The sequence below is a fragment of the Mesorhizobium sp. M4B.F.Ca.ET.017.02.2.1 genome (genome assembly GCF_003998955.1).
GTDB lineage: Bacteria > Pseudomonadota > Alphaproteobacteria > Rhizobiales > Rhizobiaceae > Mesorhizobium > Mesorhizobium abyssinicae.
Window position 1 is genome coordinate 1 of record NZ_RZOF01000002.1, and the last position, 55868, is coordinate 55868.

A 55868-nucleotide genomic window follows, 5' to 3' on the forward strand; every position below is an offset into this window, starting at 1 on the left:
CTGCGTAGAAGCCCGGCTTGAGGTTGAGGGTCAGTGACCCTGTCTTGCCTGGATCGAGCTCCGAGTCTTCGCCAAGGTGGCCCGCCGCATTCGTGTCGCCGTCCTTGTCCCGCGAATGCCGGCGCCGAAACTGCCAGCCTGGTCATGGCGCTCGCGACAATCGGGTTCCTCGTGCTGTAAGCCCCCAAGTCACAGCGAAAAACGGTGCGTGGAGCCTGTTCCATGGGCTATAATGCGATTGCGCGAAGCATTGAGGTGGCGGCATGTCGGACTGGCTCGCTTGAGAGGCCACAAGGCGGTTCCTGATTACAGCGTAACTTGGATCAGGGCACCCGTCGCCGTCTTTGCTAGAGTGGTGCATGGAACACGGCGAGTAGCCCGGCGAGCGATCGTGCTTCTCGTGGAAGCCGCTTACGCAGCATCGAGATGCGCAGCGTGAAGAACGCTATTTTACCGGGGGAGTCCCGTGATCATCAGTGAGATGACCGCCCAAGAATCCAGGATGCACCTAACCGCGAGCAGGGTCGGGCGCCTTTGCGTAAGCGACGGGATGCCGTACGTTGTGCCGATTAGCTTCGTTTACGAAAACGGCCACATTTACAGCTTCTCCCTGGTTGGTCAGAAGGTCTTGGCGATGCGCGGAAATCCTCAAGTTTGCGTCGAAGTCGACGAGATCCGTAATCCACGCAACTGGTGGAGTGTCGTTGCCTTCGGGCGCTATGAAGAACTCTCCGAAGGCCCCCGGCAGAATGAGCGCGACCATGCATGGTCGCTGTTGCAGAAGGCACGCCCCAACTGGTGGGAACCTGGCAGCGAGACGCCTCAATCCGAGGACAAGGTTGCCAGTCCGCCTCACCTTTTCTTCCGCATCAACATCGAGAGAATCACTGGCCGCCGTGCTCTCGCCTGACCCGGCCCAGTCTGGTTGTGACCGCGCAGGCCGAAGACCGGCAACACAGCGACATCGCCTTCGCGAAGCGCAAGGTCGCGCCAGGTCCGGACGCCCTGGCTCAAGCCGGTCCGTCGGCGGGGCGGAAAGTCGCTGAAACCATAGGCGCTACCTGCCTGCCGGCGAAGCGACCTGCATCGACTGTCATAACGGCATCGCGCATGAGCTGCCGAAAATGGAGGGCGTGATCCGGGCTGGAGGTGCCGCCGGAACTTCAGGGCGAGCAGCTTCCAAGTCGTCTGCCATCGACGAACTTGAACGTCTGATAGCGGTATATCATCCCGAGTCCTAACGAAGGCTACAGATCTCCAACAAACCCAGAATCCACTCAGGACCCATCGTATGGGTGGGACCGTTAGCCCGCCGGGTCTGAATGCCTTGGCTTTGCCGGCCTCGCTCACGCAACCCAAAGGTTGTCTTGGGGGCGAGCGCGATCAGCAAGTGACGACATCGGTGTGGCCGAAACCCTTGGAGTAGTCGAGCACCGAGATGACCGTAGGCATCACGCGAAATATGCGCACCTGATCCGGAGTTGGCATCGGTCCTGGCAGCGAAACTTGCTGCGGATACTTCAGCGGCAGCATCCGCAGGACCTTTTCCGCTTCGGCCAGGTCTGTCACCGCCTGGGCTCGCGCCGCCATGGAAAGTCCGGTGATTTCCATCACCTGCGGCGTGTCGTGATCGATGGTCAAGGACACGCGATCGTCTTGCGTCAGATTCCCAGCCTTCTGGCTTTCCAGACCGCAGAGGAAGTAAAGGGTAAGGCCTTCGTTCACGTAGCCGACGGTGGTCGCCTGCGGCCAGCCGTCGGGCCTTAGCGTTGCGATGGTCATGATCCGATGCTGATCCAACAGCGTCACGATCTTCTTTCTGATCTCTTCGTTCATCCGTTGTCTCCAAAGTCATTGCTGACCCTGACCATAGTAGGGCCGTGGACCACATCGCCTTGACGCACATCAACGCAAAGGAGGGCAGACGCGCATCTGCAGCATTGCCGGCGAAATGAGACGCAAATTATCTAGGCCCTCTCTGCGACCGAGCGGTCGATACCCTGGCTCTGCTGAATGTCAGCGTTCGCGGCGTCAAGGTGGGCTTGCCGAGTGAGTGCCTGTTCCTCGGCCCCACCGACGGCTGCATTTGCGGTGAATCAATGCGCACGCCGTCCACTGCCTCCATAGATGTCGCAGCAGCGCCGGCATCCAGTGGCCCGACCTCGCCGCAAAGGAGGCGAATATGATGAAGCCGATGGTATCCCTGTCTCTGGCGACGTACCCGGAGGCGAACACACCAAAGACCGCGTCTAATGCAGTCGCGGTTGCCAGGCGCATTGGAGCGACGCTGCACGCGGTCGCCATCAATGTCGACATTCCCGACGTTTCAAACGCTCTGTCGAGCTTCTTGCTCGACCTTCCCAACAAGATCAGGGAGGCCGAAGCGACCAGTCGCAAGTTCGGCAAGAACTTGCTGGAAACAGTTGCAAAAGAAGCATTGCAGGGCGGGGTCCGCTTGACGACGCAGGAGCTGACCGCGCCACCGGCCCTAATTGGGGACACAGCGGCCGAGCAGTGCCGCTACTTCGACATCTGCCTGGTCGGATGGGCGCCGGACAACCACACCGCGCGAATGACAGCCGAGGCGGTCGTGTTCGGATCGGGTCGACCGACCCTGCTGCTTCCTGACGCCACGGATGTCGGCGCCCTTGACCATGTCGTCATCGCTTGGGACGGCAGTCGCGTGGCTGCGCGGGCCGTTGCCGATGCACGGCCGTTTCTGGAGCTTGCCACGATGATCACGGTTTTGACCGTGACGGACGAAAAGCCGCTTCCGGGACAAGACATCGGTGAACGCCTTGCGCAAGGCCTGAGGACGCGCGGTCTGGTGGCCGAAGCCGCATCAATTCAGGCGGGGGCGCGCTCGATCGCCACCGCTATCCAGGAGTATGCCCTCGAAATCGGCGGCAAACTATTGGTTATGGGTGGATACGGTCATTCGCGCGTCAGGGACTTCGTTCTCGGTGGGGCGACCGAAGGCATTCTCTCGGATTTGCGCCTGCCCATTCTCCTGTCGCACTAGGGCATGAGTCCCATGAACGCCAGTCGAGGCACGGATCCTGTTTTGCGCTTCCACGGCGCAGCCCACGGTGTTACCGGCTCTTGCTACGAGATCGAAACACCACGCGCGAGGATCCTCGTCGATTGCGGCCTCTTCCAGGGATCGAAGTCGGAGCGGGCCTTGAACTACGGCGCGTTCCCGTTCCCGCCGGAAGCGATCGACGCCGTCGTCCTGACGCATGCTCATATCGATCACAGCGGCCTTCTGCCAAAGCTGGTCACGCAGGGCTTTGCCGGGCCAATCCACACGACCCGAGCTACAATCGATCTTTGTTCGGTCATGTTGCCGGATGCGGCGCATATCCAGGAGATGGAGGTGGAACAGCTTAACCGCCGCAATGCGCAGCGCGGGCGGCCGCCGGTCGAGCCGATCTACAGGCAGCAGGATGCAGCAGCGTGCATGACCCTTTTTCGGGCCTTGGAATACGCCGCATGGACCACCGTAGCCCAAGGCGTTCGGGCTCGCTTTTGGAACGCCGGCCATCTGCTCGGCTCCGCATCGGTTGAGCTAGAGATCGACGTGGAACGTCAGAACATGCCGATGCGCATACTGTTTTCAGGCGATATCGGACCCGGTCACAAGCTGCTGCATACCGATCCGGAGGGCCCGGCCGGTGTCGACTATCTCATCTGCGAATCGACCTATGGCGACCGCGACCGCCCGGACGTTGCGCCTGAACAGCGGCGATCCATGCTCGGCGACGTGGTGCGCAGCGCTGCCGAGGCGAGCGGCCCCCTTATCGTTCCTTCCTTCGCCGTCGAGCGGACACAGGAATTGCTGGTAGACCTCCACCTGCTCATGAAAGCGGGAGAGGTGCCGACTGCTCCGATCTTCGTCGACTCGCCGCTGGCGACACGTGCCAGCACGATCTTCGAAAGACATGCCGACGACATCGAACAAGGCGACGGTCTGCGTCAGGCTCTCAGTTCACCCCAACTGCGCTTCACGGAAACCATCGAGCAAAGCAAGGCGATCAACCGCCTGAGAGGCTTTTTCGTCGTGATCGCCGCCAGCGGCATGTGCGACGCCGGGCGTATCCGCCATCATCTCAAGGCCAACCTCTGGCGGCGGAACGCGACCGTGATGATGGCGGGGTACCAGGCTCAAGGGTCACTCGGAAGGATACTGCTCGACGGCGCGCGGCGTGTGCGCATCCAGGGCGAAGAGGTAGAGGTCAAGGCCCGGATCAGCCTATTCGATCTCTACTCTGGCCATGCCGACGCAAGCGAACTCGTCGCCTGGGCCTTGGCTCGAACTCCGGTCAAGCACACGGTGTTCCTGACGCATGGCGAAGAAGCAGGCTTGGTCGGCCTCAGCGGCCGGCTGGCTGGAGCGATTCCTTCGGACAGGATCATCATGCCGGAGCTGGATAGCGCTTTCCAATTGACGTCCCAAGGCTGTTTGCCGGTCGACGCCAACGAGCCGCGCCGCCTGAAGCCGGAAAAGGTTGCCCGGCTCGATTGGCACAACGATCTTTCAAAGCTTCTCCTCGACGTCACGGAGGCCGTCAACACCGCGGCCGACGAACGGGGTCGCGCCGCAATCATCAGACGGATGCGCCGAGCGCTGGACGCGCCGGCGCTCGGCGCCTTCGCAAATGACGAAAGCTGATCGCGCATCTTTGAATTCAATTTTCGTCACACGGGAAAATGCAAGACGGCACGCTGGGACTCGAACAAGGCCAAATGTCTCGATCCGCTTCATCCACCATTGCAATGCCCGGCCTCAGCGAGGCCGAAGCACAGGCAAGGCTTGCCACCGAAGGCTTCAACGAAATGCCCAGGCCCAGTCGCCGCACGCCGTTGCGGATTGCCATCGAGGTCGTGCGCGAGCCGATGCTCGCCCTGCTGTTAGGTGGAGGTAGCGTCTATTTGCTTCTTGGCGATCTCCAGGAGGCGTTGATCCTGCTTGCATTTGCCACGTTGTCGGTTGGGATTACCATCGTCCAGGAGGCGCGGACGGAGCGTGTCCTCGAGGCGCTGCGCGACCTGACCAGTCCGCGCGCCCTGGTAATACGCGACGGCGAACGCAAGCGGATTGCGGGTCGCGAGGTGGTGCGCGGCGATACGGTCGTGCTGGGCGAGGGGGATCGCGTTCCGGCCGACATCGTGCTCATCCAGAGCCGGGATATCCAGACCGATGAGTCCTTGCTGACCGGCGAATCTGTTCCGGTGCGCAAGATTGCTGCCAGGGATGCCGATCTGCCGGCGCAATGCAGGCCGGGGGGCGACGACCTGCCTTTCGCATTTTCCGGATCACTCATCGTTCGCGGTTCAGGCATTGGCGAAGTTCTGGCAACCGGGCCGCTCAGCCAAATCGGTGCGATCGGGCAATCGCTGAGCACCATGGATACCGAGGCACCCCGCCTGCGGCGACAGACAAAACGCCTTGTTGGCATCTTCGCACTTGTCGGCGGCGCCGTCAGCGTTCTCGCGGTCGTGCTTTATGGCTTGTTGCGGGGCGGATGGCTTGATGCGGTGTTGGCGGGCATTGCGCTCGGCATGTCGATGCTGCCCGAGGAGTTTCCGATGGTGCTGACAATCTTCATGGCCATGGGTGCCTGGCGCATCTCGCAGGCGCGCGTGCTCACCCGTCGCGCAGCAGCGATCGAGACGCTTGGCTCGGCAACTGTCCTTTGCACCGACAAGACCGGAACGCTGACCGAAAATCGCATGACAATTGCAGAAATGAGAACGGCCGATGGAAAACTGCTTCGCCTGAACAGCTCAAACAAGGAGATGCCAGCGGCCTTTGCAGAGTTGGTCGAGGTCGGCGCGCTTGCCAGTGCCGAAATTCCCTTTGATCCGATGGAAAGGGCATTCCACAAGCTTGCCCAGGAGCCCCTGGCGAAGCGTGCTGAGGGTGCCGATTGGAAATTGGCCCGCGCCTACGGGTTGCGTCCTGAACTGCTGGCAATGTCGAACGCCTGGCGGCTATCGGCTGAGGGCAACGACTACCTGATTGCCGCCAAGGGTTCGCCGGAGGCCATCGCGGCACTCTGCCGTCTGCCTGCGGATCGTGTCGCTTCGCTCAAGGATGTTGTGGACGCCATGGCCACGGAAGGACTGCGCGTCTTGGGCGTCGCGCGTTCCAGCCATGCTGGCGATCAACTGCCGGACAAGCAGACTGAATTCGAATTTGAATTCTTGGGTCTCGTCGGGCTTGCCGATCCTCTGCGAGCGGAGGTTCCGGACGCGGTGAGCAATTGCCGCTCCGCCGGCATCAGAGTGATCATGATCACCGGGGACTATCCCGCGACAGCCAGAGCTATCGCCCGCGGGGCCGGGCTCGACTTCAACGATGTCGTCACCGGCGAAGAGCTCAAGGCGCAGGATGACGCAGCCCTGTCGGCGCGCGTGAAGACCGCAACGGTGTTCGCGCGGATCATGCCCGAGCAGAAACTGGCAATCGTCAGAGCATTGAAGGCCAATGGCGAGATCGTTGCCATGACCGGAGACGGCGTCAACGACGCGCCTTCGCTGAAAGCAGCCGACATTGGCATTGCCATGGGAGGGCGCGGCACGGACGTCGCGCGGGAGGCGTCTTCCATCGTCCTTCTCGATGATGACTTCGGGTCGATCGTCAAAGCCATCCGGCTGGGCCGCCGCATCTACGACAATTTGCGCAAGGCAATGGGCTTCATTCTTGCCGTGCACGTACCGATTGCCGGGCTGGCCCTCCTTCCATTGCTATTTGGGCTGCCCATCCTGTTCGGACCTATTCACATTGCCTTTCTGGAGATGGTGATCGATCCGGTCTGCTCCCTGGTCTTTGAAGCGGAGACCGAGGAGGACGACACGATGAGGCGTGCGCCGCGACATCCGGAAGCTGCGCTCTTCTCGCGCTCGTTGATCGCGTGGAGCGTTGTGCAGGGCCTGCTGGCATTCGCGCTTGTTGCTGGCATCTTCCTCGTCGCCTTGCGCTGGGGAATGCCGGAGAATGAGATTCGCGCCCTGACATTCTTCTCGCTGGTGCTGACGATCGTTGGGCTGATTTTCGTCAACCGTACGTTCAGCGAGTCGCTGCTTGTTGCGTTGATCCGGCCAAACCGATCGCTTGCTTTCGTCGTCGTGGTGGTTGCCGCGGCGCTGGGCGGGACACTTGCATGGCCACTCGCAAGTGGCCTCTTCCAGTTCGGACCGCTGCACCTGGACGACCTCGCCGTGACGTTGGCGGCCGGGTTGGCAGTGCTGGTCTGCCTTGAGGTCCTGAAACACTTCTGGCGAGATGGGCTGAAAGCCTGATTGTTGGTGGCAGTATGACCGCGGTTCCAACCAGCGCGACGCCCAGCTTGCACAATGCGAGCGATGCAGCGAGCGGCCGCGCCGATCAGGTGATGAACTGAAAGTCGCGCGATGCGTTGGTGGCCCATGGCCAAGGCGGAATCCCCGAGCTTTCGCAAAATGAGACAACGGAGCCAAGTAAGATGACCGGACAATCGGCAAAAACAGTCAACAGCAACAAACGGATGTCGGACCAGGAGTTGCACGACATTGACGTCTATTGGCGCGCCGCCAACTATCTTACGATCGGGCAAATCTACCTGCTCGACAATCCGCTGCTTCGGGAGCCCCTGAAGCTGGAACATGTCAAGCCGCGGCTGCTAGGGCACTGGGGGACTTCGCCGGGCCTGAGCTTCATCTACGCCCATCTCAACCGCGCGATCCGGCTCAGGGATGCAAACATGGTCTACGTCTGCGGCCCAGGCCATGGCGGTCCGGCCATGGTCGCCAACACCTATCTCGAGGGCATCTACAGCGAGCTCAATCCCGACGTATCTCTGGACGAAGAAGGCATGCGCAGGCTGTTTCGGCAGTTCTCTTTTCCGGGCGGGATTCCGAGCCATGCTGCACCGGATGTCCCGGGCTCGATCCATGAGGGTGGCGAATTGGGCTACGCGCTTTCGCATGCTTTTGGCGCAGCCTTCGACAATCCGGATCTCATCGTCGCCTGCGTGGTCGGCGACGGCGAGGCGGAAACCGGGCCACTTGCCACCGCCTGGCATTCCAACAAGTTCCTCAACCCGGCGCGCGACGGCGCGGTGCTGCCGATCCTGCATCTCAACGGCTACAAGATTGCCAACCCGACCATCCTTGCCCGCATCCCGGAAGACGAATTGCGCGCCTTGTTCGTCGGCTACGGTTACGAGCCGCTGTTCGTCGAAGGCCATGAACCGGGGGCAATGCATGAGAGGATGGCGGTTGTGATCGATGATGCGCTCGACCGCATCGGGGCAATCCAGGACGAGGCTCGCGGCGGTGGCGAAATTGCAAAACGCCGGCCGAAGTGGCCAGTGATCGTGCTGCGCAGCCCCAAAGGCTGGACCGGCCCGAAGGAAGTCGACGGGCTGAAAACCGAAGGCTTCTGGCGCGCCCATCAGGTTCCCTTGTCCGGCCTTGCGGAAAACCCCGAGCATTTGAAGATGCTGGAAGAGTGGATGAGGAGCTATCGGCCTGAAGAACTGTTCGATGCGATGGGTGCGCCTGTGGCCACGATACGTGCCACTGCTCCGCAAGGTACGAGGCGAATGGGCGCCAACCCGCATGCCAATGGCGGCTTGCTGCGCCGGTCCCTTGAACTGCCCAGACTGCGCGACCATGGCATTTCCGTTGAACGGCCCGGCGCGGTGAAGGCCGAGTCAACGCGAGTGATGGGCAAATTCCTGCGCGCCGTGATGGAACTGAACGATGGCGCGAAGAACTTCCGCATCGTCGGCCCGGACGAGACTGCTTCGAACCGGCTGCAAGACGTGTTCGAGGTTACCGAGCGCGCCTGGATGGAAACGATCCTGCCCGAGGATGTTCATCTCGGGCGCGACGGAAGGGTTCTGGAGATTCTCTCGGAACACACCTGCCAGGGCTGGCTTGAAGGCTACCTGCTGACCGGTCGGCACGGCTTCTTCTCCTGCTACGAGGCGTTCATCCACATCGTCGATTCGATGTTCAACCAGCATGCGAAATGGCTGGATGCATGTCGTGAAATTCCCTGGCGATGGTCGGTGGCGTCGCTAAACTACCTGTTGTCGAGTCATGTCTGGCACCAGGAACACAATGGCTTCAGCCATCAGGATCCCGGGTTCATTGATGTCGCCCTCAACAAGAAGGCCGATATCGTGCGCGTCTACCTGCCGCCGGACGCCAACAGTCTGCTCTGCGTGACCGAGCATGTGCTGCAGACATGGGACCGCATCAACGTCATCGTGGCCGGCAAGCCGCCGTCATGGCAGTGGCTTTCGATGGACAAGGCGATCGTTCACTGCAAAGCGGGCATCGGCATTTGGGATTGGGCTTCAACTGACGGCGGAGCAGAGCCGGACGTGGTCTTGGCCTGCGCCGGCGACGTTCCGACCCTGGAGACGCTGGCGGCCGTCCAGATACTCAGGCACCATGTTCCGCAGCTTCGGATCAGGGTGGTCAACGTGGTCGACCTGATGACGCTGCAACCCAGGGAGCATCACCCGCACGGGCTGTCGGATCGCGACTTCGACGCGTTGTTCACCAAAGAAAAACCGGTCATCTTTGCCTACCATGGCTACCCCTGGACGATCCATCGGCTGACCTATCGGCGCACCAACCACGACAATATCCACGTGCGCGGCTACAACGAGGAAGGCACGACGACGACGCCTTTCGACATGACGGTTCTGAACGGCCTGGACAGATATCATCTGGTGCTGAGAGTCCTTGACCGTATCCCTGAGCCGACCGGAGTCGGACTGAAACAGATCATGGAAGGCAAGCTGATCGAGCACCAAGCTTATATCCGCGCCCATGGGCAGGATATGCCGGAGATCCTCGGCTGGAAGTGGGAGTAGTAGCCGGTGGAAATCAGTGCGGCGAACGGATCGGCAGTCGGGGTCCGTTGGCGGGCGCGGCGGACAGATCATGAATGACGCGATTCTTGTCCTTAACGGTGGCTCGTCGAGTCTGAAATTCGCGGTGTTTCAGCAGCGTGACGACCTTCACCTGCTGGTGCGCGGCAGCATATCGTCAATCCGGCAACGTCCACGGCTTCACGTCGCTCCAACGGCGCTGTCGTCCGGGATCGATCGGAGCTTGGGCGCAGGGTCGATCGATATCGCCAGCGCATTCGAAGTCGTGGGCTCCTTGCTTGCGGACCGCGGACTCCTGCGCCAGATCGGCAAGGTCGGTCACAGGATCGTCCACGGCGGACAGAGTTTTTCCAAAGCAGCCATCCTTGATGCAGAGACGACGAAGGCCTTGCATCTGCTGGAGCCGCTCGCCCCGATCCACCAGGCCATCAATCTCGAAATCGTCAGCTTGGCAGCTCGGCTATTGCCTGACGCCCTCCAGGTCGGATGCTTCGATACGGCCTTCCACGCGCGGCGGCCGGAACTTGCCAAGCTCTATGGCTTGCCGCGCGAGTTCTCGGAACAAGGCGTGGTTGCCTACGGCTTTCACGGACTTTCCTACAGCCACGTCGCAACGAAACTTCGCAGCCGCTACGGCGCAAGCGCCGGCGGCCGGGTGATCGTTGCCCACCTGGGCAGCGGAGCAAGCCTATGTGCGATGAAGACGGGGGCAAGCGTCGCCACCACTATGGGGTTCTCAACGCTTGATGGCCTCATCATGAGCACACGTTGCGGCACGGTCGACCCTGGCGTGATCCTGTACCTGTTGCAGGACCAAAAGCTGTCATTGGGTGAGCTGTCCAACCTTCTCTACGAGGAATCCGGTCTGCTGGGTGTCTCCGGCATCTCGGGTGATATGCAGACATTGCTGGGCTCGAGCGACCCTGCAGCCGCGCGAGCCGTCGATCTCTTCATCTATCGTGTCGGGCGCGAGATCGGGTCACTTGCCGCGGCCCTTGGAGGTCTCGATACCCTCGTCTTCACCGCCGGCATTGGCGAGCACGCACCTGTGATCCGGCAAAAGATCTGCGAAGCCGCCGAATGGCTTGGCGTTGCGGTCGACAATGATTTGAACCAGAACGACGAAGGATTGGTCAGCAGCCCGCAGTCCCGGGTCGACGTCCTTGTCATTCCCGCAGACGAGGAAGCCGCCGTCGCCAGGGAAATCCTCGACGTCTGAACAAGAGCTTCGCTGCCGGCACGCATCTGCGCGAGACCGGTCGTTACCGGGGCAGGGGGGTGCCGAGCTTTCGCCGAACCAGGAGAAGTGTCGGGTCGTTGGGGTCTGTGGTGACAGTGAATCCCATGTCGCGCTCAAGCTCGATTGCAGCGCGATTCTCACGGCTTTCGATCGACTCGATTGTCTCGAGGCCGATCCCGTCGGCCCACCTTGCGATATAGGCAAGCAGTTCCCAGCCGACGCCGAGATTCTTGCGGTCCTGGCGAATGCAGATAGCGACTTCGCCGCGCCGGTCGGCAGCGTCGCTGGCGAGTGTCGCCACTGCGATCAACGCTCCGTCAGTCGAGAACGCCAGAAAGTTATTGATATGCGGATCGTCGGAGCGAGTCATCGCTACCAGCCGTTCATGCGAGACCTCTTTCACTCCACCGAGAAAGCGGAAGCGCAGATCTTGCGGCGTCACATGGGTGAAGAACTCCGCCAGGGCGGGCTCATCTTCGGGGCGTGCGCGGCGTACATCGAAGCGAAACCCGGTATGCGTGGAAAGCGTGCTAACCATCGTTATATATGGTCTCCGATCCGAGGTGTGCTGCGGCGCCGTTGTCCTGTCTCTCCAAGGCGCGCGACCTCACTCGCTCATGTATTGAAGCGCGTCCTGCTTGACGATTTCTATGCTGCGCAGGTTCAGCAGGCGGATGACGCCCTTGTCCTTCAGCCGGGTGAAGACTCGCGACACGGTCTCGATCGTGAGTCCGAGATAGTCGCCGATATCCGCGCGAGACATCGGCAGATCGACCTGCCGCAATCCGCCTTGCCGCTCTGCCATGTCGACCAGGAACGCGGCCACCCGTTCGATGGCATTCTGGCGACCGAGGACCAGGAGGTGTTCCTGCGCCCTGGTCAAACCTTTGAGGGCCAGGGGCAGCAACTGGCGCGAGACATCCGCCCCGGCAGCGAACCGATAGACCCGGATGCCGGTCGCGTTGATTGCTTCGGCGAAGAAATGATGTGTCGCGTCGGCTTCGAAACCGAATGTCTCGCCAGCCAAATGGAAGGCACTTATCTGCCGGCGGCCGTCGGCAAGGAGGCGATAGATGCGGACGGCGCCGAACTCGACCTGGTAGAGAGCTCCGGCCTTTTCCCCCTGCGCATAGATTTCCGACCCGGCCGGGTAGAAGTTGATGGGCTGCAACGGCACGCTGTCCAGAACTGCCGGGAGGCTCGACTGTGGCACGTGCGGCGGCAGTGAAATTGTGGAGGTCGTGTGAGCGTACATGGCTGCTTCTCCGTGATCCGTGGCATCAGCAATCGCGCGAATCGGAGGAAAGCGAAATTCGGTTAAGTCCCTACGGGAAACTACTTAGTGGGGGGACCCAGACGACATTGCATCCGCCGAGGATGGCATGGGCGCCACTGTTTGCCTTAACGCCAAAAAGACGGACTTTGCGATGTTGGCATGAGGAGAGCTGGCTGCATCGCAATTGCATCATCAAGGTGGTCGGCGCAGGCCGCGGGGGCAGCATTGTTGGGTGTGCTCGAAGCCCGCACCGACCGAGGCGGCAGGGGCCGCCTGGGTTGCGCTACAACATGTGAGAGAACCAGGAACCTGCCCGAACGCCGAACTTGGCCTTATGCACATACTTAGGTTCTCCGCGCCTAAATGGATTGGAAATATCCACGGTAAGATTTGATTCAACTCAAAGCGTGGGTGCCCCCGGAGGTTGTTGAAAGCCCTGTCGCTAAATGATCGGGGTAGGCCGCCATGTATTTTCCGCAATTTCTGGTGGGCATGCTCGTGACGTCGTTTGTCGTGGCGATCTGGATCGGTGTGGAAACAGGTTCGGGTTGGGCTGCACTCGGTGGGGCTTTGCTCACATTGGTCGTCCTGCAAGTTGGATATGTCGTCCTGATCATTCGCTTGATCCTCAACCAGATACCGAAAACGGGAGCGGCGGCCTCGGCTTCGGCGAACCCGGCGCCACCGCTCCGCGGAGACGGGGTCTCGCTTTAGGCGAGCGAAGCACGAGGGTTGTTGGACCGCATGCGGTCCCATTGACTTTGTGAGCGCCGTTGTTTGACTGGTAGGGCGAGCTTGCAAGGTCCAGATGGAAACGAATGCGCATCGCGATCCTGTCTGACATCCATTCCAACCGCGAGGCGCTCGATGCGGTTCTCGAGGTGGTTGGCGAGCGCGGATGGGACGAGTTGGTATTGCTTGGCGATCTGGTTGGCTACGGGCCCGACCCAGTCTATGCGCTCGAGACGGCTGCGGACCTGGTCGATCGAGGCGCGCTCTGCGTCATGGGAAACCATGACGAAGCGATAGCCTTCAACAGGGGCGGCATGACGGAGAATGCTCGGACAGCGGCCAGTTGGACGCGTGAGCGTTTGACCTCGGCGCATGTCGATTTCCTGTCCCGTTTGCCGATGTCGTTGACGTCGGAAGACCGGCAATATGTTCACGCCAGCGCCGAACGGCCGGGAAAATGGCTATACATCCGCGACGTGGATTCAGCAGAGCGCTGCCTATCTTCAAGCGTGGCCCGTTTCGTCTTCTGCGGCCACACCCATATTCCGGCCATCTACTACGCGCTGCCAGGTCGCCGGCCGATCTGTTTTCAACCGCTGGCCAATGTGGCTGCGCCGTTATCCGCGGTCGGACGGCTCGTCGTGAACGTCGGAGCGGTCGGCCAGCCTCGCGACGGCAATCCGGCGGCCTGCTTCGCCCTCGTCGATACGCAGCGGCACGAGGTCTCCATGATCCGTGTGCCTTACGACTACGAAGAGACCGCCCGAAAGACTGCTGACTCTGGGTTGCCGGCATGGCTGGGCATGCGATTGAAGATCGGACGATAGGGTTGTTGGAGACGATCGGGTGCAGCGGTTTGAATCAGGGGCAATCATTGATGGTTTCGAACTGGTCGAACGACTGCCGTCCGGCGGCATGGCCTCGCTCTGGCGCGCAAACAGCCCGCAGTTCGATTTCCCGCTGGTGTTGAAAGTCCCTTTCCTGGATCCGGGAGGCGATGTCTCCGTCATACTGGGCTTCGAGGCGGAAGAGTTGATCCTCAGGCGCTTGTCAGGTCCGCATGTACCCCGCTTCGTGGCCTCAGGAAACCTTTCAGAAATTCCTTTCATAGCCATGGAGTTCGTGGCCGGCACAAGTCTCGCCCAGCTGATCAGCAATGCGCCACTGCCAGCTGACGAGGTCGCGAGGGTCGGCTCCGAAATTGCCAAGGCGCTCGCCGCCCTGCATCGCCAAAAAGTGGTGCATCTCGATCTCAAGCCCGAAAATGTCATTCTTGCCGAGCGCGGCGCGGTGCTTCTCGATTTCGGGCTCGCGCGGCATGCAGAGCTTCCCGATCTTCTCGGCGCGGAAAGCTCCGTGCCGATGGGCTCCGCCGCCTACATGGCACCCGAACAAGTGCTTGCCGAAAGAGGCGACCCTGCAAGCGATCTTTTTGCGCTTGGCTGCATTCTTTACCAGCTGGCAACTGGCGAAGAACCGTTCGGGCGACCGGCGACTTTCGCCGGAATGAAGCGACGGCTCTACCACGCCCCCAGGCCACCGCGGGACCTGAACGGAGCCATCCCGCGGTGGTTGGAGGCAATCATGCTTCGGTGCATGCAGGTGGACAGGTCCAAGCGATATGTCGATGCCGCTCACGTGCTGTCCGATCTAAGGAACCCCGATCAGGTGGTGGTGACGCGGCACCTGCCTCGGAGCAAGGGAATTTGGGCCACGATCCTCGGTCTGCTTCGCAAGACTGACGACAAGTCGCTTGTCGGGATGCCGGCAGATCCCAGGCTTCTGGCCGGACCATCCATTGTTTTGGTCGCCGTCGATCTGGCCAACGGAAACGATCCGCTGGCCAGGGAGGTTCTGAGCGAGACCGCGCGCGTCCTTGGCTCGCGAGAAGACTCGTGGTTGGCCTGTGTGACAGTCCTGAAGACCGAGATTATCGGCGACACGCCCACGGTGGACGAGTCGGGCCGTTCGGAATATTTGAAGCGGCTGGTTGCCCTGAAGGATTGGTCCCGCCCGCTACATCTGCCGGAGGATCGCATCAGCTATCATGTTCTGGAGGCGGTCAGCCCCGCCGATGCGATCCTCAACTACGCTGAGCACAACGACGTCGGGCATATCGTTGTCGGGGCACGGGCGTCTTCCGCCATTCGCCGGCACCTCGGCAGTGTTTCTACCAAGGTGGTAGCACAGGCGCTTTGCTCGGTTTCAGTCGTGCGGTTGAAGGCGATCGAAGAACAAGGGCGTCGGTGAGCCGCTGCGCGCAAGGACCCGCCGGGACGCCGCCTCAGTTTGATAGCAGTCGATTGATTGCCCCCTGTTTCAGCAGGGAGCGTGTCATGCCGCCGAAGGCCCATTCCCGGATCCGGCTGTGACCATAGCCGCCCGCGACCACAAGTCCTGCATCCATCGCACGGGCGAGTTCGGCAACGGCTTCGCAGGGGTCTGCATTGCCGACGCCTATAACTTCGGATCTTGCCTTAACGCCATGCCTCGCCAGGAACCGGACAACGTCCTCGGCACTTTCGCGCGCGTTTCTCTGGCCCTGTTCCTCGATTGTCGCCACGAGCACATGTTGTGCGCCTGTCAAAATGGGCATTGCATCGCTGACTGCGCGCCGCGCCTCGCGCGTGTCCTTCCAGGCGACAAGAACATTCTTTGGGTTGAGCGGAGCCAGGTTATCGACAGCAATCAGCACCGGCCGGCCCGCGGACAACACCAGACTACCGGCATCTACGACACGGTGGCGATCGCTGGCGACGCCCTTTGCCGGCGCTCCCGTGACAATAAGGTCGGCGGCGCGGGCATGCATCGCGAGCAGACCTGTCGGATCTCCGATCTCCTCGCGCCAGAAAGCTCTGTCCCCGCCAATGCGGAGGAATTCTTCCCGCATCACCTTCAGGCGATCTTCGATTTCCGCCCTGCGTTGGCGCATTATCTCCGCAACTGCAGCGGCGCCATTGTCTCCCGACACAAAGACATAGGCATCCGCCGCGGCGAAACCGATCAGTGTGGCATCGAACCGTTGCGCCAATTCCTGGGCATAGCGCGCGCGGGGGGACGCCGGAGAATCGATGTCCAGTTGTACAATAATGGTGTTGAAGATCATTTTGTGTCTCCGCAGCATGCTTGTCGCACGGTCGTTTGAGGTTCGGTCACGACACTTGTGATCACCAGCCGGGCTGCCTGCCGCGGCGGCGCATCGTCATCGCCTTTTCGACCTATGGAGGGTGCCCGGCGCACGACCTACATCGTCATTTCCGGTTCGAGAGCACGCTCCTTGGCCGGTTCCGGGATTTCCGTCATGGTCGCTTCGGTCAAGAGCAGAACACTGGCGACCGAGACGGCGTTTTCAAGTGCGATGCGCACCACCTTGGTTGGATCGATGATGCCGGCTTCGACGAGGTCAACATACTCTTTGCGTCCAGCATCGAAGCCAAAGTTTCCCGACCCCTCGATCATCTTGGCGATAACTACGCCACCGTCGACAGCCGAATTCTCGGCAATCTGCCGGACAGGCGTTTCGAGAGCGCGCCGGAGTATCTGCACGCCGGTCCTCTCGTCGCCCTCGGACAGTTTTTCTTCATCAGCTACCGTGGCGATGCAGCGCAGCAGCGCAAGCCCGCCGCCAGGCACCACGCCCTCGGCAACCGCAGCCTTGGTGGCGCTGATAGCGTCGTCTAGTGCCTCCTTCTTCGACTTCATTTCGGCCTCGGTTGGAGCCCCGACCTTTATGACGGCAACACCGCCGGCAAGCTTAGCCAGCCGCTCTTGCAGCTTTTCGCGATCGTAGTCGCTGGTCGTGCTCTCGATCTCGCGCCGGATCTGCTCTACGCGACCCTTGATTGCCTTGGCGTCTCCGCCACCGCCGATGATCGTCGTGTTGTCCTTATCGACGACCACGCGTTTGGCACGCCCCAACTGCGCCATCGTGACATTTTCGAGCTTGAGGCCAATATCCTCGGAGATGACCTGAGCGCCTGTCAGCACAGCTATGTCCTGCAGCATAGCCTTGCGCCGATCGCCGAAACCGGGCGCCTTGACTGCACAGTTCTTGAAGGTGCCCCGGATTTGATTGACGATGAGCGTGGCAAGCGCCTCGCCTTCGACTTCTTCGGCGACAACCAGCAGAGGCGAGCCCGACTTGGCCACGGCTTCCAGCAACTTGATGAGATCGTTCAGCGAAGCGATTTTCTTCTCCACGATCAGCACCAGCGCGTCTTCCAGGACCGCTTCCATCTTCTCGGGATCGGTCACGAAATACGGTGAAAGGAACCCGCGATCGAACTGCATGCCTTCGACGACGTCCAGAACGGTTTCAGTGGTCTTCGACTCTTCGACCGTAATGACTCCTTCACCGCCGACCTTTTCCATCGCCTCGCCAACCAACTGGCCGATGAGCGTGTCGTTGTGCGCCGAGATCGTGGCCACCTGTTCCTTTTCGCGCCGGGTCGAGACCGGTCGAGATATTTGCTTGAGTGTCTCGATCGCGCGCTTGGTGGCGCGATCGAGGCCGCGCTTGATGTCGATCGCGCTGGCGCCGGCGACGACATTGCGAACTCCATCGGCAAACATCGCGTGAGCGAGGATGGTCGATGTGCTGGTGCCGTCGCCAACCATATCGCCGGTCTTCTCGGCTGCTTGTCTCAGCATCCTGGCGCCGAGATTTTCTTCCGGGTCCTTCAGGTCGAATTCCTTGGCGATCGTCACCCCGTCGTTGCAAACGATCGGGGCACCCCATCTTTTTTCGATCAGTACAGATTTCGAGCGCGGCCCGAGCGTCACGCGCACGGCATCGGCGAGCTGTGTCGCGCCGCGAAGGATCTTTTCGCGCGCGGCTGAGCGGAACAGTACTTGTTTATGGGCCATGACCGTCTCCGAAATCTGTTGGCCAGTCTGAGCTAACAGGCATCCCGTCGGTCGGCCTTGATACGTATCAATCGCGATCAAGGGCCATGTTGACGAAGATCAATGACGACGGGACGCGTTACCTGCGTGATGGGATCGATCCAATCTGGAGGAGGACCATGCGGACGAATGAAACGCCCCGATACGACGACAGCGTGAATACCACGGGTTGCTGCCCCAGGTTCAATCCCGAGGGCTGGGACGGTAGCACCTGCACTTCAAGGGCAAGCGGTTTGTGAAAGCGAAAACCCACAGTGTCATGCACATCCCGATGAACATGGGCGGCGTGTTCGCGCGCGTTAGGACGAACCCGGAGGTGAGACGATGCCAGCAATGTCCCGCTCCAACGAGACTATCGTCGGAATAGAACGCGCGGCTGAGACCGTGTTTGCCTATCTTGATGACCACAGGCATCTGGGTGCTCATATGAGCACCTCGTCATGGATGATGCTCGGTTCGAAAATGCACTACGAATTCGATGCAGGCGAAGCCCGCTTGATCGGCTCCAAGTTCGGATTCCATGGAAAAATACTTGGAATTGCGCTGTCCGCCGAACAGGTGGTTACAATCCGGACGCCGCCCAAACTGAAGGTCTGGGAGACCATCGGAGCGCCAAGTCTATGGGGTGATCGGCCGCTATCGGATGGGTTTCGAAATAGTGCCCGAGGCGAGAGGGTCCCGGCTTCGAGTCTTCATCGAATACGACCTGCCGGAGGCGGAACCGTCCCGTTGGCTTGGCCTGATCTTTGCGAATGCATACGCGCGCTGGTGTACTGGCCGGATGGCAAAAGACGCAGCCCGTTATTTCGCGACGGCGGGGGCTCAGGCAGTCCCTTTGAAAGGCTGAGCGGGACGAGCGGCGGCTTCGAACCGCGTGCCGCGCTCTCCTCTGACGATTTCGCTGGCATCATCGAGCTTGCCGATCGCTGCAGGTTTGCCCGTTGCATCAGCGAACTCGATTGCGGAGCTGACCTTCGGCCCCATGGAGCCGGCCGCAAAATCCCGCCCCGATATCTCGGTCGTTGCAACCCGACGGAGCGCGCGGGCGGTGGCGGTGCCGTGGCCACTATAGACCGCATCGACATCGGTCAGCATCAGCAGCATGTCGGCCTTCAGCTGGCGCGCGAGAAGTGAACTCGCCAGATCCTTGTCGATAACGGCTTCTACGCCGCACAGGCTGCCGTCGTCCCGCGCTATCACCGGAACTCCGCCGCCGCCCGTGCAAATGACGATGACGCCGCGTTCGACGAGAAACGAAATCACGGAGCCTTCAAGAATCTCCAGCGGCCTGGGCGAGGGCACGACCCGGCGCCACTTATCGCCATCGGGCGCGATCTGCCAGCTGCGTTCGTTGGCAAGCCTATGTGCTGTGTCCTCGTCATAGACCGGGCCGATCGGCTTCGTCGGGTGAGCGAAAGCCGGATCGTACGGGTCGACTTTCACCTGCGTCAGCAGCGTCGCGAACAGCCTTTCCTTTAAGAGGTTGCCGAGCTCCTGCTCAATCACATAGCCGATCATGCCAGCGCTTTCAGCGCCAAGGACGTCGAGTGGGAATGCGCCGCCATCCGGAGCGGCCGCCGCCTGGAGGGCCAGAAGCCCCACCTGCGGGCCGTTGCCATGCGTGACTACAATCGAGTGCCCTTCGCCGACGAGTGCCCCGAGTACGGATGCGGCGCGCTTGATGTTGGCACGCTGGTTTTCGGCGGTCATCGGTTCGCCGCGGCGCAGCAGCGCGTTACCTCCGAGTGCAACGACGATCAGCATCTCAGTTGCCGATCGTGGCGACGAGCAGGGCCTTGATCGTATGCATGCGGTTTTCGGCCTGGTCGAAGACGATCGATGCGCCCGATTCAAACACCTCGTCAGTGACCTCCATGCAGTCGATGCCATACTCCTTCGCGATGAACGCGCCGATCTCGGTGTCGGTGTCGTGGAATGCCGGCAGGCAATGCATGAACATGACATGAGGGTTGCCCGCGGCAGCCATCACTTCGCTCGTGACCCGATAGGGCGTCAAAAGGCGGATACGCTCGGCCCAGCCCGATTTGTCCTCACCCATCGACATCCACACGTCGGTGTAGACAAAGTCGGCGTCCTGGACGCAGCCCATCACGTCTTCGTCCAGCCTGAAGCGGCCGCTGCTTTGTGCTGCAAGGTCTCTGACATGGGCGCAGAATTCCTCGTCCGGCCAAAGTTCCCTTGGCGAGGCAATGCGCATGTCGATGCCGACCTTGGCTGCGCCCAGTGCCAGCGACAGCGCGACATTGTCACGTCCTTCGCCGACGAAGGTGACGGTCATGTCCGAAAGGTGCTTGTGCGTGAACTCGCGCATGGTCATGAAATCGGCGAGGATCTGTGTCGGATGCGCTTCGTCGGTAAGGCCGTTGTAGACGGGCACGCCCGCGTGCGCGGCAAGCAGTTCGGCCTGGTGCTGGCCAAAACCGCGATACTCGATCGCATCGTACATGCGGCCGAGCACGCGCGCTGTATCCTTCATGGATTCCTTGTGGCCGATATGGCTGCCGGTGGGGCCGAAATAGGTGACGTGGGCGCCCTGATCATAGGCCGCCACCTCGAATCCGGTTCTGGTGCGCGTCGAGTCCTTCTCGAAGATCAGCGCGATATTCTTCCTGATGAGACGCGGTATCTCGTGGCCCGCGAGCTTGGCCGCCTTGAGGTCGGCGGCCAGTTTCAGAAGAAAGCGGATCTCGTCGGCCGTGAGATCGTCGAGCGTGAGCACCGAGCGGCCGTGAAGGTTGATCGACATCGGGAATTTCCTTTCCGGTCAAATCGGATCGCGGGCAATCGGGCAGGTCATACAGTGGCCGCCGCCCCGACCACGGCTGAGTTCAGCGCCTTCAACGGTGATCACTTCAATCCCGGCGCGACGCAGCAGCGTGTTGGTATAGACATTGCGGTCGTAGCCGATGACGACGCCGGGTTCGACGGCAACGACGTTGTTGCCGTCGTCCCATTGCTCGCGCTCGGCCTCGTAACGGTCGCCACCGGTGGCGATGATGCGCAGCGAATTCAGTCCAAGCGCTTCTGCAACCACTGCCGTGAAAGGCTCCGTCTCATCCGTGACCTCGACGGCCGCCTCGCCATCGCCCGGTCGCAGAGAGAAGGTTCGCAGGCGGTCGACCACCGGCGGGTACATGGTCACCAGGTCGCGGTCGCAGAAGGTGAAGACGGTGTCGAGATGCATGAAACTGCGGTCCCGCGGCATCAGGGCTGCGATGACGCGTGTCGCTTCACCGGCCGCGAACAGGCTGCGTGCGAGGTCGCCCACGGCTTGCGGCGTGGTACGTTCTCCCATTCCGACAAGCACTGTTCCGCCGCCGATCGGCATCACGTCTCCACCTTCCAGACTGGTGCCTGTTCCCAAACCTGGCGATACGAAGGGGAGGCCGCTGTCGCGAAAACGGGGATGGAAGCGGTACACTGCTTCCACGTTGGCCGCCTCCGGGCGCCTCGCCGGCCAGTACATGGCGTTGACCGAAACTGATCCGTAGATCCAGCAGGAACTGTCGCGCGTGAAAAGCTGGTTCGGCAGCGGCGGAAGCACGAAGTCCTGGGGAGCAAGTGTCCTTCCGGTCAGTCCCTTCGGCTGGAAAGGAAGCTCGGCACGGGCAATGCCGCCGACTAGAAAGGACGCCAGCTGCTCCGGTGGCATGTCGTTTAGCCATCCACGCAACTCGTCGACCATATCCAGTCCGACGACACCGGGATGGACCCGGCGATCGAGAAGCCAGTCGCGCGCCTTGCTGATGGTCATGGCCTCCGCAAGGAGCTCTCCAAAGGAGTGCACCACCACGCCGCGTTCGCGCAACGCATCGACGAAGACGTCATGTTCCTGGCGTGCGCGCTTGACCCACAATACGTCGTCGAACAGCAGCGCCTTGCAGTTCTCGGGCGTGAGCCTGCGCAGGCTGAGGTCCGGTCGATGGACCATCACCTCGCGCAGGCGGCCGACTTCGGAATGGACTCCCAGGCCTGTCATCGTGCGTCCTTCAGAGCGGGCTGATAGCGCCGGTCCACATCTCGTAGACGGCCAGGATGGCGACAGCGACGAGGGCTGCAGCGACAGCAGCTTCCACAGGATGGAAGACACGCTGGTTGGTTTCGCGACGTGCCCAGACGTAGAGAATGATGCCGGGCGCATAAAGGATCGCGCACATGAACAGATATGCCGGTCCTGCCGCGTAGACGAGCCACAGGCCGTACACTGTCGCCAATATGCCAGCGAAAAGGGGGCCAGCGCGTTGCTCGCCATTCTCATAACTCTCTCCGGTCAATGCGAGCTTGGCCGCGTAGGCCCCGGAGAAGATGTAAGGTACGAGAATGGCTGCCGACGCGATATAGAACAGTGCCTGGTAGGTGCTCTGTGCGAACAGCGTGATAACCAGGAACGCCTGCACGAGCAGGTTGGTGATCAGGAGCGAGGTCGACGGCACGCCCCGCTCGCTCTCGTGGCCGAAGAACTTCGGCATCGTGCCGTCTTTGCCGGCAACGTGCGGAATTTCCGCGGCAAGCAGCGTCCAACTCAGGAACGCGCCGACCACGGACACAACAAGCGCGATGTTGATGAGGATGGCGCCCCACGGTCCGACAACCGCCTCCAGGACACCTGCCATGGAGGGGTTCTTCAACGCGGCGAGCTCAGTTTGGCTGAGGATGCCGAGCGACAGCAGCGAAACCAGCGCGTAGAGAGCGAGGCAGGTGAAGAATCCGAGAACAGTCGCCTTCGCGATGTCGCTGCGGCGTTCCGCACGGGCTGAAAATACGCTTGCTCCCTCGATGCCGATGAAGACCCACAGCGTCACCAGCATCGTGCTCTTCACCTGTGCGGCAATCGAGCCGAGACTGGCGTTGCCAAGCCCGCTGAAGTCGAGAGACCAGACCTGAAGCTTGAAAGCCACAGCGACGATCCCGACAAACAGCACCACAGGAGCAATCTTCGCCGCCGTGACGACCAAGTTGACGACTGCTGCCTGACGGATGCCTGCCAGAACCAGGACGTGGATCAGCCACAACAGGACAGACGCGCCGAGCACCGCCTGCCAGGTATTGCCGTCGCCGAAAGCTGGAAAGAAGTAGGACAAAGCGCTGAACACGATCACCGCATAGGAGACATTGCCGACCCAGGCGCTGATCCAGTAACCCCAGGCGCTGTTGAAGCCGATGAAGGGACCGAAGCCGGCCTTGGCGTAGGCGTAGGGACCCGCGTCGAGTTCTGGTCGCCTTACCGCGAGCGACTGATAGACGAAAACAAGCGCCAGCATCCCAACCGCGGTGATCGCCCAGCCAATCAGGATCGCAAGAGGGCCGGCGCCGGTCGCCATGTTCTGCGGCAGGCTGAACACGCCGGAGCCCACCATCGAGCCGATTACCAATGCGGTCAGGGAACCCAGTCGAAGCTTGGCAGAAGTCGTCGACGTGACTTTTCGGATCGGGATATCGATTCCAGCCGTAGCCATGATGCTCTCCCCAATTTGAAACTTTGATGGGGGATATTGAACAGGAAACAGGTCGGAGGCCTTGACGTGGGTCAAGTGGCAAATGGTTGGCGCGCGGCCGTAAAGCCCAACCGGCGGGCATTACCTGATGATCCGTCACGGCACCGATCTACACCCTCAAACTGGCTGGCAGTTGCACCGGCGCCGCTAATGAGTCGCGCCGATCAGTTTGATTTGGCGCAAGGACGGCGCGGGAGTCCGCGAACAGGATGACAATCAGGACGTAGAGCGCTTTCTGCCGCCGTCCTGAAGGAGGTTCGCCATGAAAACCATATTGAAGAGAATAGCGCTCGGGCTGGCTGCTGCAATGCTGATGGTCGGCGATCGCGGAGCCCAGGCTGCGACGCTTGTCCAGATTTCGCTGTGGGACAAGGGCGCGGAGGTGCAGATGCCGACGGGGATCGCCTATGCAGCGCCAGGACTCGATCTCACCAAGGCGACCATGGGTATCAAGGCTTCGCCGGGTGCGGTGAAGGCCGGAGAGGTCACATTCAAGGTGACCAACGACTCCAAAGACACCGTTCACGAAATGATAGTGATGTACCTCGCCGATCCCGGCAAGCCGCTTCCTTACCTCGAGGCAGAGAACAGGGTCGATGAAGACAGAGCTGGTGACAAGGGCGAGGTTTCTGAGCTTGATCCCGGCAAATCAGGCACATTGACCGTCGAACTGAAGGCAGGAAAATACCTGCTTATCTGCAACGTGCCTGGTCACTATGGCGCCGGCATGTGGGCCGAATTCACCGTCGATCCATAGGCCCTGAAGAAACGGCCCCTGTGGGGGGCAGAAATGTCCCGGTTTGCGGATCGCCATGCTATAGCCCTCGCTCCCCTAGCTTGCGCATCTGCCCGATCCACCTTGCTCTGGTCCTGTCGCTGGCGCCCGCGACCATCCCGAACAGGGTCTCCCGCACCGGTCTGATGCCGACAAAATGCAAGATGCTTCGCCGCATGCCGGCGATCCCGTGGCTGAAGAACCAAAGCCGGTAGAGAGCGGACGGCATGCCCATCGTTGCCACCACGCGAGCGGAGCGACCACGAAGCAACGTCCTGGCAAAGCCGCCGCCCTTGTCCGGGTAAGCAAAGGCGGTCCCCGGCCGCATGACCTGTTCCAGAAATGCCTTGAGCAAAGCCGGCATGGTCCCGAGCCAGAGTGGGAAGACAAACACGATATGCTCCGCCCAGACAATCGCTTCAGCGGCATGCTGGAGGCTGTTGGGGACGGCGCCGTGTTCGAATTCCTGCATTGTCCGCAGCACTGGAAAATCAATTGCCGCGATATCGATCCGGCGGACGCTGTGCTGTGCCTGCTCCGCCCCCTCGGCGTAGGCCTGCGCAAGAGAGCGACAGAGCCGGTCGGGGGATGGGTCGGGATGACCGACCACAATGAGGATGCGACGCGACATGGTCTGCACCTGGGAAGCCTGGCGTGGCGGTGTTACGGGCGCTCGACCCTTGCCACCTTGTAGGTGTGCATGGCTCCGTTGCGTTCGATCGAAACATATTCGCCTGTCACGAAGCGTTCGTCGCCAAGATGAAAACCGGTCTCGTCATCGCGATCGCCTTCGGCATAGTCGAAATACCATTGCCCGCCCGGCTTGCGGCGGAGGCGGCCGATCAAGTCGTCCTCGCCAGTGCAAAAACGGCGCACGCGGCAGGCGGCCCGGTGCGATTTCCATTCTTCCGCGTCAATCCTGCCTTCGCTGGTTAAGGGAGCAAGTACATCATAGCCTTCCTCGCGATCCCCTTCCGGGTGACCCTTCTCGCGAGCAAGCAGCAACCGCACATGGCGGAATTTCGGGGTGAGGTCCTGCAAACTGGTCATCGCGAACTCCTTTGATGTGATCCATAGCGCGGCCACGGGTGCCAGCCTTGATCCGTGTCAAAGGAGAGTTCTCGTTAGGGCACAAGCATGGTGAAACAGCCTGCTGCCGCTGCGACCAGCGTGATGCCAGCCAGAGGCAGCCAGAACCTCACTGGACCAGCAAATGCCGCCAGCGACAGGCGGCCGATCGCGTTTGCAGTGAGTGCTGTCAGCACCGCCAGGCCGACGGCTTCAACGGAGACCGAATGCTTCACCAAACGCAATGCGCTCAGCACTGAAACGTCGACATCGAACATTCCCGCAAGCGCTGAGCTCGCCAGCAACCCGTGTCCGCCGAACTGAGCTGCCAACGCGGCGCTTGCGGTCGAAACGATCGCGAAAAGCATGGCAAACAGCAGCAGTGGGCCCAGCTCAAATGGATTGCGCGCCGGGGTGCCCTTTTCTGGATCCCGGCCATGGTTGGTCAGCAGGAAAATTCCGCATAGGGCGAATGCGACCGACGCGGCAAGGGCCGGCATGCCGACCGTGGCCAATAGGCTTGGCTCGATGGCCAGAACTACAGTGCAAACGCGCAAAATCGAAACCATCGCGGCAAGCGAAGCCGCGCCCGCGAGCGGCAGAGGATTGGCGGCAGAAGCGGCACTGCGAGCAAGGGTCATGGTCACCGCGGTGGAGGAGACGACCGCACCGGCGAGCGAACTGACGAGCAGGCCGCGCGTACCACCGAGGACGCGGATGGCCACATAGCCGGCGAACGATATCGAGGCCATCAGCACTGTGAGGAACCAGACCTCCCAAGGGTTGAACCCACCCCATGGGTCCATCGTGCGATTTGGCAGCAACGGCAGAACGATCGCGGTCATCACCGCAAGCATCAAGGCCGAACGAAGTTCAATCCAGGTCAGACGCCGCAAGAGACCGTGCAGGATTTCGCGACTTGCAAGGACGGCCGCGAGAGCTGCCCCGCCAGCCGCCGCGGCCCGATAGTCACCGGCGACCGAAAGCGCACCAAGCGCGAAGACGCCTAGGCCGGCGATGACGCTCGTAACGCTGAAATCCTCGTCGTGGGCCGCCTCGCGTGCCTTGTACCAGGCGAAGATTGCCGCAAAGGCGATGAACCCGCCGACCAGAACGGATACAGCGCCAAGCGCGTTGGCCAGAGCTGTCACAATGCCGCCGAGTAGGCCTGATATGCCGAACGTCCGAATTCCGGCCGTCCGGCTGCGATCGGGTGCATCGCGCTCCCGCCAGCCGCGCTCCAATCCGACGAGTAGACCTATTGCCAAGGCGAGTCCGAGCCGGGCTATGAGCGTATCCATGAGGTTGCGGCTCTCAGGCTGTGGCCATCGGCAGGTGGTCGCGAACCCACCTGACGATTTGCCTAGCACTCATCGCGCCGGAGACGCGCGCAACCTCTTGCCCGCCGTGGAACAGGATCATGGTCGGGATGCCGCGGATACCAAGCCTGGCAGCGACGGCTTGTTCCCTGTCCGAATTCAGCTTGATCAGCCGGACATGCGGCTCCAGTTCCTGCGCTGCCGCTTCATAGGCCGGTGCCATCATCTTGCACGGGCCGCACCAGGGTGCCCAGATATCGACGACAACGGGCAGATTGCTTCGCGTGATCTGTCGATCAAAAACCTGGGCATCGACGTCCTCAGGATGACCAGAAAACAGCCTGTTCCCGCACTTTCCGCATTTCGCAGCCTTGGCATCGCGGATTGCCGGCAGGCGATTGACCCCGCCGCATTTGCTGCAAACCGCCAAATCCTGCTGCGTCATGGTGCTATCCATCCATCCGCTTCGTATCATCGGTCATCGGCGTCCGAGATGTCCATTGCCCAGGGCGCGTAGCGCATTCAGGATTACCGCCACGTCGATCCCCTCTTGCAGCAGTGCTCCGGCAACCGGAGTGATCTGTCCCATGGCCGCCGCTGCCATTGCCATCCCCGAAAGCGCCAGCCCGACGATGATGCTTTGCAGGGCAATCGTCCGTGTTCGCCGGGCAATCCCGACAGCCTCGGCGACTGGCTGCAGCCTGTCGGTCAAAACGACAATGTCTGCGGCTGCGGAAGAGGCGGTAGCGCCGCGGGCGCCCAAGGCGATGCCGACCGTTGCGGCGGCGAGGGCAGGGGCATCGTTGATGCCGTCGCCCACCATCATTGTCGGTGCCAGGGCCTTCTCGGCTTCGACCGTCGCAACCTTTTTCGCCGGAGTTGCATCGGCGATGACGGCATCGAGGCCAAGCAATGCCGACACTCGCTCTGCCGCGGCGCCGTCATCGCCGGTGAGCATGACCATACGCTCGATGCCGGCGGAGCGGAGGGTGCCGAGCGCATCGCGAGCATCCGCACGCAGGGCATCTCCGAAGGTGAATACGCCGGCAAGGCGCCCGTCGAACGCCACGAAGACCCTGAGCACGGGCTCGTTCCGGTATTGCTCCTCACCGCATAGCGTCCAGCGGGGCAGCGGCCTGCCGGCGAGCACCAGCATTCGCGATCCTGCAAGGACCGATACATTGCCAACCTGCCCTTTCAAGCCCGCTCCGCGATATTCATGGACGCCATGCGGATGTGAAAGCATCAGCTGTCTGCCGCGGGCCGCGCGGATAATCGAGTCGGCGAGCACATGGTGCGAGGCCTGCTCCAACGATGCCAATGACTGCAGCAACTGGTCAGCTTCGTCGCCGGGTGCAACGTCGATCTCGACGAGCTCGGCGCCACCGATGGTCAAGGTCCCGGTCTTGTCGAAAATCGCGGTGCGCGCCTGCGCGAGGGCTTCTAATGCCGCACTGCCCTTCATCAAGATGCCGGCACGCGCGGCGCGCGAAACGCCGCCAATGAAGGCGACAGGGGCTGCAAGGATGAGCGGACAAGGCGTCGCGACAACGAGAACCGCAAGCGCCCTGATCGGATCGCCGGAAGCATACCATGCGGTACCCGAGACCAGTAGGGTGGCTGGCAACAGGAACAGGGCAAAGCGGTCGGCCATGCGGATGAACGGCGCTTTCGCAGTCTGCGCCGCGGCGACCATGCGCACGATCGCCGCATAGGTACTCTGTTCAGCCAGAGCGGAAGCCCGCATGCTGAAGGGCTCGCCGGCATTGAGGGTGCCGCTGCGCAGCGCATCGCCGGCGCTTCGCCGTACCGGCAGCGGCTCTCCTGTTACCGCCGACTCGTCAATAGACGCCGAAGCATCGAGCAGGATCCCATCGACAGGCAACAATTCGCCGGCTCGCACCAGTAGTTCTTCGCCGACGGAAACCTGATCCACGGAGATCGTATCTGTAATTTGTGCCGACTTTCGATGTGCGACGCGCGGCGCCCGGTCGGTCAGGGCCTTAAGGTTCCGTTCGGCCCGACCGCGGGCAAAATCCTCGAGCACTGTGCCGCCAGCATACATTATCGCCACCACAACTGCGGCCAAGGGCTGGTCCAGGAGCAGTGCCGCGGACATTGAGACCAGCGCGATCGCATCGACACCGAAACGGCCGATCCAGAAGTCGCGCAAGATGGAAATGGCGAGTGCCACCACTACGGGCAAGGTCGCCACCGTCCAGACCGTGCCTGCCTCGATGGATCCAAAGCCGAATTGCCTGATCCATAACCCGATGGCCAGGCCCAGGATGGCGATGACCAGCAATGCGCGTCGCAGGGCGGACTCGTTCATGCGATGCTTTCCGATTTTATCTAAGGCACCGGAGGTCGCGAAGCCGGGTCTTCGCCTATCCGGTCTCGCTCGATCAACGGGGGAGCGCCGGCCACCAGGTTTCAGCGTGCCACCTCACGCGGATGCTGGCCCGCTCTGTCGCGATCATGTGGTGAAGCGCAGCCCTGTGCCGCCTCATGCAAACGATTAGTCGCCGTCGTTTAACGGAAAGAAGTGGACCACCTTTAACGTGATCGGGACGTCGTAGCCCTCGATCAGGACCGTGGCCCACTGGTCACCTAGATCGTCCTGCCAGGTGTCGGTGACACGGCACCTCACGGCCAGATCCATGCCAACCTCGATCTTGTCCGTTCTCTTCGCCATCACCTTATCCTTTCAGCGGTTCGTAGACGGCTTCCGCTGAACTCTATGCTTGCCGATCTTGTGGGCCTTGATTTTGGTCAACCGCCAGAGGTTCCGGTTTGCGCCGCGATCACCTTTCGCGCCCTGAGGCGACCTGGGGCGACCTGGTGCCAGTCGCATTGCGGGCAGTCGTCTGGGGCAACCGGCCGCGGCAGAACCCCCGCAGTTGAAAGTGACAACCGAAGGCGACTTTGATCCAACGCAATGAACGGGCAAGATCGACCGGCAACTATCGCCACGAACGGAGAAATAGGGGTGACGATCCGAAATCTCGAACATGCTTTCGCCCCGAAGTCGGTTGCCGTGTTCGGCGCATCGGTGCGCGACGGCTCTGTCGGTCGTGTCGTCTTCGACAACATCGTCAACGGCGGCTTCGAGGGCGAGATCTGGCCGGTCAATCCGAAATATTCGCAAGTGGCTGGGCGACGCTGCTATGCGACAGCGGCCGAATTGCCGGGCGTTCCGGATCTGGGGGTAGTCGTCACGCCACCAGAGACGGTCCCCGGTATCGTGCGCGACCTCGGGCAGAAGGGGACACGAGCGGCAGTCGTCCTGACTGCGGGGCTTACGCGCGAAAACGGTTTGCGCCAGGCGATGCTTGATGCCGCCAGGCCCACACTCTTACGCATCATAGGGCCGAATACGGTTGGTCTGATGATCCCGCCCAAAAAGCTCAACGCCGGTTTCGCGCATATGGCAGCCAGACCCGGCAACATTGCCCTGTTGTCGCAATCCGGCGCCATTGCCACTTCGCTGATCGACTGGGCGGCGGACAACAATATCGGCTTCTCGCAAATCGTCTCGCTGGGCGACATGGCGGATGTCGATGTTGGAGATTGCCTCGACATGCTGGCTGGCGACGCGCGCACGAGGGCCATCGTTATGTATCTCGAAACCGTACCCAATCCGCGCAAGTTCATGTCTGCGGCACGGGCGGCCGCACGCATCAAGCCGGTCATCGCGATAAAGCCGGGTCGGCATGAGTTGGCGGCAAAGGCCGCGGCGACGCACACCGGCGCACTTTCAGGAGCCGATCGGGTCGTGGAGGCAGCTCTCCGGCGGGCGGGCATCTTGCGCGTGAAAGGTCTCGCTGAATTGTTCGATGCCGCTGAAACGATCGCCCGCTTCTCGCCTCTGGAACGAGCCCGTGTCGGTATCGTCACCAATGGCGGTGGCGCAGGCGTGCTCGCCGTCGACCAACTCGTCGACGGCAATGGCGAGCTGGCCGAGCTTTCGCAGACAACGATCGAGCGATTGAACGACGTGTTGCCGCGCACATGGTCGCACGCCAATCCGGTGGACATCGTCGGCGATGCGGCGCCCGAGCGCTACAAGGCTGCGGTCGAAGCCGTCGCGGCAGACCCTGGAACTGACGTCGTCCTGGTGATGAACTGCCCGACGGGACTTGGCTCGCCGCTCGCGGCGGCAGGTGCGGTGGCCGAACTTGCCAAGGCAGGCAGGATCTGCGGAAAGCCGGTATTGGGCTGCTGGCTGGGAGAACGCACGGCGCGCGAGGGCCGGCGTGTCCTGCAGGGTGCCGGAGTGGCCAGCTTCGAGACGCCTGCAGACGCCGCGATCGCCGTTTCCTACCTCAGCGACTGGTCGCAAGCTCAGCGGGCGCTGCTGCGCACGCCATCGAGCCGCCGCGAGGATACAGTCGGCGGCCGCGACACCGTGCTTGCCATATTCAGACAAGTGGCGAGCGAGCGACGGCGCATGCTGACGGAGCCGGAGGCCAAGGCCGTTATTTCCGCCTATGGCATTGCCGTGCCCGAGACGATCGTCGCCAGATCTCCTGCCGAGGTAGAGGCGGCTGCCAGACACCTGCTCAAAACGTCCGAACTTGTCGTCGTCAAGCTGTGGTCGAAGGCAATTTCGCATAAGTCGGACATTGGCGGGGTAGTGCTCAATATTGCCGCCGCCTCTGTCGCTAGGGACGCCGCAACCGCGATCCGGGCCCGGTTGCGCAAGCAGGCTCCGATAGCCACTGTTGAAGGCTATGCCGTCCAGCCCATGGTGGTGCGAAGATACGCCCAGGAACTCATCCTCGGCGTGAGCCGGGATCCGATCTTCGGTCCGGTCATCCTGTTCGGCTCCGGCGGAGTGGCGGTCGAGGTGCTGGATGACACAGCGATCGCCTTGCCGCCACTCGACGATGTTCTCGCGGGCGACCTGATCGAACACACGCGGATCAGCCGGCTGCTTGCCGGTTATCGCGGTCGCCAACCGGCCGATCGTGGGGCAATCATCGCCGCGCTCAACGGGCTGTCGCAAATGGTCGTCGATTTTCCATGTCTCGTCTCAATGGACATCAACCCGCTGCTGGCTGATGCCGACGGCGTGATCGCGCTCGATGCCCGCATCGAGATCGATCCAGAACGCGTGGAGCAGCCAGCGCCAAACCCGGCGCTCGCAATAAGGCCCTACCCATCAAGCTGGAGCAGGGATTTTTCCGCGGACGGCGCCCGCTATCATATCCGGCCGATAAAGCCGGCCGACATTGTGCTCTATCCCGAATTCCTGGCGAGGATTTCGCCGGACGATCTGCGCCTGCGGTTCCTATCCCCGCGCAGGAACTTCCCGGACCAGATGCTCAAGCGGTTGACCCAACTCGACTATGACCGTGATATCGCTTTCGTCGCGCTGGAGGCGGGCACCGGCGCGCTGGCCGGGGTCGGCCGGCTTTCCTGCGATCCTGACCATAGGGTCGGAGAATATGCGTTGTTGGTCCGTACGGACCTGCAGGGCCACGGCCTTGGCTGGGAACTGCTCAGGCAGATCATCCACTATGCCAGGGCAGACAAGATCAACCGAATCGAAGGTATAATGCTTAGCGAAAACAGCAAGATGTTGGCTATGTGTCGCGAATTCGGCTTCTCCATCGCGCACCACCCCGACCAGGCAGGCCTGTCGTTGGCAACCTTGGAGGTCGGCTGAACGCGATAGCTTCTTCTTACGATGCTTCCTTCAAAGAGACGCTCCGAGAAGAGGAAGAAGCAGATAGCAAGCAATCCAGCAATTCAGCGGTGATGTCGGTGAGCTTTCGATCGGCCTCGACCCTGCGCCAGGTGGTCTGAGCTTCGCGACGCTGCAATTGCCGGGAGAGTATGTCGACAGTGGCGTCGGAAGGGCCACCCTTGCGCTCACTCACGCGCTGCCAGAGAACGAGCGCGTCCGCCGCCAACCAAAATCCGGCAAACGCGATGCCCCGCTCACGGGCGACCTTCTCAATCCGGTCACGGTCTATCTCTCGGTCGAATACGGCATCAGTGACAACGCAACCGCCTTGGGAAAGGATCAATTCGCTGCGCCATACCATTTGGCGATAGACTCGTTCCGACACGCCCGGTCGATAGGCCCTGTCCGGCAACGTCGTTTCGGCGGGCACCCCATGCATGGCTTTACGGATGCGGTCGCTCTCGACAATGCGCGCGCCAGGCGGCGCGCCGACATAGGGGGCGAGCGCCTCGGCGACGGTCGTCTTGCCGGAGCCGCTCAGGCCGCCGATCGCGATCAGCCGCGGAGGCTCGCTTCTGAGCAGAGTTCGGGCGAGTTCGAAATACGACCTGGCCTCGGCAACCAGCCTCTCGGAGTCGGAGCTGCCTTCCTCTACCTGCGTTGCAGTGACATGCGCGCGCACCGCGGCTCGCACCGCCATGAAAAAAGGCAGCAGGATGAACCCGTCCTCGTCGTCGGCTTCGTCTAGGTAGCGGTTCATCACCAGATTGGCGAATTCCGGAAAGCCCCGGTGCCAGAGGTCCATCAACAGGAAGGCGAGGTCGTAGAGTACATCGATGCCGGCTATCTTGTCATTGAATTCGATGCAGTCGAAGAGCCGGGGCCCGCCGTCGAACAGGCAGATATTGCGCAGATGCAGATCGCCGTGGCAGCGGCGGATCTTGCCCGCGGCCTCTCGCCGGTCGAGGAGGGCGGAATGGCGGGCGAGGGCGATACGAAAGGCCTCGGTGAACTGCTCAATCTCGTCTGTTTGAAAGACATGGCTGGTAGCAAAGCCGGCCGCGTTGATGTCGATCACGTCAGCGAGGTTCGATGACCCGCTGCCTGTGTGGATCTCCGACGCGCCGCGATGGTATCGCGCAATCATGCCCGCGACCGTCGTCAGCAGCGCGGGCGTCAGTTGGCCTGCGACCGCCATTCGATCGAGAAGCTTCGACTGGTCGAAGCGCACCATTTCGATTGCGGCATCAACCAGCTCTCCGGCTCCGTCGAACGCGAGCCTGCCGTCGATCCCTCGCGTGATCCGTCGCACACCCGCATAAAGGCCCGGCGCGGTCTTCGAATTGAGCTCCACTTCCTTCTCGCAGGCGGTGAGGCGGAGGGCAGGCGTCGAGAAATCGACATAGGGCAGCTTGACCGCTCGCTTGAGCTTGAAGGCGTGTCGGCCGACCAGGAAGATGCGCGAGATATGGGTTTCAACCACTTCCACTGGTCCGGTCTCGCCATATGTGGCGGGATCGAGCAGCAGCGCGCCCGCGGCTTCCTGCCTTTCAACGATCATTGCATGGCTCCTCTGCGCGGTGCCCGCGAGAACGTTCCACCTGGCGTCTATCGCTGCAGTGTCTGGACGTAGCCTGCCAGGTTGTGGATCCGTTCCGTGGTGACGATTTCTCCGGCGCTTGGCCCGTATTTCCTGACGTCATCGGGCAGGAATTGGCGGCCCCAGACCGGCATATCGCGCTCGCCATGTTCGGGCACCATGGTGCGGCCGTCGATCATGGCAAAGACGCGCCAATACGGAAATTCGCCACCATTGTTTTTCGAGAGACGCGTCAGGTCGGCCGGGCGCTTCATCAGTTCGTCGCCCAAGGGGCCGTCGCCTTTGCCATCGAGACCATGGCAGACCGCGCAGGAGTTCAGGTATTCCGCCTGGCCGTAGCTCATTTCCTGCGCAGTTGACGCATTGAAGGCCAGGCTTGTGGAAACTGCAGCGATCAGGAGCTTCATCTTCGTGTCCACCGATTGATCGGTTGAAGCTTACGCCTTCGGCGCGCGTCGCAGTTGATCGGGATCAATTGAGGCGCCGCAGATGATCTTTGATTCAGCTCAATGAACGCCGCGACCCATCTCGTTACGGTTGCAGGTGCAATTGAAGCCAAACTCAGCGGTCAGGAGCAGCTGCGATGTCATTCAAAACGATACTCACAGTCACGGAGCCGGGCATGAGTGACGTCGATCTGGAACTCGCTGCCGGCCTGTGCGAGCAGGTCAGTGCGCACCTCGCTGTTCTCGTGGTGACGCTCGCCGCGCCGCCGCCGGTAGGAGAGTTCGCAGTGGTCGTCTCAGAAGACTGGCTGAAGGAGCGCCAGGCAGATGAGAAACTCCTGAAGAAGAGAACAGCGGTCGTGGCGGCCTTCCTTGCTGGCCGCGCGCTTTCCGCCGATACCGTCAGCGCATATCCGGAAGCCGGCTGGGCCGACGAGACCATCGGTCGTCGCGCCCGGTATGCCGATATCACCATTGTGGGACCGGAAGTGCTTGCCGGCGAGACGCTGAAAAGCAAAGTGGTCGAGGGCGCGCTATTTTCTTCCGGAAAGCCTTTGCTGCTCATCCCCAAGGGTTCTAGGCCGACGCTGAAGCCGAAATGCGTAATGGTTGCGTGGGATACCCGCCTGGAGTCATCGCGCGCCGTTCGCGAGTCGCTCGACATGCTGATCGGCGCCGACGAGGTGCATCTCGCCCTGGTCGATCCTGTCGAGGGCGAAACCCATCACGGGGCGGAACCTGGTGCCGATGCCGCAGCCTATCTTGCCCGGCACGGCGTCAAAGTCACGGTCGACCGTCTGCCGAGTGCGAACCACTCTGTCGCTGACGTTCTTCGCCAGCACGCAGTCGATTGTGGCGCCGAGCTGTTGGTGATGGGCGCATACGGTCATTCGCGGTTGCGTGAACGGATTTTCGGCGGCGTCACCAAATCGATGCTCGAAGGCCCGTCCCTGCCAACCCTTCTGGCGCGCTGATCAACGAAAACACTTGGACCGGCCCGTTTCTGCGGTCGGCCAGGGCTATTGACGCCTCTCCACCGGGCCACCATCGCCAAGGGTGTCGGACGGGTGGACGACAACGGCAGCGCCGGGCTTCAGACCCGTCAGCACCTCGGCGACATCGTCATTCATGTGCCCGACCTGCACTTCCACTTGCCTAGCGCGACCACCGTCAGCGACAAAGACGTTCCACCGGTCGCCGTTTCTGAACAGCGCGCCGATCGGCACCTGCAGGCATTGGGCGCACGCCCAGACTGTCATTTCGACAAAGACCCGATATCCGTGGCCGAGCCGGACGTCGGTGTCTTCCAGATCCAGAACGACCGTAACCCTCTGCTCCTCGATGCCAAGCGCGGAAACCTTGGTGAATGCCGCTGGATCGACGCGTCTCACCGTCGCACGCAACCCATGATCGCCGCCCCAATCGCTGATCTTAGCCCCTGTCCAAGGGGCAATGCGAACGGCATCACTTGAAAGGAGGTCGACAGCGATTTCCAGATCGTGGACGTTGCCGATCTCGGCGATCTTGGCGCCAGCCGCTACCGCTTGCTCGCTCCTTGCCATGACGGCAAGAACCGTTCCGTCGATGGGTGCGAGAAGGTTGACGCAGCAGCTGTCACCGGTCGGGTCCGACGGATCGGGCTGCAGCAGGCGAGCCTCTGCGTTGGCAAGTTCGGCGTTTCTGAGCCGGATGACTGCTTTCGCCGCATCCACCGCGGCTTTCCGCACGTCGACTTCGTTGGTGAGCTTCTGCAAAGCGCTCTCCGAGACAAAGCCGGATCCGAACAGTTTGAGCGCGCGGACCAATTCGTCCTCGGCAAGCTTCAAAGCCGATTGCGCGCGCTGCAATTCGACCTCTGCAACACCGACACCAGCGCGCGCTGCATCGCGGCTGGCGAGCAATTCGGCTTCCGCCCGCCGGTCGATCAGTGGTGGGTCGAGCGGATGGATGGCAGCGACAACAGTATTGTTCGCCTTCACCACATCACCCTCGTTGACCACCGTGCGCGTCAGATGGCCCGCAATCGGCGCCGATACTGTGTAGACGTTGCGCACCCGCGTCATTCCTTCCTCTCGGACCGTGACTCGCATCGGCGCTGCGGCAACTTCAGCCAAATCCACCAGCGTTGGCTGCTCGCGCAAAGCCCAGCCGAAACCTGCAATCAACACAAGCGCGACAAGCGCGAGTCCGAGGCGTTTCATCCAGATCGACTTCATCGGACTAATCCCTTGTCTTGAGGACACGCACGAGATCCAGTCGGTCGATGCGACGCCGCACAATCAGTGCCGACAGCGTGGCCACTGCGAGCACGACCAGGCTGGCAAGCGCGAAAGTCGAACGGTTGACCACGAACGGTATGCGGAAGAGATCGCTTTCGAAGCCCCTGACCACCGACCACGAGAAGAGATAGCCGAGCATCCAGCCAAGAGGCTGCGCCAGAGCCACGATGGCTGCCAGTTCTATGAGCAGGACGCTCGAAACCTCGCTTCTGGTGAAGCCGAGCACGCGCAAGCCGGCGAGTTCTCGGGCGCGCTCGGAAAGCTGAATGCGGGCCGAGTTGTAGACAACGCCGAAGGCAATGATGACGGCAAGCGCCGTGTAGACGGTGGTCATGATTGTGATGTTCTCTCCAATCGTCTCACGGAAGCGCTGACGCGATATGCCCTGCAGCGCGATCGAGGCGATAGCCGGCGTTTGTTTGACGGCGCTGTAGAGGTCGCCGAGGCGTGCCGGATCGATAGCTACCCTGACCCCGGAAATGCGTGGTCCGCCGCCAACCAGCCGGTCGAGTGCCTCGGTCCGCATGTAGACGGCGAGCCCGACATAGCTCTGGACAATGCTGGTCACGGGAACGCGGACCATTTGATGCGCCCGTTCGAGCAGTTCGACCTCCGCCAAATCTCCAATTCGCAGGTCGAGTAGCGATGCGACCCTTTCGGATAGCGTGAGGCCGGCCGGTGGCGGATCGATCGGAGCGAGATCGAGATCGAGAACCCTGGCGAGATCAGCCTTTGGCGGAACACTGGAGATCACCAGCCGGCGCTCGCGATGGCCGTGGCGCAGGATCACAGCCGTTGCCCGGAACGGTTCGGCGCGCAGCACGCCAGGCATGGCGGCGACCGACTGCAGGGCGCGTGTTGATTGCTCCACACCGAATGACAAGGTCGCGTCCTGCCGCTCGGCACGGAAGAAAACCGTGTCGACCATGAACGCTATGGAATCGAAGGAGAACAGCGCAGTGACCAGCAGAGCGACGGCGAGTGAGGTCCCCAACGCCGTCAGCAAGGAGCGCAAAGGCCAGCGCAGCAGATGTCTGAACGCCATGATGGTCAATTGCGAAAACGCCGAAAGGAGACGGCCTTCGCCCGTGAGGAAGCTCTGGTATCGAGCCGGTGCAGGTGGTCGCCGGCGGAAGCGTGATGACGCTCCAGATCGCCCGTGCCGCGCCTAACAGGGCCGCCAGTGCGCTTGTGGTGGCGGCGACGGCATAGAGGTCGAGACTTTGCTGGAAGATGAGGAAGGGAAAGGAGAAGAACCGCGCATAAAGCGTGGTGAGGCCGTGGCCTAGCCAATTGCCGGCACCCGCGCCAATAGCGATGCCGATCGACGCGATCACCAGCGTCAGCTTTCCATAGTGCCAGCCGATTGCCCCCGATCCGTATCCAACGGCCTTCATCAACCCGATCTGTTCGCGCTCGAGCACGATCAACCGTGACAGGATCATGTTGACCAGGAAGGCGGACACAAAGAGGAACACCGGGGGGATGACGGTGGCCATTGCACGGAGCTGGATCAGCTCATTGTCGAGAAATGCATGGGATATCTGGTCGGTGCGCCCATGCGTCCCGGTTCCTCCATATGGCTTCAGGATACGATCGACTGCGTCCTCGACCGCCTGGATGCCGGCACTGCGCTGGGTGCGCATGGCGACATCGTTGAATGCGCCATCCATGTCAAAGATGCCGGCAAGTACGGTTCGGGGCATGAAGAAGACGCCGAAGCGCCGCGGGTCTGGCACCATGTCGCCAGGGCCGAGCGCGTAGATGTATTCGGGTGTAAGTACGATGCCCGTGACGGAAAGCGTCCGCTTGCGGCCGTTCAGGATGGCATCGAACGTGCTTCCGGGCGCCATGCGGCGCGCGGTCGCGAAACGCTCGGTCACCGCTACCTCGCCGGGCCGTCCGGATTCGGGCAGCCGGCCGTTGCGCAGGTAAAGTCTGTTGACAGCAGGCTCGCCGCGATCGGGGATGGAGACGGCAATGGCGGTTGCCGGCTCCGCCATGCCAGGCATGTCCAGCAAAACCGGCTTGACGATACGCAATTCGATGCCGCTTATCCCCGCGATCGATGCGATGCGCTCGCGAAGATGCAGCGGCGCGCGCGTCAGCCCGGAAAAGACGGTGGCAAACCTGTAGCGGTCGTAGAATGCGTTGCGGGTTTGCTCCAGCGAGCGATAGCCGCCGACGGCGATGACGATCGTCGCGACGCCGCATGCCATGACAAGCGCAATGGCGAGGACTTGCGCCCACATTCGCAGCAGATCGCGCAGAAGTTTGCGATCGAGAACCGACACGACGCTACCAACTCACTTCGGCGGGCCGTGCCCGCTGGTCGTTGATGGCGACATCGGCAATGCGACCGTCCCTGAAAGTGAAGACGCGATGCGCGATCTGCCGGATACCGGCATTGTGGGTGATGATGGCCATCGTCGTCTTCATCTCCTCGTTGATCCGCGACAGCGCCTCCAGGACCAGAACGCCCGTCTTCGAATCCAGGGCGCCGGTGGGCTCGTCGCACAGCATCACTTCCGGCCGCTTGGCGATTGCCCGGGCAATCGCCACCCTTTGCTGCTCGCCGCCGGAGAGCTGGGCGGGGAAATGCGTCAGGCGGTCCTTGAGCCCGACCATCTCCAGCGCCTCCTCGGGTTCCATCGGATTGGACGAAATCTCTGTGACCAGCGCGACGTTTTCCCAAGCGGTCAGGCTCGGGATCAGATTGTAGAACTGGAACACGAAGCCGACGTGAGCGCGCCGGAAGCGGGTGAACTGCCTCTCTGAGAAGGTGGTCAGATCCTGGTCGCGAAAGTGCACCTCGCCTGCGGTCGCGCGATCAAGCCCGCCCATAATGTTGAGCAGAGTCGACTTTCCGCTGCCCGATGGCCCAAGCAGGACGGCGATCTCTCCCTCGTACAGATCCAGATCGACGCCACGCAGGGCGAACACCTCGATCTCGCCGGCGTGGTAAACCTTGGTCACCCCATGGGCAGAAAAAATCGGAGTTTGCATGCCTTGCGGTCCTGTGGAACGCATCGACTGTTGTGGCATTCGCGGCCGGGCACCTTGACGCTCATCAAACAGTGCCTTCTCGGGGCGGCTTACTCGCTCGCCGCCCGGCCTGACACCTGCTCGATGAGGATCCGGAAGAAAACGTGCGGCGCACTGTCGGAGGCGGGAGGAATGACCGGTTTGAGCGCACCCGGTTCCCACCAATCGGGGTGCTTGCTCAACACCGACCATGCATGATCGCGCGGGAGCTGATCACGTAGTTCTTCATAACGGCCGTCGACAATTACGCTTCTCCATCCTCGCCCTTGGCCGTGTTCGTCCACCTGGACCGACACAAGAGGGTTGGTTCGCATCCAGTCAATCTTCTTGCCGGGCATGGAAAATGCATAGAGATGATTGTCCGCATGGGCGTAGTAGAACGGTACGACGTAGGGCTGTCCGTCTTTTGCGCAAGCCAGATGGCCGACACGATTGGCCGTGAGCAATTTCGTGCATTCCAAGGTAGAGAGTGTGCGGACCAGCATGGACCGACCTCCTACTTTTCTGCGACTGTTTCGCGCCGCTGTTTCTTTGTCGCGATGATCTGTTTTTGCTTCCCGCGCTGCCTGGCACTTTGCGACCGGGCCGCTTTGTCCATCGCGGAGACGACGTCTCCGTCGGACAGCTGCCGGAAGCCGAGATAGTGTTGACTGAGAGCATGAAAATGCGCCGGTTGACTGAGGCAAACAATCCAATCCGCTTCGCAGGCAAGCTCAGCCAAGGTGTCCGGGGGCGCCACGGGAACGGCCACGACGACCTCTCGAGGCGAGCGTCTTTTGAGGGCACGGATCGCGACCTTCATCGTCGTGCCGGTCGCGACGCCGTCGTCGACGATGATTGCGGTCTTTCCAGCGATCGACAACGGCGGATGTTTTCCGCGATAGGCAAGCCGCCGGCGCTCCATCTCGGGCCGCTCTCTGGCGATCAAAGTGCGAAGTTGGTCATCGTCTAGCGAGTAGGCTTCGACGATGTCTCGATTGAGCACGACATCCGGAGGATTGCCATCGACGATCGCCGCAACAGCCAGTTCGGGGTTCCCCGGCGCTCCCACCTTGCGCACGATAATCAGGTCAAGTGGGGCCCTGAGGGCCTTGGCCACTTCTGCGGCGACAGGAACGCCGCCCCGCGGCAATGCCAGCACGACAGGCTGATGCAGCCGGAGCTTCTCCAGTTCGATGCCGAGCTTTTGTCCGGCTTCCTGACGGTCGCGAAACATCGGTCAACCTTCCGGCCACAGATGACGGAGCGACGTCTTCATCGAATTGCGAACCTGCACGATCTCGCCATGCGAAATGTGACGGTCGAGGAGCTTGAAGACCGCTTTGATCGCCGTATCGATATCGACGCCCGGTTCGTAGCCAAAGCTGTCCCTGACGCTGATGACGAAGTCGCGCTTCTTTCGTTCCGACACGGGTGCGTCCGACGGCTTCCAGCCTTCGAAATAGACACCCCTGATAAGCGTTGGCAGCTGAGCGGAAAGGTCGGCCATTTCCTCCGGCGACAGCCAGTTCCGCAACGTGTGAAGGACGGATTTCAGAAACCGGTATGCGTTCCGTTCATTCCAGCCCAAGTCCCGGGCGAGCTCGCTCACCCATTGCTGCGCCTGCTCGGCCGAGTGGGTAAGACTTGCAGTCGAAGTGTGGATCATCAGGGAACTCCTTCATCTCCATACGGGCATGTTAATGCATAAGAAGACTCTCGCATTGAGCCGCATCAAGTTGCCGGCGAAAAGCTGAGTATGTTCCCCTTTTATAATGGGATGATCTTCCTACTCTGCCGTCCTTCCTTGACGTTGGCGGGTGAAGGGTTGACCTGCCTGATCCGATGTCATGCTGACCCCGTTGCCACCTCCCTCCCGTTGCGCGCTCATCTTTGTCGATATCGATGATCGAACCTGCCGAGACTGCATCGCCAGGCCATCCATGCAGCGAATGAAGTTGTCCGCAATGGTCTCGGACGGAGCAGGCAGGATCTTGTAGGTCCTCATTTCGGCACCCGGTTCCGAGCGGGAGAAACTCAACTCATAGTTTCCGGCAAGCACGGCGTTGAGGAAGGGAGCGGCAAACTCGGCGTTCTGCGTCGTCGCCATTATCGTACCGTCATCATAGGTTTCGTAGTTCAACTGGCCCAGCGAACTGAAGGTCGCGGAATTGAAGTTCGCGTTCGCAATCTGCGCGAGGTCGGCTCGTTCGACTGCCACAATGTCGGCCACACCCATGAGAAAGCCGGCCAGCACCGCCCCGTCGGCCTTGGTGTATCCGCCAAGCGTTATGAACTTGACGAGTTCGCGCGATGGCGGGCTGCTGACATCGAGGATGATCTCGCAAACCCTGGCCTCTTCGGTCTCTTCGGTCCTGTTGCCGTAGACAACTTCCGTTGGAAAGATCGTCGAGCCAGATGCATGGGTCATGCCGGGCGCAGCCAGTGCCGCCAGAAAGCCCAGAAGTCGAAACACGACGAGGTTGCGCCAGATTCCTGCGCAGATTGCCCGCATCGGCGGCTCGCACGATGGATATCCCACTCCGCTCTCTATGGCCATGTCTCCTTCAGCGAATGGAGACTATCTGAACATCATTCCATGCCCGAAGCCGCCCGACAGCCCCATGCCCATCATCGGCAGGACGATCTCGTCGGCTGCCTTCTTCTGCTGGTCGCTCAGCGTCGCGTACAGTTTCTCAACCGCCGCCCTGATCGATTTCACCTGTTCGAGGCGTGCTTCGAGATGGGTTTGCTGGTAGGCGAGCCGCTCGGGCAACGGCTTCTTCAGGAAGTCACCGTCATGAAATTCCTGCATCATACCGCGCATCAACTCGTTGTGTGCCTCGGCCGTGCTACGGATGACGCCGGCAAGCTCATCCCAGGCCGGCGCCTGTTCGTCCGTGATTTTCAGTTCCGTCTTGAGGAAAGCAACTCGTCCGTCAATGCGATCGAGCATCTCGTCTGAGTCAAAGCCGCCCATCGGGCCGCCCATGCCCCATTGGCCCATCATCATTCGACTCATGCCCCAGCGGGGCCACCAGCCGGAATCATCGTCGGCACCGGCCATTGCAGGCGCCACTGAGGCGGCCAGCATGAGTCCCGCTGCCAGAATACTGGGCAAAGTGCGCATCAGAGCCTCCTTCAGGCGAGCTACTCCATTTGCCCACAAGCCATATGATTGGGGATGCCGGCATTGATCTCGGTCAAAAAGAGCTAGGCCCGGAGCGCTCTCGAGAGTAAAATATGCCAAGTTTCCATGCGTTGAGGCATGTCATGGACCGCTATATCGCGCGCGCCAATATTGCGCATTTCGCGGATCTTCTTCGATATGAGGTGGACGCCGAGCGACGCCGCGTGATCGAGGACTTGCTGGCGCAGGAGCGCCAGAAGTTGGAGATTGCTGAAGCAAAAGCGCGTAAGCAGACCCATGCCGCCAATCCGGCCGAAGGCAGTGAACTTCCGGTTCGAATGGACGAGCAGAGACGGCGACGCCCTGCTTGAACGGCGCCGGTGTCGATTGCTATGCCCATCGCCTCAAACGCCGGCTGGGCGTTGAGCGGTGACCGAACTTCATATCAAGCGGCCTTGACTGTGATCTTCTTCTCGGCCTTCTGGGCTTCCGCGGTCTTGGGCAGCTTCACCGTCAGCACGCCCTTGGCGAAGGTCGCATCGATCTTGTCGGCGTCGACGCCTTCAGGCAGCTGGAACGACCGCTGGAAGGAACCATAGCGACGCTCGGAGAGATAGTAGTCGTTGTCCTTCTCTTCCTTTTCCTCCTTCTTCTCGCCTTTGAGCGTCAGTATGCGATTGGCGAGCTTGATCTCGACGTTCTTCTCGTCGATGCCGGGCAATTCGACTGTGATCTCATACTCCTTGTCCTTCTCGACGAGATCCATCGCCGGCGCGACCAGCCAGTCCGCATTGCGCAGCGCCGGCAGTTCGCGACCAAAGAGGGAGCGTGTCGAAGGCAGGCGAAAGTCGAACGGATGAAAATCGTCGAAGAGCCGGTCGATTTCACGCCGCAGGCTTTCGAACGGACCAGTCCAGTTGCCGGCTGGGGCCGGCGCAGTGCTCTTTTCTGTTTTGACAGGCAGTTTGGTGGCAGCTTCGGCCATGGGTCTTCTCCTTGCGAGCGAGTTGATCGGCAGGTACCGCCGCCTCGACCCGTCCACCCCTCCAGGGAAGGGGCGCCAGAGCCCGAGGTCGGCGGACCGCTCGCCAGGAACCCTTGCCGAGTTGGTTCATCGCTTCGCGAATCCGCGCTTTCGGCGCGATCCTCCGCGCCCGCTTCGCCAAAGCCGGTAAACCTGACGAGGGCTGCATCAAAGCACCTCGCTGACGGAGCCGTATTGATCTGGGTCAAGGGTTCCGCGCCTGGGTACTGCGGCAAGGTGATACATTGATCTCGATCAACGACGTTCCGTCGGCTCGGGTTAGCTTTCTTGAAATACCCATGACGAACGGAATGGACCCAATGACGATGACCAATGGCCAGAAGTTCCTCTTTGCCGCGGCCGACCTTCAGGCGACTGCTCTCAAGGCCGTCATAAGTTATCAGATCGAAACGCTTTCCTTCCTCAAACGCCGCTGCGAGCAAAACGTCAAACTGATCGATGATCTCTTCGCTGGTGGCGAGTTCGTGGACGTTTTCGATGTCACCAGCAATTTTCTGCAGAACGCGACCTCAGCTTATGCGACCGAGGCCGGCAACTTCGCCCGTGTTGGGTCGCGGCTCACCTCGGACATGGCCAGACGCGTGCGCAGGCAAGCCGAGAGCGCCATCGAAGACATCGCGGCGAGCACGGCAGCGTGATCGGCTATCGAGGAAGTACAGCTATGGACAAAACCACCGGATGGGTATTGCGATGAACCCGCCACGGCTGAGCCGGCTTTCAGCATCTGCTCTCCATGTGGTGACCCTTGCTGCGGCACTTGGCCCGTCCGGCGGTTGCGCAAGCGCCGACCCGGTATCGCACGGGAAGGCATTGGTCGAAGCCAATTGCGCGCGCTGCCACGCCATCGGAAGAACGGACAAAAGCAGCCACCCCGACGCGCCTGCATTTCGCGTCTTGTCGCAGCGCTATCCGATTGTCGATCTCGAGGAGGCGCTGGCCGAGGGCATTTCAACGGGCCATCCCGACATGCCAGAGTGGGTTGCCAGCCCCGATCAAATCGACGCCATCCTTGCTTACATCGAAAGCCTCCAACGGTAATGACCGCTGCGGCCATGACGATCTTGAGCCGATCTGCGGCTAGCCTCCTCCTAGGAGGACGCAACCGGTCGGCGGCGCGGCCAGGCGACGGGGTGTTGGGTCTGCAGTGGCTACGCTCTTGAGACTATGGTTGAGGGGCGCGCGCAATTGTCGGCGTGAGGCGTCGCCCGCCTCACGCAGATCGGGACTCCAGCGTTGCCAGGATCGAGCCGGGTTCGATGACGGCATTCGCCGCGGCGACAATCGTCGCGCGGCCGGCTGCAGGCGAGACAATCTCGTGCAGCGCATCCTCGACTCGAATTTCTGCTATCCGATCGCCAGCCCTTACCGCGTCACCGCTGGCAATGAACCAACGCTCCAAGATACCCTCGGGCAACATGCTGGATGCCCATAACGCCTCATCGGCTTTGATATATTCCATCGCAATTCTCCTTCGCGACTGCACGATATTCCCTTCACCAAGGTTGGCCTTGATCATGATCAAAGGACAGATCGAGCGCGAGTGATCGCGTCGGGTGGCCCACCTTGCAGAGGTTCTTGCCGTCGCCCGGGGGGTCATCGAAAGGCGTTGCGTTTTGACCCGCGTCAAGGCGACGGAGGCTGGCGGATGCACTTCATCGAACGTCGACATCTTCACCGAAGGGCGCCCCGCAATGTCTTACAAGTCGATCAGCGTTAACCTCGCTGTGGATGCATCTCCTGCACCCATTGTGAAACTGGGCGTCGAACTGGCCGAGCGTTTTGGAGCGCACCTTATCGGCCTGGCGGCTGCAGATGTTCCGCCGCTCGTCGCCACCGGCAGCGGCATGGTCTACGAAGGCGAGATCTTGCAGGTCCAGCGAACCGAGATCGAGAAGCGGCTTGCGGAGCTGCGTGCCGAATTCGAGAAGCTGGTTCCGGCATCGGTGAGCAGCGAATGGGGGCAGGCAGTCAGCAGTCCAACCCGCTTCCTGAGCGTTTCCGCCCGAGCCGCCGACCTCATCGTTACCGGTGGTGGGGATGGAGAAGATGTCTTCCGTGCCGTGGATGTCGGGAGCCTTGCGCTGGGAACAGGCCGACCAGTCCTCGTCACCGCAAGCAATGTCGAACATGTCATGGCACAGACCGTGCTGGTCGCCTGGAAGGACACCAGGGAGGCGCGACGGGCGATAGCCGATGCATTGCCTTTCCTGGCCGTGGCCAACGAGGTCATTGTCGCCACCATCGATACAGACCGCAGCGAGAGCGCCCGATACAGCCTCGCCGATGTCGCGGCTTATCTCGAAAACCATGGCATCATGCCGCAAACCGAACTGCTGGCTGGCGAGGCGGAGGGCGACCGGCTGGTTGCGTTTGCGCGTTCAATCCATGCCGACCTGATCGTCTCCGGCGCCTACGGCCACAGCCGCCTGCGGGAATGGGCCTTTGGCGGTGTCACCCGCTCGCTGATCGAAGACAGCAGCATCAACCGCTTCATGTCATGCTGATGGTTTCTGGTATCGTGCCCGGCGAAGTCGGCCAACAACCCGTCCCCGCACCGACGGGAATTGTTGACGACGACGCCTTTTGGTCAATGGAGATCAATGATCTTCTGCGACGCCTCAAGACGTCGGTCTCTGGGCTTGGCACCTCCGAGGCCGTATCAAGGCTGTCGAAATTCGGCACAAACACACCAGCATCGCAGTCAGGCACCTCGATACTAACAGTGTTCGTCCGCCAGTTCCGTAGCCCGCTTGTCCTGATCCTCATTTTCGCGGCCGCCGTGTCGGCCTTCGTCGGTCAGAGCCAGGAGGCTGCGATTATCGGCGCGATTGTGCTGGCTAGCTGTGTCCTGAGTTTTACCCAGGAATACGGCGCGTCACGTGCGGCAGAGGCGCTCAAAGGGCGCATTTCGCGCAAGGTCGCAATCCTGCGTGACGGCGTCGAGCGCTCGATCGGAGCCGAAAAGGTTGTGCCCGGCGATGTGATCCGTCTCTCGGCGGGAAACCTTGTTCCCGCTGATGGCATCATTCTGGATGCGCGCGATTTCAATGTCAGCGAGGCAGTCCTGACCGGCGAGACGTTTCCAGTTGTAAAAGCGCCGGGCCGGTCGGCGCCGGGCGCTTCCGTCGCACAGCGCGCCAACGCCGTCTTCGCAGGGACGTCGGTCCGCAGTGGCACCGCGACTGTGCTTGCGGTGGCAACCGGCCAGCGCACCGAGTTCGCGTCAATCGCAGCGGCCCTCGAACGACGTGTCCCGGAGACGGACTTTGCCCGCGGGATCAGGCTTTTTGGCTATCTGATGACGGAGATCATGCTGGCGATTGTCATCCTGGTGTTCTTCGCCAATCTTCTTCTCCATCGGCCGCTGATAGAATCGCTGTTGTTTTCGCTGGCGCTGGCGGTCGGCCTTACGCCAGAACTCCTTCCGGCGATTATCAGCGTGACGCTGGCTCGGGGTGCTCACGCCATGGCGGCCAATGGCGTCATCGTTCGCCGTCTCGACGCCATCGAGAATTTGGGCAGCATGGACCTGCTCTGCACCGACAAGACCGGAACGCTGACGGAAGGGATCATTCAGCTCGATGGATGGCTCGATCCCGATGGCAACTCATCGGCGGATGTCCTGCTCTGGGCGCGTCTCAACGCGACCATGCAGACCGGTTTGAAGAACCCGCTTGACGAAGCGATAGCCGGCACGCAAGGCGGGGACGCAAGGTTGACCGCCTTTGCGAAGGTCGACGAGATTCCCTACGACTTCATCCGTAAGCGCCTTTCCGTTGTCGTGCGGACCAAGGACGCCGAAGACCTCCTGATCACAAAAGGCGCAGTGCAGAATGTCCTGAACGCCTGTGGGTTTGTTCGAACCGCAAAAGGGTCACAACCCTTGGACGACACGCTTCGCGCCGCAATCGACGAGAAGTTCCGACGATGGAGCGCGGACGGCTATCGTGTCCTGGGAGTGGCAATCCGCCACATCAAAAGCCAGGGCGCCGGATCTAGGAAGGAGGAGACCGATCTGACGTTCGCTGGCTTCCTGCTCTTCCTCGATCCGCCGAAGGACGGCGTCATGGAGACGCTGGCGGCACTCGCTCACCGCGGCATTACCGTGAAGGTCATTTCGGGTGACAACCGTTACGTCACCGCGCACCTTGCTGACGCACTCGGCCTGCGGGCTGACAGGATCATGACCGGTGAAGACCTGTCGAAATTGACAAAGAGCGGACTTTTCGCAGGCGTCCAGCAGACCGATCTCTTCGTGGAGATTGACCCTAACCAGAAAGAGCGCATCGTTCAGGCTTTGCGCAGCTGTGGCCATGTTGTCGGCTATCTAGGCGACGGCATCAACGATGCGCCCGCGCTGCACGAGGCGGACATCGGCATCTCCGTCGACAGGGCTGTTGATGTCGCCCGCGAGGCCGCCGACATCGTCCTCCTCAAACAGGATCTGGACGTGCTCGTGCGCGGGATTGACGACGGCCGCAAGACGTTCGCCAACACGATGAAGTACATCTCCATCACGACCAGTGCCAATTTCGGCAACATGATCAGCATGGCCGTCGCGTCGCTGTTCCTGCCTTTCCTGCCGCTCCTGGCGGCACAAATCCTGCTCAACAATTTCCTGTCCGACATTCCTTCGCTGGCCATCGCCACCGACAATGTCGACCGGGACCAGCTGCGCCGGCCGCGCCGTTGGGACATCAGCTTCGTCAGGCGATTCATGGTCGGCTTTGGCCTGGTCAGCTCGCTGTTCGACCTTGCAACCTTCGCTTTCCTGCTGCTTCTTGCGAATGCGACGGCGGCTACGTTCCAGACAGGATGGTTCGTCGAGTCGCTGCTGACAGAACTCGCCATCGTGCTCATCGTGCGCACGCACAAGGCGTTTTGGATGAGCCGCCCCAGCCCGCTGCTTGCCTGGCTTACGCTTGCTGTCGCGCTTGTCGCGATCGCGATGCCCTACGTTCCCGTCGCCGCAAACTTCGGCTTTGTGCCTCTACCTCTGCCTGTGCTTGTCGGGCTCATCGCCATCACCGGGGTCTATCTATTGGCCTCGGAGATGACGAAGCGCTGGTTCTTCGAACATGAAAACAGACACCAGCATCGATCAAGGGCGGGGCGCGCCTTCGGCGGGACCATACCCCATTCAACCAGCATCCAATCAGAGCCGCATGGCTGAGGTCGGAAGCATGGTGGGGAATGCAGGCACTTCGCCTATCGACAATTGTCGCCAGGCTTGGAGACAGGCCTCAGCCGCCGGTGGCGGCTCTGGCCACATTCACACCCAGATCATAGACAAGCAGGCCGCCGTAGTAGGCGGTGACGGTTACAAGTGCCGCGCCTGCAACTTCGATTACCGGAACGGCGATCGCCAGTGATCCCAACTCGCGATTGCGGACCCACAATGCGAATCTGACGACCCCCCAGGTCAGAAGGGCAAATGCCGTGATTCCGCCAAGGCTTTCGTGCGTCTCCGCTATGGCGCTGCTGAAGCCGGCAGCTTCGGCATGGTCAAGCGCCAGTCCGCCGTAGAACCAGGTTCCTGTGGCGAAGACTCCTGCTGCGAGCGCAACGAAAGTGGAAATCGTGCCCACGCCCGAGCGTCTCGTCACGGCATTGCTGCTCGCAAGTGCCACGAGGTCGAGGACCACGAGCGTGTAGATGAGCACAATTGGAAAATGCACGAGGATGGGATGGATATGCTGGATTGCGATCATCAGAAAAAACTCTCCGGAGACGGGCTTGGAAATTGGCGAAGCGAAGGGGACTCGGCGTTGGAGACGAGCTGCGGGGCCTGGCGTCAATGATGCCCAGGCAAGATTAGGTCGGTGATTTCAGTCGTCTTCTCCCAAGCCGTCGTCGTCATCGGGGCTGTTCAAAGCGGCCTTGTCCGAGGTGAGACCGTCGCCGCATTCGTCGTCATCGCCCACGCCCCTGATGGCCTTGGGGCCGGTAGCATCCTGCATGGGGATAGCGTCGAGATTAATCGGTCCGGGCTGCGCGGCGGAAGACGATGCGCTGCATGAGCCTTCGTCCGATCCAGCAGCCGCCGGCGCGGCAAAGATGGTCAGGGTCCCAAGTGCTAGGAGCAAAAACAAGGAATTGCGCATGGTTTCGACGTCCTTCTCGGCGCTGCCATGATTGGCGGCCATCATGCCTTGATAGAGAACTCTTGCTTGCAGGCAGCTGAGGATGGTTGACAGCGGATTGAAAGCTTCGACGTGCGACAAGCCGAGTTCATGATGGCCAGCTTGAAGCGCCTCGCTATCTTGGGCCTGACCGCGTTTGTCCTGGTCCAGCCGGTCGGCACGCACGCCGACGAGGACGACGATGGCGACCACGACCGGGCGCGCGACCTTTATGAGCAGGGCGAAATAAAGGGCCTTGCCGATATTCTCGACATCGTACGCACGCAGGCCCCGGGCGACGTCGTCGCGGTCAAGCTCGTGCGTAGAGCCAACAAATGGGTCTACCGGTTCCAGGTCGTCGGCGCCGATGGCCGGCGAACGATCGTCGATGTGGACGCCGGTGCCGGTGTCATCCTGCGCGACGGGGAGGGAGACAGATGAAGATCCTCCTGGCTGAGGACGAGGCCCGCATAGCTGCCGATGTCGCGACTGCTCTCAGGGCATCCGGAATGGCTGTCGATGTGGTGCACGACGGCGAAACTGCCTGGTTCGCTGGCGATGTGGAGAACTATGACGCTGCCGTTCTGGATATCGGTCTCCCCAAGCTCGATGGTCTTACTGTCCTGAAGCGCTGGCGGGCCAACGGGCGCCGGTTTCCGGTTCTCATTCTGACTGCAAGGGGGATGTGGACGGAGCGTGTCGAGGGCATTAATTCCGGCGCTGACGACTATCTTCCGAAGCCCTTTGAAATGGAAGAACTGCTTGCCCGGTTGCGGGCAATCCTGCGTCGCTCGGCTGGGCAGGCGGCACCCGTGTTGAAGTCCGGGCCGTTGCTTCTTGACACCCGCCAGATGCGCATCACTCTCCGTGGGATACCCGTTTCCCTTTCGCCGCTGGAATACCGGCTCCTGGCGTTTCTGATGCATCACGCCGGGAGGGTGGTGGCGCCGACCGAACTTGCCGAACATCTGTACGATTCAGGTAACGACCGCGATCCGAACACGATCGAGGTCATTGTAGCGCGGTTGCGACGGAAGCTCGGCAGCGATGTCATCGAAACACGACGCGGGTTCGGGTATCTGATGCCCGATGATCCCGCCTGATGGGAAACTCGATCCGCTTCCGGCTGTGGTTGGCGGCAACCATCTCGATTCTTGTCGCACTCGCGATCGCCGGCGCCGGCTTGCGCTATCTGTTCGAACTTCACGTCGAGCGGCGCGTGGTGGGCGAACTAACGGTCGACCTCAACGAACTCATCGGCGCAACAACTTTCGCCAGCGATGGTCGCCTTGTTGTGACCCCGGTGCTGACCGACCCGCGGTTTGCCAATCCACTCTCCGGCTACTACTGGCAGGTGGAGGACATCGCCACCGGCAGCTTTGAGCGTTCGCGATCATTATGGGACGCCAAGCTGCTCCTCCCTGCCCGGAGCGCAAGTGGTGGGCTGCGAACCGTCGAGGAGTTCACGGGCCCGGGCGGAGAACTCAGTATTGCGGTCGAGCGTACGATCATCGATGCTGGAGGCCACTCCTTTCGTGCAATCGTGGCGGAAGATCATCGAACCGTTGAGTTGTCTGTAAGCGAATATGTTCGCGATCTCGCTCCGGCTCTCTTGATGCTCGCTGCAGTCCTAATGGCCGCGTTTTTCATCCAGATTACCATCGGCCTTGCTCCGCTGGAGACCTTGCGGGTCGCCGTCAGAAACGTGATCGCGCAGCGAATGGCACGGCTCGATGTGGTGGCACCAAGCGAGGTGCAGCCGCTCGCGGACGAAATCAATCGTCTTCTCGATGCCCAGGAAAAGGCGCTTTCGCGAGCGCGCTCGCGTGCCACGGATTTGGCGCACGGCCTCAAGACGCCACTGCAAGTCCTGTCGGCCGACATCCGAGCGTTGCGCAAGAAAGGCGAGGCGGATCTGGCTGACGAGATCGAGAAGAGCGCAGGAGCGATCCGGCGCCATGTCGAGCGGGAGCTCGCGCGCGCGCCTCGCGCCCGGCGTCTCCGGCAAGGCATCCTGCCTTGTGTCTGACGTCGTGGCTGGCGTCGTTGCAGTCGTCAAACGGACACCAAGCGGCAAGCAGCTTTCATTCAAGATGGACGTTGCGGAAGATCTAACGGCGCCAATCGACGAAGGCGACCTGTCGGAAATCCTCGGTAATCTGGTCGAGAACGCGGCACGCTATGCAAAGTCCTCAGTCCGTGTCGATGCATCGGAGGCAGCTGGAGAGGTGATTGTCACCGTCGCGGATGATGGCCAGGGTATTGCGGATACCGATCGGGAGTCCGCCTTGTCGCGTGGCGTCCAGCTCGACAGCAGGGGCGGCAGCAACGGCCTTGGCTTGGCCATCGTTTCCGACATCGTCGAAGCCTACGGCGGACGCCTTGCCATGGCTAACGCCGATCCGGGTCTGGCTGTGACCATTTCCTTGCCGCGACACGGTTGAGCATGCTTCAGGCAAAGCCCGGGAAATAGTCGACCTTTATCTTCGAGCGGCGAACGCCCATCGCCAGCAGTTTCTGACGCAGCGCCTTGACCATCGCTTGCGGGCCGGAAATGTAGAAAGTGCGCTCGAGGTAGTCGGGTATTGCCAGACGTATCAGGCGCTCGTCGATGTAGCCGGGATACTGCCCGCGCTCGCCACCGCGCGCCACAGCGTGGACCGTCATTATACCAAGTTCCTGCCTGGCCGCGCCAAGCACGTCGCGATATGCGATGTCCTGCTGTCCCTCGGTTCCGTAGAGCATGACGATCGGTCGCCGCTCCTTGCGGTCGAGGAGATATTGCAACATCGAGCGGAAAGGCGTGATGCCGATGCCCCCGGCCAGGAAAGCGATCTTGGTCTCACGTCGGGCGGGCAGCGTGAAGTTGCCGGCCAGTTGCGCGGCGTGGATCGTGCTGCCTGGCTTCATGGTCATCAGTCCGCGCTTGAAGGCGCTTGATTGCGGATAGAATTTTACGCCGAGCCGGACCGTTTCCTCCGTCGGCGCCGAGGCCACCGTGAAATAACGGCGGTTGCCGCGATTGTCGGCACGATCGAGGCCAAGCGTCCATTCAAGATATTGGCCAGCCTCAAAGGCGAGCTTGCGCGGCGACCGGAAGACGAAGTCAAAGCTATCGACGGCCGATTGCTCTATGCGTTCGAGCGTCAGCACGAAGCGGCCCTTGGGGCCTGCCGCATAGGCAAACAGGTTGCCGGCGAGCAGCGCCAGTTCGGGTGTGAAATAGAGCGGGCCGATATGGATGTTGGGAGCAAACAGAAAGCCGACGATGGCGGCAAAGGCGATACGCGGCCGCCGCATCGTCGGCGCGGTCAGTGGCTCTGTCAGCATGACGAAGGCGAAGAACAGCAGCGGTGATGAACCCAGCGTCTGGCTGAGTGCGCTACCGTATTGCGACGGCTCGGTCGTTGCCAACACCGTCGCCAGCGCCACGACAATGAAAGTCGAGACAAGATCGAGCCGGCGCAGTTTCCGGACAATGAGCATGCCGCCGAGGAGCACGAGCGGAAGCAACGCCAGGTTGCCGCCAACCCACCAAGTGGCTGGTTGGTCGAGCAGCAGCGCGGACAGCGCCACGCCCAATGCAGCCGGATTGAGAAGATGCTTCCGCCCGATGGCGAGAATGAATTTGGATGAAATCGCCCAGACGGACGCGAACACCACCGCCGCGATTCCCTTGATGTCCGTGGCGGCTACCGGATCGAGAATGAGCGCAAGGATGAGCGCGGTGATGTAAACGGACTCGTTGTTGGCCGGGACCGCAAAGACGTGCGCAAAAACCTTGTTGGTGAGCCAGCAGGCGGCCAGCGTCAAAGCCGTCGTGAAGGCGAGCGCAATCGGATCATTTGGCACGAGCTTGGCGAAGCCGAGCACGAGCGCCGCGCTGACGAGCGCCATCAGATAGTAGAGGACCAGCCGGTACATGGTCAGATGATCAAGAAATCGGTCGATGGTTTTGATCATGGCAGGCAAAGGGCTACGAACCCCGTTGTCGGTGTGGCGCGGCCATTGGTGTCTATGACATAGCCCTCCAGGCCAGGCGTCCGCTCGATGAAGAGAATGCCGTCCCGGTCCATGGCGAAGGCAGCAGTGGCGAAACGATCGGCTTCGAGCACATCGGCGCCGATGACGGTGAGGCTGACGATGTCCTGGATCGGACTGTCAATTGCATGCGGGTTATAGATGTGTTGTCCCCGGACATAGGTTCCGGAGGTCGCCAGTCCGCGACCACGGGGATAGACGATTTTTACGATCTCTTGGGCGTTGAAGGGGTTGCGGATGCCGACGCTCCAGTCATGGCCCGAGGCATTCTTGCCGCTGGACTGGACGTCGCCTCCCGCCTCGATGAAGAAATCTCTGATGCCGGCTCTCTGAACGATGGCTGCCGCGTTGCGGATTGCCCAGCCCTTGACAATGCCAGATGGATCGAGCGACCCGTCGGGCTTGCGAATATCGAAGTATCCGTCGGTCTCGTCTTTCGTCTGCTGCGCGAGAGCAAACACTTCGGTCATCTCGCCGCTCCACTCTACGACGGGCACGTCGCCGCGGTTGATGGCCGTGATTTCGCTATCGGCCCGATATGTGCTGAAGCGCCGGTCGATATGCTCGAAATAGCCGAAGACCGTCTCGATCAGCTCACCGCTCGACGCGCCGCCGATGTCGACCGTAATGGGCATTCCCATCAAAACACACGTTTCACGCATGGACCTAGGACGACGCCTTCATCAGCGCGCCCCGCAGCGACTGGATGAAGGCCCTGCTGGTCAGCGTCGCGCCTGAAATAATGTCGACATGCGCGCTTTGGGCGCTGATCGCTTCGTCGCGTAGCATAGGCAGCGCTTGCCTGTTGATGTTGATGGAGGTGCGGCGGTCGGATGGGTATTTCAGCACCTTCAGCGCCGTAAGCTGCCCACCCTGTACCAGGGCTTGAATCTGGATGATGCCGTAATAGGCATCGGCGGGCGGGCCAGTGTAGACGCCGTCGGCATAGCCGCGTGAGGCGACCTCCATACCCACCGGGGCAAAGCGTGCAGGCGCGTCCGGATATGCCGGCCTTGGCTGCGGGACTGGTATGTAGACGGCCGGAGTCACCGCGAATGAAGGGGATGATGACGCAGGATCGGTCACAGCCGGCGCTACTGGCTGCTCCGGTGGCGCCGGCGAGGGTTGTGGCGCTACTGTAACCGCTGTCTGCTTGATTGGATCATGTGACCGCTTGGCGGCTACTGCTATTCCCGCCGTCGTTTCCCTTGCAATCGGGAACCTTGTTCTGAACTGGGGTGAGGGCACCGGCAACGTCCGGAACACCGGCGCCGTTGCGGCGGCCGCCTCTGTTGCGTCTGCCGGCAGCGCCGAACCAAGCACATCGTCAGCTGGCCGCTTGTCGGCCTGATCCAAGACATAGGAGCCGGAGGCGGCGATCACCAAAAGTGACAGGGCAATCTGTTTCATCGGAATTGTGCTTCCACATTGAGCCTTGCAGAGGCGACCCATCTGGTACGCTTCGGATGCAATATCCCACAACCAAGCTGACAACTGGCTGTCAGCCGAGGTCGGGCTGCGAGGCGCCGTGAAAGCTCAAGGGAACGGCAAATTGACTTGTCCCGACGGCGGCGCCGAGCACTGGGCCGTCGCCGCTTCGCTGATCGAGACCTGCAAGCTGAACTTCGAGCCGCTCGGCTACCTCGCCGACGTGCTCGCCAGGATCGTCAACGGCCACCCAAACAGCCAGATCGACGAGCTTCTGCCCTGGGCCTACATCGCCGCTCCCGGGCTTAAGGCCGTGGCCTGAGAACACCGCTTAGGT

Annotated in this window: 54 protein-coding genes and 2 pseudogenes; 23 read left to right on the top strand and 33 right to left on the bottom strand. The window is 61.4% G+C overall.

Going from position 1 to position 55868, the window contains the following annotated elements; translation table 11 throughout:
- Positions 1-466: 466 nt before the first annotated feature.
- Positions 467-910, top strand: coding sequence for a pyridoxamine 5'-phosphate oxidase family protein (locus EN738_RS00510; RefSeq protein ID WP_245494272.1), 444 nt, complete (start codon positions 467-469; stop codon positions 908-910).
- 139 nt (positions 911-1049) lie between these two features.
- Positions 1050-1241: pseudogene (locus tag EN738_RS00515) on the top strand (NapC/NirT family cytochrome c); the annotation flags it as partial.
- Positions 1242-1383: 142 nt separating this feature from the next.
- On the opposite strand, the gene EN738_RS00520 reads toward EN738_RS00515, so the two are convergent.
- On the bottom strand, positions 1384-1836 hold the full coding sequence (locus EN738_RS00520; protein WP_127281994.1) for a pyridoxamine 5'-phosphate oxidase family protein: 453 nt from the start codon (positions 1834-1836) through the stop codon (positions 1384-1386).
- 346 nt (positions 1837-2182) lie between these two features.
- Here EN738_RS00520 and EN738_RS00525 point away from each other — a divergent pair, with 346 nt between their 5' ends.
- The 5 genes from EN738_RS00525 (at position 2183) to EN738_RS00545 (ending at position 11112) form a co-directional block, all read left to right on the top strand.
- Positions 2183-3022 carry a universal stress protein gene (locus EN738_RS00525; RefSeq protein WP_245494273.1) on the top strand — a complete coding sequence of 280 codons (840 nt, stop codon included), beginning with the start codon at positions 2183-2185 and terminating at the stop codon, positions 3020-3022.
- 12 nt (positions 3023-3034) lie between these two features.
- Positions 3035-4672 (top strand): MBL fold metallo-hydrolase, encoded by a 1638-nt coding sequence (locus EN738_RS00530; RefSeq protein ID WP_127281995.1) that lies wholly within the window; start codon positions 3035-3037, stop codon positions 4670-4672.
- A 74-nt stretch (positions 4673-4746) separates the two neighbouring features.
- Positions 4747-7305 carry a cation-translocating P-type ATPase gene (locus EN738_RS00535; protein WP_127282044.1) on the top strand — a complete coding sequence of 853 codons (2559 nt, stop codon included), beginning with the start codon at positions 4747-4749 and terminating at the stop codon, positions 7303-7305.
- Positions 7306-7487: 182 nt separating this feature from the next.
- Entirely contained in the window at positions 7488-9875 is a 2388-nt protein-coding gene (locus EN738_RS00540) for a phosphoketolase family protein (RefSeq protein WP_127281996.1), read from the top strand.
- A gap of 70 nt (positions 9876-9945) precedes the next feature.
- Positions 9946-11112, top strand: coding sequence for an acetate/propionate family kinase (locus EN738_RS00545; protein ID WP_127281997.1), 1167 nt, complete (start codon positions 9946-9948; stop codon positions 11110-11112).
- A gap of 43 nt (positions 11113-11155) precedes the next feature.
- On the opposite strand, the gene EN738_RS00550 is transcribed toward EN738_RS00545, so the two are convergent.
- Both EN738_RS00550 and EN738_RS00555 read right to left on the bottom strand, forming a co-directional pair.
- Entirely contained in the window at positions 11156-11671 is a 516-nt protein-coding gene (locus EN738_RS00550; protein WP_127281998.1) for a GNAT family N-acetyltransferase, read from the bottom strand.
- Positions 11672-11740: 69 nt separating this feature from the next.
- Positions 11741-12388, bottom strand: coding sequence for a helix-turn-helix domain-containing protein (locus tag EN738_RS00555; protein ID WP_127281999.1), 648 nt, complete (start codon positions 12386-12388; stop codon positions 11741-11743).
- 486 nt (positions 12389-12874) lie between these two features.
- Here EN738_RS00555 and EN738_RS00560 point away from each other — a divergent pair, with 486 nt between their 5' ends.
- The 3 genes from EN738_RS00560 (at position 12875) to EN738_RS00570 (ending at position 15391) form a co-directional block, all read left to right on the top strand.
- Entirely contained in the window at positions 12875-13123 is a 249-nt protein-coding gene (locus EN738_RS00560) for a hypothetical protein (protein WP_127282000.1), read from the top strand.
- 104 nt (positions 13124-13227) lie between these two features.
- Positions 13228-13968, top strand: a complete 741-nt coding sequence (locus EN738_RS00565; protein WP_127282001.1) for a metallophosphoesterase family protein — start codon at positions 13228-13230, stop codon at positions 13966-13968.
- A 19-nt stretch (positions 13969-13987) separates the two neighbouring features.
- Positions 13988-15391 (top strand): bifunctional serine/threonine-protein kinase/universal stress protein, encoded by a 1404-nt coding sequence (locus EN738_RS00570; RefSeq protein WP_127282002.1) that lies wholly within the window; start codon positions 13988-13990, stop codon positions 15389-15391.
- A gap of 34 nt (positions 15392-15425) precedes the next feature.
- On the opposite strand, the gene EN738_RS00575 is transcribed toward EN738_RS00570, so the two are convergent.
- The 6 genes from EN738_RS00575 to arcD all read right to left on the bottom strand — a co-directional run bounded on the left by EN738_RS00575 (position 15426) and on the right by arcD (position 23523).
- Entirely contained in the window at positions 15426-16247 is an 822-nt protein-coding gene (locus EN738_RS00575; protein WP_127282003.1) for a universal stress protein, read from the bottom strand.
- Positions 16248-16384: 137 nt separating this feature from the next.
- Positions 16385-18007 (bottom strand): chaperonin GroEL, encoded by a 1623-nt coding sequence (groL, locus tag EN738_RS00580; protein ID WP_127282045.1) that lies wholly within the window; start codon positions 18005-18007, stop codon positions 16385-16387.
- A gap of 861 nt (positions 18008-18868) precedes the next feature.
- Positions 18869-19810, bottom strand: a complete 942-nt coding sequence (gene arcC, locus EN738_RS00595; RefSeq protein ID WP_127282004.1) for a carbamate kinase — start codon at positions 19808-19810, stop codon at positions 18869-18871.
- A gap of 1 nt (position 19811) precedes the next feature.
- Positions 19812-20813 (bottom strand): ornithine carbamoyltransferase, encoded by a 1002-nt coding sequence (gene argF / locus EN738_RS00600; RefSeq protein ID WP_127282005.1) that lies wholly within the window; start codon positions 20811-20813, stop codon positions 19812-19814.
- 18 nt (positions 20814-20831) lie between these two features.
- A complete protein-coding gene (locus tag EN738_RS00605; protein ID WP_127282006.1) occupies positions 20832-22046 on the bottom strand; it encodes an arginine deiminase in 1215 nt (404 codons plus the stop codon).
- Positions 22047-22056: 10 nt separating this feature from the next.
- Positions 22057-23523, bottom strand: a complete 1467-nt coding sequence (gene arcD / locus EN738_RS00610) for an arginine-ornithine antiporter (RefSeq protein ID WP_127282007.1) — start codon at positions 23521-23523, stop codon at positions 22057-22059.
- Positions 23524-23824: 301 nt separating this feature from the next.
- Between arcD and EN738_RS00615 the strand changes: the two genes are divergently transcribed.
- Positions 23825-24319, top strand: coding sequence for a sulfocyanin-like copper-binding protein (locus EN738_RS00615; protein ID WP_127282008.1), 495 nt, complete (start codon positions 23825-23827; stop codon positions 24317-24319).
- A gap of 58 nt (positions 24320-24377) precedes the next feature.
- Here the strand turns inward: EN738_RS00615 and EN738_RS00620 are convergent, their stop codons facing one another.
- From EN738_RS00620 to EN738_RS35250, 6 genes are all read right to left on the bottom strand, one after another.
- Positions 24378-24968 carry an NAD(P)H-dependent oxidoreductase gene (locus tag EN738_RS00620; RefSeq protein WP_127282009.1) on the bottom strand — a complete coding sequence of 197 codons (591 nt, stop codon included), beginning with the start codon at positions 24966-24968 and terminating at the stop codon, positions 24378-24380.
- A gap of 32 nt (positions 24969-25000) precedes the next feature.
- Positions 25001-25387 carry a hypothetical protein gene (locus tag EN738_RS00625; RefSeq protein WP_127282046.1) on the bottom strand — a complete coding sequence of 129 codons (387 nt, stop codon included), beginning with the start codon at positions 25385-25387 and terminating at the stop codon, positions 25001-25003.
- Between the two features lie 74 nt (positions 25388-25461).
- Positions 25462-26706: an MgtC/SapB family protein gene (locus EN738_RS00630; RefSeq protein WP_127282010.1), complete on the bottom strand. Its 1245-nt coding sequence runs from the start codon at positions 26704-26706 to the stop codon at positions 25462-25464.
- Positions 26707-26719: 13 nt separating this feature from the next.
- Positions 26720-27169, bottom strand: a complete 450-nt coding sequence (gene trxC / locus EN738_RS00635) for a thioredoxin TrxC (RefSeq protein ID WP_127282011.1) — start codon at positions 27167-27169, stop codon at positions 26720-26722.
- Between the two features lie 33 nt (positions 27170-27202).
- Positions 27203-29056: a heavy metal translocating P-type ATPase gene (locus tag EN738_RS00640; RefSeq protein ID WP_127282012.1), complete on the bottom strand. Its 1854-nt coding sequence runs from the start codon at positions 29054-29056 to the stop codon at positions 27203-27205.
- Positions 29057-29242: 186 nt separating this feature from the next.
- Positions 29243-29419, bottom strand: coding sequence for a hypothetical protein (locus EN738_RS35250; protein ID WP_189556338.1), 177 nt, complete (start codon positions 29417-29419; stop codon positions 29243-29245).
- Between the two features lie 294 nt (positions 29420-29713).
- On the opposite strand from EN738_RS35250, the gene EN738_RS00645 reads away from it, so the two are divergent.
- A complete protein-coding gene (locus EN738_RS00645) occupies positions 29714-32395 on the top strand; it encodes a bifunctional acetate--CoA ligase family protein/GNAT family N-acetyltransferase (RefSeq protein ID WP_127282013.1) in 2682 nt (893 codons plus the stop codon).
- A gap of 16 nt (positions 32396-32411) precedes the next feature.
- Here the strand turns inward: EN738_RS00645 and EN738_RS00650 are convergent, their stop codons facing one another.
- Complete coding sequence (locus EN738_RS00650) at positions 32412-33977, bottom strand: bifunctional aminoglycoside phosphotransferase/ATP-binding protein (protein ID WP_127282014.1); 1566 nt, start codon at positions 33975-33977, stop codon at positions 32412-32414.
- Between the two features lie 47 nt (positions 33978-34024).
- Positions 34025-34423: a cytochrome c gene (locus EN738_RS00655; RefSeq protein WP_127282015.1), complete on the bottom strand. Its 399-nt coding sequence runs from the start codon at positions 34421-34423 to the stop codon at positions 34025-34027.
- A gap of 176 nt (positions 34424-34599) precedes the next feature.
- Here EN738_RS00655 and EN738_RS00660 point away from each other — a divergent pair, with 176 nt between their 5' ends.
- Complete coding sequence (locus tag EN738_RS00660; RefSeq protein WP_127282016.1) at positions 34600-35436, top strand: universal stress protein; 837 nt, start codon at positions 34600-34602, stop codon at positions 35434-35436.
- Positions 35437-35481: 45 nt separating this feature from the next.
- Here the strand turns inward: EN738_RS00660 and EN738_RS00665 are convergent, their stop codons facing one another.
- The 9 genes from EN738_RS00665 to EN738_RS00700 all read right to left on the bottom strand — a co-directional run bounded on the left by EN738_RS00665 (position 35482) and on the right by EN738_RS00700 (position 42895).
- A complete protein-coding gene (locus EN738_RS00665) occupies positions 35482-36678 on the bottom strand; it encodes an HlyD family efflux transporter periplasmic adaptor subunit (RefSeq protein WP_127282017.1) in 1197 nt (398 codons plus the stop codon).
- 4 nt (positions 36679-36682) lie between these two features.
- Entirely contained in the window at positions 36683-37531 is an 849-nt protein-coding gene (locus EN738_RS36865; RefSeq protein ID WP_348629068.1) for an ABC transporter permease, read from the bottom strand.
- A complete protein-coding gene (locus EN738_RS00670; RefSeq protein ID WP_348629069.1) occupies positions 37467-39035 on the bottom strand; it encodes an FtsX-like permease family protein in 1569 nt (522 codons plus the stop codon). Before EN738_RS00670 ends, EN738_RS36865 begins: the two co-directional genes overlap by 65 nt.
- 4 nt (positions 39036-39039) lie before the next feature.
- Positions 39040-39747, bottom strand: a complete 708-nt coding sequence (locus tag EN738_RS00675) for an ABC transporter ATP-binding protein (RefSeq protein WP_189556340.1) — start codon at positions 39745-39747, stop codon at positions 39040-39042.
- 89 nt (positions 39748-39836) lie between these two features.
- A complete protein-coding gene (locus EN738_RS00680; RefSeq protein ID WP_127282018.1) occupies positions 39837-40271 on the bottom strand; it encodes a pyridoxamine 5'-phosphate oxidase family protein in 435 nt (144 codons plus the stop codon).
- A gap of 11 nt (positions 40272-40282) precedes the next feature.
- Positions 40283-41002 (bottom strand): phosphoribosyltransferase family protein, encoded by a 720-nt coding sequence (locus EN738_RS00685; protein WP_127282019.1) that lies wholly within the window; start codon positions 41000-41002, stop codon positions 40283-40285.
- A 3-nt stretch (positions 41003-41005) separates the two neighbouring features.
- Positions 41006-41434 (bottom strand): DUF2267 domain-containing protein, encoded by a 429-nt coding sequence (locus EN738_RS00690; protein ID WP_127282020.1) that lies wholly within the window; start codon positions 41432-41434, stop codon positions 41006-41008.
- Between the two features lie 120 nt (positions 41435-41554).
- Positions 41555-42325, bottom strand: a complete 771-nt coding sequence (locus tag EN738_RS00695) for a hypothetical protein (protein ID WP_245494274.1) — start codon at positions 42323-42325, stop codon at positions 41555-41557.
- A gap of 21 nt (positions 42326-42346) precedes the next feature.
- Positions 42347-42895 (bottom strand): Spy/CpxP family protein refolding chaperone, encoded by a 549-nt coding sequence (locus EN738_RS00700; RefSeq protein WP_245478241.1) that lies wholly within the window; start codon positions 42893-42895, stop codon positions 42347-42349.
- Positions 42896-43038: 143 nt separating this feature from the next.
- On the opposite strand from EN738_RS00700, the gene EN738_RS00705 reads away from it, so the two are divergent.
- The gene (locus EN738_RS00705; RefSeq protein WP_127282021.1) at positions 43039-43266 is read left to right on the top strand and encodes a hypothetical protein; all 228 of its coding nucleotides are present in this window, start codon (positions 43039-43041) and stop codon (positions 43264-43266) included.
- Between the two features lie 74 nt (positions 43267-43340).
- Here the strand turns inward: EN738_RS00705 and EN738_RS00710 are convergent, their stop codons facing one another.
- Positions 43341-43880 carry an Hsp20/alpha crystallin family protein gene (locus EN738_RS00710; RefSeq protein WP_127282022.1) on the bottom strand — a complete coding sequence of 180 codons (540 nt, stop codon included), beginning with the start codon at positions 43878-43880 and terminating at the stop codon, positions 43341-43343.
- 284 nt (positions 43881-44164) lie between these two features.
- On the opposite strand from EN738_RS00710, the gene EN738_RS00715 reads away from it, so the two are divergent.
- On the top strand, positions 44165-44578 hold the full coding sequence (locus EN738_RS00715) for a phasin family protein (protein WP_245494275.1): 414 nt from the start codon (positions 44165-44167) through the stop codon (positions 44576-44578).
- Positions 44579-44618: 40 nt separating this feature from the next.
- A complete protein-coding gene (locus EN738_RS00720; RefSeq protein WP_127282023.1) occupies positions 44619-44978 on the top strand; it encodes a cytochrome c in 360 nt (119 codons plus the stop codon).
- Between the two features lie 172 nt (positions 44979-45150).
- Here the strand turns inward: EN738_RS00720 and EN738_RS00725 are convergent, their stop codons facing one another.
- The gene (locus EN738_RS00725) at positions 45151-45399 is read right to left on the bottom strand and encodes a lipoyl domain-containing protein (protein ID WP_127282024.1); all 249 of its coding nucleotides are present in this window, start codon (positions 45397-45399) and stop codon (positions 45151-45153) included.
- A 232-nt stretch (positions 45400-45631) separates the two neighbouring features.
- Here EN738_RS00725 and EN738_RS00730 point away from each other — a divergent pair, with 232 nt between their 5' ends.
- Together EN738_RS00730 and mgtA are read left to right on the top strand one after the other, a co-directional pair.
- Positions 45632-46444 (top strand): universal stress protein, encoded by an 813-nt coding sequence (locus EN738_RS00730; protein WP_127282051.1) that lies wholly within the window; start codon positions 45632-45634, stop codon positions 46442-46444.
- Positions 46438-49113, top strand: a complete 2676-nt coding sequence (gene mgtA, locus EN738_RS00735) for a magnesium-translocating P-type ATPase (RefSeq protein WP_245494276.1) — start codon at positions 46438-46440, stop codon at positions 49111-49113. Before EN738_RS00730 ends, mgtA begins: the two co-directional genes overlap by 7 nt.
- Before the next feature lie 70 nt (positions 49114-49183).
- Here mgtA and EN738_RS00740 read toward each other — a convergent pair whose 3' ends face one another.
- Both EN738_RS00740 and EN738_RS00745 read right to left on the bottom strand, forming a co-directional pair.
- The gene (locus tag EN738_RS00740; RefSeq protein WP_127282026.1) at positions 49184-49651 is read right to left on the bottom strand and encodes a DUF2231 domain-containing protein; all 468 of its coding nucleotides are present in this window, start codon (positions 49649-49651) and stop codon (positions 49184-49186) included.
- Positions 49652-49768: 117 nt separating this feature from the next.
- Positions 49769-50164, bottom strand: a complete 396-nt coding sequence (locus EN738_RS00745; protein WP_127282027.1) for a hypothetical protein — start codon at positions 50162-50164, stop codon at positions 49769-49771.
- Positions 50165-50176: 12 nt separating this feature from the next.
- On the opposite strand from EN738_RS00745, the gene EN738_RS00750 reads away from it, so the two are divergent.
- The 4 genes from EN738_RS00750 to EN738_RS36050 are packed head-to-tail and all read left to right on the top strand — an operon-like array spanning position 50177 to position 52506.
- Positions 50177-50503 (top strand): PepSY domain-containing protein, encoded by a 327-nt coding sequence (locus EN738_RS00750; protein WP_245478069.1) that lies wholly within the window; start codon positions 50177-50179, stop codon positions 50501-50503.
- The gene (locus EN738_RS00755) at positions 50500-51165 is read left to right on the top strand and encodes a response regulator transcription factor (RefSeq protein WP_127282029.1); all 666 of its coding nucleotides are present in this window, start codon (positions 50500-50502) and stop codon (positions 51163-51165) included. Before EN738_RS00750 ends, EN738_RS00755 begins: the two co-directional genes overlap by 4 nt.
- On the top strand, positions 51165-52091 hold the full coding sequence (locus tag EN738_RS00760) for a hypothetical protein (protein ID WP_245494277.1): 927 nt from the start codon (positions 51165-51167) through the stop codon (positions 52089-52091). Before EN738_RS00755 ends, EN738_RS00760 begins: the two co-directional genes overlap by 1 nt.
- On the top strand, positions 52084-52506 hold the full coding sequence (locus tag EN738_RS36050) for an ATP-binding protein (protein WP_245494279.1): 423 nt from the start codon (positions 52084-52086) through the stop codon (positions 52504-52506). The genes EN738_RS00760 and EN738_RS36050 overlap by 8 nt, the downstream gene beginning before the upstream one ends.
- Before the next feature lie 7 nt (positions 52507-52513).
- Here EN738_RS36050 and EN738_RS00765 read toward each other — a convergent pair whose 3' ends face one another.
- The 3 genes from EN738_RS00765 to EN738_RS00775 are packed head-to-tail and all read right to left on the bottom strand — an operon-like array spanning position 52514 to position 55513.
- The gene (locus EN738_RS00765) at positions 52514-54025 is read right to left on the bottom strand and encodes an RnfABCDGE type electron transport complex subunit D (RefSeq protein ID WP_127282030.1); all 1512 of its coding nucleotides are present in this window, start codon (positions 54023-54025) and stop codon (positions 52514-52516) included.
- On the bottom strand, positions 54022-54738 hold the full coding sequence (locus tag EN738_RS00770) for an FAD:protein FMN transferase (protein ID WP_245494280.1): 717 nt from the start codon (positions 54736-54738) through the stop codon (positions 54022-54024). The genes EN738_RS00765 and EN738_RS00770 overlap by 4 nt, the downstream gene beginning before the upstream one ends.
- Positions 54739-54769: 31 nt before the next feature.
- Positions 54770-55513 (bottom strand): FMN-binding protein, encoded by a 744-nt coding sequence (locus EN738_RS00775; protein ID WP_127282032.1) that lies wholly within the window; start codon positions 55511-55513, stop codon positions 54770-54772.
- Positions 55514-55667: 154 nt separating this feature from the next.
- Between EN738_RS00775 and EN738_RS00780 the strand changes: the two are divergent.
- Positions 55668-55853, top strand: a pseudogene (locus EN738_RS00780) (transposase domain-containing protein); the annotation flags it as partial.
- Between the last annotated feature and the right edge of the window lie 15 nt (positions 55854-55868).

What these genes read in the sequence shown, in the direction of transcription:
- EN738_RS00520 (WP_127281994.1), bottom strand. Translation starts at nt 1,836, where the DNA reads ATGAACGAAGAGATCAGAAAGAAGATCGTGACGCTGTTGGATCAGCAT.
- EN738_RS00525 (WP_245494273.1), top strand. Translation starts at nt 2,183, where the DNA reads ATGATGAAGCCGATGGTATCCCTGTCTCTGGCGACGTACCCGGAGGCG.
- EN738_RS00530 (WP_127281995.1), top strand. Translation starts at nt 3,035, where the DNA reads ATGAACGCCAGTCGAGGCACGGATCCTGTTTTGCGCTTCCACGGCGCA.
- EN738_RS00535 (WP_127282044.1), top strand. Translation starts at nt 4,747, where the DNA reads ATGTCTCGATCCGCTTCATCCACCATTGCAATGCCCGGCCTCAGCGAG.
- EN738_RS00540 (WP_127281996.1), top strand. Translation starts at nt 7,488, where the DNA reads ATGACCGGACAATCGGCAAAAACAGTCAACAGCAACAAACGGATGTCG.
- EN738_RS00545 (WP_127281997.1), top strand. Translation starts at nt 9,946, where the DNA reads ATGAATGACGCGATTCTTGTCCTTAACGGTGGCTCGTCGAGTCTGAAA.
- EN738_RS00550 (WP_127281998.1), bottom strand. Translation starts at nt 11,671, where the DNA reads ATGGTTAGCACGCTTTCCACGCATACCGGGTTTCGCTTCGATGTACGC.
- EN738_RS00555 (WP_127281999.1), bottom strand. Translation starts at nt 12,388, where the DNA reads ATGTACGCTCACACGACCTCCACAATTTCACTGCCGCCGCACGTGCCA.
- EN738_RS00560 (WP_127282000.1), top strand. Translation starts at nt 12,875, where the DNA reads ATGTATTTTCCGCAATTTCTGGTGGGCATGCTCGTGACGTCGTTTGTC.
- EN738_RS00565 (WP_127282001.1), top strand. Translation starts at nt 13,228, where the DNA reads ATGCGCATCGCGATCCTGTCTGACATCCATTCCAACCGCGAGGCGCTC.
- EN738_RS00575 (WP_127282003.1), bottom strand. Translation starts at nt 16,247, where the DNA reads ATGATCTTCAACACCATTATTGTACAACTGGACATCGATTCTCCGGCG.
- groL (WP_127282045.1), bottom strand. Translation starts at nt 18,007, where the DNA reads ATGGCCCATAAACAAGTACTGTTCCGCTCAGCCGCGCGCGAAAAGATC.
- arcC (WP_127282004.1), bottom strand. Translation starts at nt 19,810, where the DNA reads ATGCTGATCGTCGTTGCACTCGGAGGTAACGCGCTGCTGCGCCGCGGC.
- argF (WP_127282005.1), bottom strand. Translation starts at nt 20,813, where the DNA reads ATGTCGATCAACCTTCACGGCCGCTCGGTGCTCACGCTCGACGATCTC.
- EN738_RS00605 (WP_127282006.1), bottom strand. Translation starts at nt 22,046, where the DNA reads ATGACAGGCCTGGGAGTCCATTCCGAAGTCGGCCGCCTGCGCGAGGTG.
- arcD (WP_127282007.1), bottom strand. Translation starts at nt 23,523, where the DNA reads ATGGCTACGGCTGGAATCGATATCCCGATCCGAAAAGTCACGTCGACG.
- EN738_RS00615 (WP_127282008.1), top strand. Translation starts at nt 23,825, where the DNA reads ATGAAAACCATATTGAAGAGAATAGCGCTCGGGCTGGCTGCTGCAATG.
- EN738_RS00620 (WP_127282009.1), bottom strand. Translation starts at nt 24,968, where the DNA reads ATGTCGCGTCGCATCCTCATTGTGGTCGGTCATCCCGACCCATCCCCC.
- EN738_RS00625 (WP_127282046.1), bottom strand. Translation starts at nt 25,387, where the DNA reads ATGACCAGTTTGCAGGACCTCACCCCGAAATTCCGCCATGTGCGGTTG.
- EN738_RS00630 (WP_127282010.1), bottom strand. Translation starts at nt 26,706, where the DNA reads ATGGATACGCTCATAGCCCGGCTCGGACTCGCCTTGGCAATAGGTCTA.
- trxC (WP_127282011.1), bottom strand. Translation starts at nt 27,169, where the DNA reads ATGACGCAGCAGGATTTGGCGGTTTGCAGCAAATGCGGCGGGGTCAAT.
- EN738_RS00640 (WP_127282012.1), bottom strand. Translation starts at nt 29,056, where the DNA reads ATGAACGAGTCCGCCCTGCGACGCGCATTGCTGGTCATCGCCATCCTG.
- EN738_RS35250 (WP_189556338.1), bottom strand. Translation starts at nt 29,419, where the DNA reads ATGGCGAAGAGAACGGACAAGATCGAGGTTGGCATGGATCTGGCCGTG.
- EN738_RS00650 (WP_127282014.1), bottom strand. Translation starts at nt 33,977, where the DNA reads ATGATCGTTGAAAGGCAGGAAGCCGCGGGCGCGCTGCTGCTCGATCCC.
- EN738_RS00655 (WP_127282015.1), bottom strand. Translation starts at nt 34,423, where the DNA reads ATGAAGCTCCTGATCGCTGCAGTTTCCACAAGCCTGGCCTTCAATGCG.
- EN738_RS00660 (WP_127282016.1), top strand. Translation starts at nt 34,600, where the DNA reads ATGTCATTCAAAACGATACTCACAGTCACGGAGCCGGGCATGAGTGAC.
- EN738_RS00665 (WP_127282017.1), bottom strand. Translation starts at nt 36,678, where the DNA reads ATGAAGTCGATCTGGATGAAACGCCTCGGACTCGCGCTTGTCGCGCTT.
- EN738_RS00675 (WP_189556340.1), bottom strand. Translation starts at nt 39,747, where the DNA reads ATGCAAACTCCGATTTTTTCTGCCCATGGGGTGACCAAGGTTTACCAC.
- EN738_RS00680 (WP_127282018.1), bottom strand. Translation starts at nt 40,271, where the DNA reads ATGCTGGTCCGCACACTCTCTACCTTGGAATGCACGAAATTGCTCACG.
- EN738_RS00685 (WP_127282019.1), bottom strand. Translation starts at nt 41,002, where the DNA reads ATGTTTCGCGACCGTCAGGAAGCCGGACAAAAGCTCGGCATCGAACTG.
- EN738_RS00690 (WP_127282020.1), bottom strand. Translation starts at nt 41,434, where the DNA reads ATGATCCACACTTCGACTGCAAGTCTTACCCACTCGGCCGAGCAGGCG.
- EN738_RS00695 (WP_245494274.1), bottom strand. Translation starts at nt 42,325, where the DNA reads ATGGCCATAGAGAGCGGAGTGGGATATCCATCGTGCGAGCCGCCGATG.
- EN738_RS00700 (WP_245478241.1), bottom strand. Translation starts at nt 42,895, where the DNA reads ATGCGCACTTTGCCCAGTATTCTGGCAGCGGGACTCATGCTGGCCGCC.
- EN738_RS00705 (WP_127282021.1), top strand. Translation starts at nt 43,039, where the DNA reads ATGGACCGCTATATCGCGCGCGCCAATATTGCGCATTTCGCGGATCTT.
- EN738_RS00710 (WP_127282022.1), bottom strand. Translation starts at nt 43,880, where the DNA reads ATGGCCGAAGCTGCCACCAAACTGCCTGTCAAAACAGAAAAGAGCACT.
- EN738_RS00720 (WP_127282023.1), top strand. Translation starts at nt 44,619, where the DNA reads ATGGGTATTGCGATGAACCCGCCACGGCTGAGCCGGCTTTCAGCATCT.
- EN738_RS00725 (WP_127282024.1), bottom strand. Translation starts at nt 45,399, where the DNA reads ATGGAATATATCAAAGCCGATGAGGCGTTATGGGCATCCAGCATGTTG.
- EN738_RS00730 (WP_127282051.1), top strand. Translation starts at nt 45,632, where the DNA reads ATGTCTTACAAGTCGATCAGCGTTAACCTCGCTGTGGATGCATCTCCT.
- mgtA (WP_245494276.1), top strand. Translation starts at nt 46,438, where the DNA reads ATGCTGATGGTTTCTGGTATCGTGCCCGGCGAAGTCGGCCAACAACCC.
- EN738_RS00740 (WP_127282026.1), bottom strand. Translation starts at nt 49,651, where the DNA reads ATGATCGCAATCCAGCATATCCATCCCATCCTCGTGCATTTTCCAATT.
- EN738_RS00750 (WP_245478069.1), top strand. Translation starts at nt 50,177, where the DNA reads ATGGCCAGCTTGAAGCGCCTCGCTATCTTGGGCCTGACCGCGTTTGTC.
- EN738_RS00755 (WP_127282029.1), top strand. Translation starts at nt 50,500, where the DNA reads ATGAAGATCCTCCTGGCTGAGGACGAGGCCCGCATAGCTGCCGATGTC.
- EN738_RS00760 (WP_245494277.1), top strand. Translation starts at nt 51,165, where the DNA reads ATGGGAAACTCGATCCGCTTCCGGCTGTGGTTGGCGGCAACCATCTCG.
- EN738_RS00765 (WP_127282030.1), bottom strand. Translation starts at nt 54,025, where the DNA reads ATGATCAAAACCATCGACCGATTTCTTGATCATCTGACCATGTACCGG.
- EN738_RS00770 (WP_245494280.1), bottom strand. Translation starts at nt 54,738, where the DNA reads ATGCCCATTACGGTCGACATCGGCGGCGCGTCGAGCGGTGAGCTGATC.
- EN738_RS00775 (WP_127282032.1), bottom strand. Translation starts at nt 55,513, where the DNA reads ATGAAACAGATTGCCCTGTCACTTTTGGTGATCGCCGCCTCCGGCTCC.